The sequence below is a fragment of the Spiroplasma poulsonii genome (genome assembly GCF_009866525.1).
GTDB lineage: Bacteria > Bacillota_I > Bacilli_A > Mycoplasmatales > Mycoplasmataceae > Spiroplasma > Spiroplasma poulsonii.
This window is the reverse complement of sequence record NZ_CM020866.1, coordinates 1,141,175-1,198,845: the sequence shown is the minus strand read 5'-3', so window position 1 is coordinate 1,198,845 and position 57,671 is coordinate 1,141,175. Positions and strand designations below refer to the sequence as shown.

At 25.5% G+C, this 57,671-nt stretch carries 82 protein-coding genes and 3 pseudogenes (2 of these 85 running past the window's edge); 55 read left to right on the top strand and 30 right to left on the bottom strand.

The window, feature by feature from the left end; all coding sequences use genetic code 4:
* The 4 genes from MSROBK_RS06755 to MSROBK_RS06740 form a co-directional block, all read left to right on the top strand.
* Positions 1-262, top strand: partial view of a hypothetical protein gene (locus MSROBK_RS06755; RefSeq protein WP_040093722.1) — the end only. The gene continues 353 nt to the left of window position 1, outside the view; the window shows 262 of its 615 coding nt (coding positions 354-615); its start codon lies beyond the left edge, outside the window; the stop codon is at positions 260-262.
* Positions 263-326: 64 nt separating this feature from the next.
* On the top strand, positions 327-2,360 hold the full coding sequence (locus tag MSROBK_RS06750; protein WP_040093721.1) for a DUF2779 domain-containing protein: 2,034 nt from the start codon (positions 327-329) through the stop codon (positions 2,358-2,360).
* Positions 2,347-3,306 carry a methionyl-tRNA formyltransferase gene (gene fmt / locus MSROBK_RS06745; protein WP_040093720.1) on the top strand — a complete coding sequence of 320 codons (960 nt, stop codon included), beginning with the start codon at positions 2,347-2,349 and terminating at the stop codon, positions 3,304-3,306. The genes MSROBK_RS06750 and fmt overlap by 14 nt, the downstream gene beginning before the upstream one ends.
* A gap of 2 nt (positions 3,307-3,308) precedes the next feature.
* Complete coding sequence (locus MSROBK_RS06740; RefSeq protein WP_040093719.1) at positions 3,309-3,848, top strand: ECF transporter S component family protein; 540 nt, start codon at positions 3,309-3,311, stop codon at positions 3,846-3,848.
* 18 nt (positions 3,849-3,866) lie between these two features.
* Here MSROBK_RS06740 and MSROBK_RS06735 read toward each other — a convergent pair whose 3' ends face one another.
* Positions 3,867-4,328, bottom strand: coding sequence for a hypothetical protein (locus MSROBK_RS06735; protein ID WP_040093718.1), 462 nt, complete (start codon positions 4,326-4,328; stop codon positions 3,867-3,869).
* Positions 4,329-4,578: 250 nt separating this feature from the next.
* Here MSROBK_RS06735 and lepA point away from each other — a divergent pair, with 250 nt between their 5' ends.
* Positions 4,579-6,381: a translation elongation factor 4 gene (gene lepA, locus MSROBK_RS06730; RefSeq protein WP_040093717.1), complete on the top strand. Its 1,803-nt coding sequence runs from the start codon at positions 4,579-4,581 to the stop codon at positions 6,379-6,381.
* Between the two features lie 401 nt (positions 6,382-6,782).
* Here lepA and MSROBK_RS13840 read toward each other — a convergent pair whose 3' ends face one another.
* Together MSROBK_RS13840 and MSROBK_RS13835 are read right to left on the bottom strand one after the other, a co-directional pair.
* Entirely contained in the window at positions 6,783-7,181 is a 399-nt protein-coding gene (locus MSROBK_RS13840; protein ID WP_416375046.1) for a transposase, read from the bottom strand.
* A complete protein-coding gene (locus MSROBK_RS13835) occupies positions 7,166-7,618 on the bottom strand; it encodes an IS5 family transposase (RefSeq protein WP_040092446.1) in 453 nt (150 codons plus the stop codon). Before MSROBK_RS13835 ends, MSROBK_RS13840 begins: the two co-directional genes overlap by 16 nt.
* Positions 7,619-7,815: 197 nt before the next feature.
* On the opposite strand from MSROBK_RS13835, the gene MSROBK_RS06720 reads away from it, so the two are divergent.
* Positions 7,816-8,748: a rolling circle replication-associated protein gene (locus tag MSROBK_RS06720; RefSeq protein WP_040093716.1), complete on the top strand. Its 933-nt coding sequence runs from the start codon at positions 7,816-7,818 to the stop codon at positions 8,746-8,748.
* A gap of 405 nt (positions 8,749-9,153) precedes the next feature.
* Entirely contained in the window at positions 9,154-9,420 is a 267-nt protein-coding gene (locus MSROBK_RS06715; protein WP_040093710.1) for a hypothetical protein, read from the top strand.
* Between the two features lie 85 nt (positions 9,421-9,505).
* Here MSROBK_RS06715 and MSROBK_RS13830 read toward each other — a convergent pair whose 3' ends face one another.
* Both MSROBK_RS13830 and MSROBK_RS13825 read right to left on the bottom strand, forming a co-directional pair.
* Positions 9,506-9,904, bottom strand: coding sequence for a transposase (locus MSROBK_RS13830; RefSeq protein ID WP_416375032.1), 399 nt, complete (start codon positions 9,902-9,904; stop codon positions 9,506-9,508).
* Positions 9,889-10,341 carry an IS5 family transposase gene (locus MSROBK_RS13825; RefSeq protein ID WP_040092446.1) on the bottom strand — a complete coding sequence of 151 codons (453 nt, stop codon included), beginning with the start codon at positions 10,339-10,341 and terminating at the stop codon, positions 9,889-9,891. Before MSROBK_RS13825 ends, MSROBK_RS13830 begins: the two co-directional genes overlap by 16 nt.
* A 413-nt stretch (positions 10,342-10,754) precedes the next feature.
* On the opposite strand from MSROBK_RS13825, the gene MSROBK_RS06705 reads away from it, so the two are divergent.
* From MSROBK_RS06705 to MSROBK_RS06685, 5 genes are all read left to right on the top strand, one after another.
* Complete coding sequence (locus tag MSROBK_RS06705; RefSeq protein WP_040093709.1) at positions 10,755-10,994, top strand: hypothetical protein; 240 nt, start codon at positions 10,755-10,757, stop codon at positions 10,992-10,994.
* A 94-nt stretch (positions 10,995-11,088) separates the two neighbouring features.
* The gene (locus MSROBK_RS06700; protein WP_040093708.1) at positions 11,089-11,316 is read left to right on the top strand and encodes a hypothetical protein; all 228 of its coding nucleotides are present in this window, start codon (positions 11,089-11,091) and stop codon (positions 11,314-11,316) included.
* 14 nt (positions 11,317-11,330) lie between these two features.
* Positions 11,331-11,516, top strand: a complete 186-nt coding sequence (locus MSROBK_RS06695; protein WP_227991159.1) for a hypothetical protein — start codon at positions 11,331-11,333, stop codon at positions 11,514-11,516.
* Positions 11,516-11,695 carry a hypothetical protein gene (locus tag MSROBK_RS06690; protein ID WP_040093714.1) on the top strand — a complete coding sequence of 60 codons (180 nt, stop codon included), beginning with the start codon at positions 11,516-11,518 and terminating at the stop codon, positions 11,693-11,695. The genes MSROBK_RS06695 and MSROBK_RS06690 overlap by 1 nt, the downstream gene beginning before the upstream one ends.
* Before the next feature lie 133 nt (positions 11,696-11,828).
* A complete protein-coding gene (locus tag MSROBK_RS06685) occupies positions 11,829-12,038 on the top strand; it encodes a hypothetical protein (protein ID WP_052443508.1) in 210 nt (69 codons plus the stop codon).
* Between the two features lie 846 nt (positions 12,039-12,884).
* On the opposite strand, the gene MSROBK_RS06680 is transcribed toward MSROBK_RS06685, so the two are convergent.
* The 4 genes from MSROBK_RS06680 to MSROBK_RS13815 all read right to left on the bottom strand — a co-directional run bounded on the left by MSROBK_RS06680 (position 12,885) and on the right by MSROBK_RS13815 (position 14,975).
* Positions 12,885-13,685: an IS3 family transposase gene (locus tag MSROBK_RS06680; RefSeq protein WP_206780853.1), complete on the bottom strand. Its 801-nt coding sequence runs from the start codon at positions 13,683-13,685 to the stop codon at positions 12,885-12,887.
* 28 nt (positions 13,686-13,713) lie between these two features.
* Positions 13,714-13,989 carry a transposase gene (locus tag MSROBK_RS06675; protein WP_040093712.1) on the bottom strand — a complete coding sequence of 92 codons (276 nt, stop codon included), beginning with the start codon at positions 13,987-13,989 and terminating at the stop codon, positions 13,714-13,716.
* 150 nt (positions 13,990-14,139) lie between these two features.
* Positions 14,140-14,538: a transposase family protein gene (locus tag MSROBK_RS13820; protein ID WP_242441474.1), complete on the bottom strand. Its 399-nt coding sequence runs from the start codon at positions 14,536-14,538 to the stop codon at positions 14,140-14,142.
* Complete coding sequence (locus MSROBK_RS13815) at positions 14,523-14,975, bottom strand: IS5 family transposase (RefSeq protein ID WP_040092446.1); 453 nt, start codon at positions 14,973-14,975, stop codon at positions 14,523-14,525. Before MSROBK_RS13815 ends, MSROBK_RS13820 begins: the two co-directional genes overlap by 16 nt.
* 190 nt (positions 14,976-15,165) lie before the next feature.
* Between MSROBK_RS13815 and MSROBK_RS06665 the strand changes: the two genes are divergently transcribed.
* Both MSROBK_RS06665 and MSROBK_RS12380 read left to right on the top strand, forming a co-directional pair.
* Positions 15,166-15,519, top strand: a complete 354-nt coding sequence (locus MSROBK_RS06665) for a S1 RNA-binding domain-containing protein (RefSeq protein WP_052443440.1) — start codon at positions 15,166-15,168, stop codon at positions 15,517-15,519.
* 119 nt (positions 15,520-15,638) lie between these two features.
* Complete coding sequence (locus MSROBK_RS12380; RefSeq protein ID WP_107685398.1) at positions 15,639-15,941, top strand: OST-HTH/LOTUS domain-containing protein; 303 nt, start codon at positions 15,639-15,641, stop codon at positions 15,939-15,941.
* A gap of 212 nt (positions 15,942-16,153) precedes the next feature.
* Here MSROBK_RS12380 and MSROBK_RS13810 read toward each other — a convergent pair whose 3' ends face one another.
* The 3 genes from MSROBK_RS13810 to MSROBK_RS13800 are packed head-to-tail and all read right to left on the bottom strand — an operon-like array spanning position 16,154 to position 16,988.
* Positions 16,154-16,552 (bottom strand): transposase, encoded by a 399-nt coding sequence (locus tag MSROBK_RS13810; protein WP_416375440.1) that lies wholly within the window; start codon positions 16,550-16,552, stop codon positions 16,154-16,156.
* Complete coding sequence (locus tag MSROBK_RS13805; RefSeq protein ID WP_040093221.1) at positions 16,537-16,821, bottom strand: helix-turn-helix domain-containing protein; 285 nt, start codon at positions 16,819-16,821, stop codon at positions 16,537-16,539. The genes MSROBK_RS13810 and MSROBK_RS13805 overlap by 16 nt, the downstream gene beginning before the upstream one ends.
* Positions 16,822-16,835: 14 nt before the next feature.
* Positions 16,836-16,988, bottom strand: a complete 153-nt coding sequence (locus tag MSROBK_RS13800; protein WP_241969990.1) for a hypothetical protein — start codon at positions 16,986-16,988, stop codon at positions 16,836-16,838.
* A gap of 197 nt (positions 16,989-17,185) precedes the next feature.
* Here MSROBK_RS13800 and MSROBK_RS06650 point away from each other — a divergent pair, with 197 nt between their 5' ends.
* Both MSROBK_RS06650 and MSROBK_RS06645 read left to right on the top strand, forming a co-directional pair.
* Entirely contained in the window at positions 17,186-18,118 is a 933-nt protein-coding gene (locus MSROBK_RS06650) for a rolling circle replication-associated protein (RefSeq protein WP_040093711.1), read from the top strand.
* Positions 18,119-18,520: 402 nt separating this feature from the next.
* Complete coding sequence (locus MSROBK_RS06645) at positions 18,521-18,787, top strand: hypothetical protein (RefSeq protein WP_040093710.1); 267 nt, start codon at positions 18,521-18,523, stop codon at positions 18,785-18,787.
* An 85-nt stretch (positions 18,788-18,872) separates the two neighbouring features.
* Here MSROBK_RS06645 and MSROBK_RS13795 read toward each other — a convergent pair whose 3' ends face one another.
* Both MSROBK_RS13795 and MSROBK_RS13790 read right to left on the bottom strand, forming a co-directional pair.
* On the bottom strand, positions 18,873-19,271 hold the full coding sequence (locus tag MSROBK_RS13795) for a transposase family protein (protein ID WP_242441474.1): 399 nt from the start codon (positions 19,269-19,271) through the stop codon (positions 18,873-18,875).
* Positions 19,256-19,708: an IS5 family transposase gene (locus MSROBK_RS13790; protein WP_040092446.1), complete on the bottom strand. Its 453-nt coding sequence runs from the start codon at positions 19,706-19,708 to the stop codon at positions 19,256-19,258. Before MSROBK_RS13790 ends, MSROBK_RS13795 begins: the two co-directional genes overlap by 16 nt.
* Before the next feature lie 413 nt (positions 19,709-20,121).
* Between MSROBK_RS13790 and MSROBK_RS06635 the strand changes: the two genes are divergently transcribed.
* The 5 genes from MSROBK_RS06635 to MSROBK_RS06615 all read left to right on the top strand — a co-directional run bounded on the left by MSROBK_RS06635 (position 20,122) and on the right by MSROBK_RS06615 (position 21,390).
* Positions 20,122-20,361, top strand: a complete 240-nt coding sequence (locus MSROBK_RS06635; RefSeq protein WP_040093709.1) for a hypothetical protein — start codon at positions 20,122-20,124, stop codon at positions 20,359-20,361.
* A gap of 94 nt (positions 20,362-20,455) precedes the next feature.
* Complete coding sequence (locus MSROBK_RS06630; RefSeq protein ID WP_040093708.1) at positions 20,456-20,683, top strand: hypothetical protein; 228 nt, start codon at positions 20,456-20,458, stop codon at positions 20,681-20,683.
* A gap of 14 nt (positions 20,684-20,697) precedes the next feature.
* Positions 20,698-20,868 carry a hypothetical protein gene (locus tag MSROBK_RS06625; protein WP_227991157.1) on the top strand — a complete coding sequence of 57 codons (171 nt, stop codon included), beginning with the start codon at positions 20,698-20,700 and terminating at the stop codon, positions 20,866-20,868.
* Positions 20,868-21,050 (top strand): hypothetical protein, encoded by a 183-nt coding sequence (locus MSROBK_RS06620; protein ID WP_040093706.1) that lies wholly within the window; start codon positions 20,868-20,870, stop codon positions 21,048-21,050. The genes MSROBK_RS06625 and MSROBK_RS06620 overlap by 1 nt, the downstream gene beginning before the upstream one ends.
* Before the next feature lie 130 nt (positions 21,051-21,180).
* The gene (locus MSROBK_RS06615; protein ID WP_052443508.1) at positions 21,181-21,390 is read left to right on the top strand and encodes a hypothetical protein; all 210 of its coding nucleotides are present in this window, start codon (positions 21,181-21,183) and stop codon (positions 21,388-21,390) included.
* Between the two features lie 689 nt (positions 21,391-22,079).
* Here MSROBK_RS06615 and MSROBK_RS06610 read toward each other — a convergent pair.
* Both MSROBK_RS06610 and MSROBK_RS06605 read right to left on the bottom strand, forming a co-directional pair.
* Positions 22,080-22,880, bottom strand: a complete 801-nt coding sequence (locus tag MSROBK_RS06610; RefSeq protein ID WP_206780852.1) for an IS3 family transposase — start codon at positions 22,878-22,880, stop codon at positions 22,080-22,082.
* Between the two features lie 28 nt (positions 22,881-22,908).
* Positions 22,909-23,184 (bottom strand): IS3 family transposase, encoded by a 276-nt coding sequence (locus MSROBK_RS06605; protein ID WP_040093310.1) that lies wholly within the window; start codon positions 23,182-23,184, stop codon positions 22,909-22,911.
* Positions 23,185-23,454: 270 nt separating this feature from the next.
* Here MSROBK_RS06605 and MSROBK_RS06600 point away from each other — a divergent pair, with 270 nt between their 5' ends.
* Both MSROBK_RS06600 and MSROBK_RS12375 read left to right on the top strand, forming a co-directional pair.
* Entirely contained in the window at positions 23,455-23,808 is a 354-nt protein-coding gene (locus MSROBK_RS06600; protein ID WP_052443440.1) for a S1 RNA-binding domain-containing protein, read from the top strand.
* 119 nt (positions 23,809-23,927) lie between these two features.
* On the top strand, positions 23,928-24,230 hold the full coding sequence (locus MSROBK_RS12375; protein WP_107685398.1) for an OST-HTH/LOTUS domain-containing protein: 303 nt from the start codon (positions 23,928-23,930) through the stop codon (positions 24,228-24,230).
* A gap of 212 nt (positions 24,231-24,442) precedes the next feature.
* On the opposite strand, the gene MSROBK_RS13785 is transcribed toward MSROBK_RS12375, so the two are convergent.
* Together MSROBK_RS13785 and MSROBK_RS13780 are read right to left on the bottom strand one after the other, a co-directional pair.
* A complete protein-coding gene (locus MSROBK_RS13785; protein WP_242441474.1) occupies positions 24,443-24,841 on the bottom strand; it encodes a transposase family protein in 399 nt (132 codons plus the stop codon).
* Entirely contained in the window at positions 24,826-25,278 is a 453-nt protein-coding gene (locus tag MSROBK_RS13780) for an IS5 family transposase (RefSeq protein WP_040093163.1), read from the bottom strand. The genes MSROBK_RS13785 and MSROBK_RS13780 overlap by 16 nt, the downstream gene beginning before the upstream one ends.
* A 290-nt stretch (positions 25,279-25,568) precedes the next feature.
* Here MSROBK_RS13780 and MSROBK_RS06585 point away from each other — a divergent pair, with 290 nt between their 5' ends.
* The 4 genes from MSROBK_RS06585 to MSROBK_RS06575 are packed head-to-tail and all read left to right on the top strand — an operon-like array spanning position 25,569 to position 29,259.
* The gene (locus MSROBK_RS06585; RefSeq protein ID WP_040093702.1) at positions 25,569-26,945 is read left to right on the top strand and encodes a DUF4064 domain-containing protein; all 1,377 of its coding nucleotides are present in this window, start codon (positions 25,569-25,571) and stop codon (positions 26,943-26,945) included.
* Positions 26,946-26,980: 35 nt separating this feature from the next.
* On the top strand, positions 26,981-27,670 hold the full coding sequence (locus MSROBK_RS06580) for a M48 family metallopeptidase (RefSeq protein WP_040093701.1): 690 nt from the start codon (positions 26,981-26,983) through the stop codon (positions 27,668-27,670).
* Positions 27,671-27,722: 52 nt separating this feature from the next.
* Positions 27,723-27,974, top strand: a complete 252-nt coding sequence (locus MSROBK_RS11725) for a hypothetical protein (RefSeq protein WP_227991155.1) — start codon at positions 27,723-27,725, stop codon at positions 27,972-27,974.
* Complete coding sequence (locus MSROBK_RS06575; protein WP_227991153.1) at positions 27,934-29,259, top strand: NAD(P)H-hydrate dehydratase; 1,326 nt, start codon at positions 27,934-27,936, stop codon at positions 29,257-29,259. Before MSROBK_RS11725 ends, MSROBK_RS06575 begins: the two co-directional genes overlap by 41 nt.
* Positions 29,260-29,689: 430 nt before the next feature.
* Here MSROBK_RS06575 and MSROBK_RS13775 read toward each other — a convergent pair whose 3' ends face one another.
* The 3 genes and pseudogenes from MSROBK_RS13775 to MSROBK_RS06565 all read right to left on the bottom strand — a co-directional run.
* Positions 29,690-30,088: a transposase gene (locus MSROBK_RS13775; protein ID WP_416375024.1), complete on the bottom strand. Its 399-nt coding sequence runs from the start codon at positions 30,086-30,088 to the stop codon at positions 29,690-29,692.
* Positions 30,073-30,525, bottom strand: a complete 453-nt coding sequence (locus tag MSROBK_RS13770; RefSeq protein WP_040093700.1) for an IS5 family transposase — start codon at positions 30,523-30,525, stop codon at positions 30,073-30,075. Before MSROBK_RS13770 ends, MSROBK_RS13775 begins: the two co-directional genes overlap by 16 nt.
* A gap of 115 nt (positions 30,526-30,640) precedes the next feature.
* Positions 30,641-31,024, bottom strand: a pseudogene (locus MSROBK_RS06565) (hypothetical protein); the annotation flags it as partial.
* Between the two features lie 67 nt (positions 31,025-31,091).
* Here MSROBK_RS06565 and MSROBK_RS13765 point away from each other — a divergent pair.
* Together MSROBK_RS13765 and MSROBK_RS13760 are read left to right on the top strand one after the other, a co-directional pair.
* A complete protein-coding gene (locus tag MSROBK_RS13765; RefSeq protein WP_040092446.1) occupies positions 31,092-31,544 on the top strand; it encodes an IS5 family transposase in 453 nt (150 codons plus the stop codon).
* A complete protein-coding gene (locus MSROBK_RS13760; RefSeq protein ID WP_242441474.1) occupies positions 31,529-31,927 on the top strand; it encodes a transposase family protein in 399 nt (132 codons plus the stop codon). The genes MSROBK_RS13765 and MSROBK_RS13760 overlap by 16 nt, the downstream gene beginning before the upstream one ends.
* A gap of 85 nt (positions 31,928-32,012) precedes the next feature.
* Here the strand turns inward: MSROBK_RS13760 and MSROBK_RS06555 are convergent, their stop codons facing one another.
* Both MSROBK_RS06555 and plsY read right to left on the bottom strand, forming a co-directional pair.
* On the bottom strand, positions 32,013-32,150 hold the full coding sequence (locus MSROBK_RS06555; RefSeq protein WP_157944240.1) for a hypothetical protein: 138 nt from the start codon (positions 32,148-32,150) through the stop codon (positions 32,013-32,015).
* 236 nt (positions 32,151-32,386) lie between these two features.
* Positions 32,387-33,202 carry a glycerol-3-phosphate 1-O-acyltransferase PlsY gene (gene plsY / locus MSROBK_RS06550; protein WP_040093697.1) on the bottom strand — a complete coding sequence of 272 codons (816 nt, stop codon included), beginning with the start codon at positions 33,200-33,202 and terminating at the stop codon, positions 32,387-32,389.
* Positions 33,203-33,328: 126 nt separating this feature from the next.
* Between plsY and parE the strand changes: the two genes are divergently transcribed.
* The 18 genes and pseudogenes from parE to MSROBK_RS06470 all read left to right on the top strand — a co-directional run bounded on the left by parE (position 33,329) and on the right by MSROBK_RS06470 (position 49,679).
* Positions 33,329-35,269, top strand: a complete 1,941-nt coding sequence (parE, locus tag MSROBK_RS06545) for a DNA topoisomerase IV subunit B (RefSeq protein ID WP_040093696.1) — start codon at positions 33,329-33,331, stop codon at positions 35,267-35,269.
* A 5-nt stretch (positions 35,270-35,274) separates the two neighbouring features.
* Positions 35,275-36,192, top strand: coding sequence for a hypothetical protein (locus MSROBK_RS06540; RefSeq protein ID WP_052443507.1), 918 nt, complete (start codon positions 35,275-35,277; stop codon positions 36,190-36,192).
* 2 nt (positions 36,193-36,194) lie between these two features.
* Positions 36,195-39,383: a DNA topoisomerase IV subunit A gene (parC, locus tag MSROBK_RS06535; RefSeq protein WP_227991151.1), complete on the top strand. Its 3,189-nt coding sequence runs from the start codon at positions 36,195-36,197 to the stop codon at positions 39,381-39,383.
* A gap of 59 nt (positions 39,384-39,442) precedes the next feature.
* Positions 39,443-39,604: a phospholipase gene (locus tag MSROBK_RS11720; RefSeq protein ID WP_227991150.1), complete on the top strand. Its 162-nt coding sequence runs from the start codon at positions 39,443-39,445 to the stop codon at positions 39,602-39,604.
* Between the two features lie 78 nt (positions 39,605-39,682).
* The gene (locus MSROBK_RS06530) at positions 39,683-40,483 is read left to right on the top strand and encodes an ATP-binding cassette domain-containing protein (RefSeq protein WP_040093695.1); all 801 of its coding nucleotides are present in this window, start codon (positions 39,683-39,685) and stop codon (positions 40,481-40,483) included.
* Positions 40,431-41,210 (top strand): hypothetical protein, encoded by a 780-nt coding sequence (locus MSROBK_RS06525; protein WP_040093694.1) that lies wholly within the window; start codon positions 40,431-40,433, stop codon positions 41,208-41,210. Before MSROBK_RS06530 ends, MSROBK_RS06525 begins: the two co-directional genes overlap by 53 nt.
* Positions 41,211-41,325: 115 nt before the next feature.
* Complete coding sequence (gene rpmG / locus MSROBK_RS06520) at positions 41,326-41,475, top strand: 50S ribosomal protein L33 (protein WP_040093693.1); 150 nt, start codon at positions 41,326-41,328, stop codon at positions 41,473-41,475.
* 111 nt (positions 41,476-41,586) lie between these two features.
* Positions 41,587-42,339, top strand: coding sequence for a GNAT family N-acetyltransferase (locus tag MSROBK_RS11715; RefSeq protein WP_227991149.1), 753 nt, complete (start codon positions 41,587-41,589; stop codon positions 42,337-42,339).
* 116 nt (positions 42,340-42,455) lie between these two features.
* Positions 42,456-42,632 (top strand): hypothetical protein, encoded by a 177-nt coding sequence (locus MSROBK_RS11710; RefSeq protein WP_174842685.1) that lies wholly within the window; start codon positions 42,456-42,458, stop codon positions 42,630-42,632.
* A gap of 189 nt (positions 42,633-42,821) precedes the next feature.
* Positions 42,822-45,632, top strand: a complete 2,811-nt coding sequence (locus tag MSROBK_RS06505) for a cation-translocating P-type ATPase (RefSeq protein WP_040093692.1) — start codon at positions 42,822-42,824, stop codon at positions 45,630-45,632.
* A gap of 68 nt (positions 45,633-45,700) precedes the next feature.
* Positions 45,701-46,810, top strand: a pseudogene (aguA, locus tag MSROBK_RS06500) (agmatine deiminase).
* Between the two features lie 35 nt (positions 46,811-46,845).
* Complete coding sequence (locus tag MSROBK_RS06495; protein ID WP_040093691.1) at positions 46,846-47,157, top strand: hypothetical protein; 312 nt, start codon at positions 46,846-46,848, stop codon at positions 47,155-47,157.
* Positions 47,082-47,357 carry a hypothetical protein gene (locus MSROBK_RS06490; RefSeq protein ID WP_040093690.1) on the top strand — a complete coding sequence of 92 codons (276 nt, stop codon included), beginning with the start codon at positions 47,082-47,084 and terminating at the stop codon, positions 47,355-47,357. The genes MSROBK_RS06495 and MSROBK_RS06490 overlap by 76 nt, the downstream gene beginning before the upstream one ends.
* A gap of 33 nt (positions 47,358-47,390) precedes the next feature.
* On the top strand, positions 47,391-47,852 hold the full coding sequence (locus MSROBK_RS06485) for a hypothetical protein (RefSeq protein WP_040093689.1): 462 nt from the start codon (positions 47,391-47,393) through the stop codon (positions 47,850-47,852).
* Between the two features lie 258 nt (positions 47,853-48,110).
* A complete protein-coding gene (locus MSROBK_RS06480) occupies positions 48,111-48,338 on the top strand; it encodes a hypothetical protein (protein ID WP_040093688.1) in 228 nt (75 codons plus the stop codon).
* A 2-nt stretch (positions 48,339-48,340) separates the two neighbouring features.
* Positions 48,341-48,523 carry a hypothetical protein gene (locus MSROBK_RS06475; protein WP_040093687.1) on the top strand — a complete coding sequence of 61 codons (183 nt, stop codon included), beginning with the start codon at positions 48,341-48,343 and terminating at the stop codon, positions 48,521-48,523.
* Between the two features lie 35 nt (positions 48,524-48,558).
* A complete protein-coding gene (locus tag MSROBK_RS11705; RefSeq protein ID WP_146182482.1) occupies positions 48,559-48,786 on the top strand; it encodes a hypothetical protein in 228 nt (75 codons plus the stop codon).
* Between the two features lie 116 nt (positions 48,787-48,902).
* Complete coding sequence (locus tag MSROBK_RS06470) at positions 48,903-49,679, top strand: hypothetical protein (protein WP_040093685.1); 777 nt, start codon at positions 48,903-48,905, stop codon at positions 49,677-49,679.
* 958 nt (positions 49,680-50,637) lie between these two features.
* Here the strand turns inward: MSROBK_RS06470 and MSROBK_RS13755 are convergent.
* The 5 genes and pseudogenes from MSROBK_RS13755 to MSROBK_RS13745 form a co-directional block, all read right to left on the bottom strand.
* Positions 50,638-50,739 (bottom strand): annotated as a pseudogene (locus MSROBK_RS13755) (IS30 family transposase); the annotation flags it as partial.
* Positions 50,740-50,766: 27 nt separating this feature from the next.
* The gene (locus tag MSROBK_RS06465) at positions 50,767-51,567 is read right to left on the bottom strand and encodes an IS3 family transposase (protein ID WP_242441487.1); all 801 of its coding nucleotides are present in this window, start codon (positions 51,565-51,567) and stop codon (positions 50,767-50,769) included.
* A 32-nt stretch (positions 51,568-51,599) separates the two neighbouring features.
* Positions 51,600-51,875, bottom strand: a complete 276-nt coding sequence (locus MSROBK_RS06460; protein ID WP_040093278.1) for an IS3 family transposase — start codon at positions 51,873-51,875, stop codon at positions 51,600-51,602.
* Between the two features lie 343 nt (positions 51,876-52,218).
* Positions 52,219-52,617 (bottom strand): transposase family protein, encoded by a 399-nt coding sequence (locus tag MSROBK_RS13750; RefSeq protein WP_242441474.1) that lies wholly within the window; start codon positions 52,615-52,617, stop codon positions 52,219-52,221.
* Positions 52,602-53,054, bottom strand: a complete 453-nt coding sequence (locus MSROBK_RS13745) for an IS5 family transposase (RefSeq protein WP_040092446.1) — start codon at positions 53,052-53,054, stop codon at positions 52,602-52,604. The genes MSROBK_RS13750 and MSROBK_RS13745 overlap by 16 nt, the downstream gene beginning before the upstream one ends.
* A 149-nt stretch (positions 53,055-53,203) precedes the next feature.
* Between MSROBK_RS13745 and MSROBK_RS06450 the strand changes: the two genes are divergently transcribed.
* From MSROBK_RS06450 to MSROBK_RS13735, 3 genes are all read left to right on the top strand, one after another.
* Positions 53,204-53,878, top strand: a complete 675-nt coding sequence (locus tag MSROBK_RS06450; protein WP_052443506.1) for a UPF0236 family transposase-like protein — start codon at positions 53,204-53,206, stop codon at positions 53,876-53,878.
* A gap of 66 nt (positions 53,879-53,944) precedes the next feature.
* Positions 53,945-54,472: a transposase family protein gene (locus MSROBK_RS13740; protein ID WP_040093683.1), complete on the top strand. Its 528-nt coding sequence runs from the start codon at positions 53,945-53,947 to the stop codon at positions 54,470-54,472.
* Positions 54,381-54,779 (top strand): transposase family protein, encoded by a 399-nt coding sequence (locus MSROBK_RS13735; protein ID WP_242441474.1) that lies wholly within the window; start codon positions 54,381-54,383, stop codon positions 54,777-54,779. The genes MSROBK_RS13740 and MSROBK_RS13735 overlap by 92 nt, the downstream gene beginning before the upstream one ends.
* A 196-nt stretch (positions 54,780-54,975) precedes the next feature.
* Here MSROBK_RS13735 and MSROBK_RS13730 read toward each other — a convergent pair whose 3' ends face one another.
* A complete protein-coding gene (locus MSROBK_RS13730; RefSeq protein ID WP_242441474.1) occupies positions 54,976-55,374 on the bottom strand; it encodes a transposase family protein in 399 nt (132 codons plus the stop codon).
* Positions 55,359-55,811 carry an IS5 family transposase gene (locus MSROBK_RS13725; protein ID WP_040092446.1) on the bottom strand — a complete coding sequence of 151 codons (453 nt, stop codon included), beginning with the start codon at positions 55,809-55,811 and terminating at the stop codon, positions 55,359-55,361. The genes MSROBK_RS13730 and MSROBK_RS13725 overlap by 16 nt, the downstream gene beginning before the upstream one ends.
* Positions 55,812-56,204: 393 nt before the next feature.
* Between MSROBK_RS13725 and MSROBK_RS06435 the strand changes: the two genes are divergently transcribed.
* The 5 genes from MSROBK_RS06435 to MSROBK_RS06415 form a co-directional block, all read left to right on the top strand.
* The gene (locus tag MSROBK_RS06435) at positions 56,205-56,474 is read left to right on the top strand and encodes a hypothetical protein (RefSeq protein WP_040093681.1); all 270 of its coding nucleotides are present in this window, start codon (positions 56,205-56,207) and stop codon (positions 56,472-56,474) included.
* Positions 56,467-56,751, top strand: a complete 285-nt coding sequence (locus tag MSROBK_RS06430) for a hypothetical protein (RefSeq protein WP_040093680.1) — start codon at positions 56,467-56,469, stop codon at positions 56,749-56,751. Before MSROBK_RS06435 ends, MSROBK_RS06430 begins: the two co-directional genes overlap by 8 nt.
* 12 nt (positions 56,752-56,763) lie before the next feature.
* On the top strand, positions 56,764-57,159 hold the full coding sequence (locus MSROBK_RS06425) for a hypothetical protein (RefSeq protein WP_040093679.1): 396 nt from the start codon (positions 56,764-56,766) through the stop codon (positions 57,157-57,159).
* Between the two features lie 16 nt (positions 57,160-57,175).
* Positions 57,176-57,529, top strand: a complete 354-nt coding sequence (locus MSROBK_RS06420; protein WP_040093678.1) for a hypothetical protein — start codon at positions 57,176-57,178, stop codon at positions 57,527-57,529.
* Between the two features lie 69 nt (positions 57,530-57,598).
* Positions 57,599-57,671 carry the 5' portion of a hypothetical protein gene (locus MSROBK_RS06415; protein ID WP_040093677.1) on the top strand. Its footprint extends 248 nt past the window's final position, so the window shows 73 of its 321 coding nt (coding positions 1-73); it begins with the start codon at positions 57,599-57,601; the stop codon falls past the right edge of the window.

Here is a 57,671-nt window from a genome sequence, read left to right as displayed (position 1 = left end):
ACAATATGAAACAACTTGAACTGTTAATCAAGAAATTGATTTAGACGATACTAAACATCGCATTGAAATTAGTGAGAAGAAAGTTAAATTAACAAAAGAGGAAAAGAAGGCAGCTAAAATTACGGCAAAACAAGAATATGAAGCTCATCGTGCGGAAATGGTCAAAAAACGTGAAGAAGAGCGCAAATTACGAAAAGCAGGACAACTACCTGTTGAGGAACGACCAAAACCGAAACCTGAGAAATTTGTCCCAAGAAAATAAGCGTAGTCTTATTTTCTTTATCTTTTAGGGAATTGGAACAAATAACGAAAGTGAAGTGCAACAAATGGATTCAGTCGTAACATTAAAAAAAGAGGATTTTAAACGCTTTAAAAAATGTTTAAAAATTGCGTGGACGTTAGCATCACGGACTAACTTAAAAACAGTCCAACAGTGAGTAACAGAACAAAAAATTTCTGTCTTTTTTGATTTACAAGATAACATTAATAGTGCCAAAATTAATGATAGTGATTTTATTGGTAGTGATGATGATGAAAGCGAAGTTGGGTCAGAATTGTTTATGCCAAACTTATATGATTTAGCGTTAGAGACTTACTGACCCGCTGATAAAGATGACACGATTAGTGATGATGTCCGCTCTTTTAGGGATGATGTTCAATCAACTATTACCAATCCAATTGATTTTTATCCCGGTGAAACAATTGCCGATGGGAACGAAGTTGGGCAACGAGCACGAGAATACTTTATGCGTGATCATAACTATTTTAATTTAGAACACTATAGTAAGAAAATCGCTTTTGCCAAAACAAAGGAAGTATTAGCTAATCCAAACTATGATGTTTATTTTGAACCATCCTTTATTTATAACAATTGTATTACGAAGTGTGATATTTTAAAAAAACTACCCGATGGAACTTATCACTTAATTGAGGTTAAAGCTTCAACGGGACGTAAATATAACAAAGATTTACAAATGTATGTTGATAAACCAGTTAAAGATGAATATGGTTATGATGTGGCGTACCAATATTGTGTTTTAACTGGCGTTGGATTAACAATTAGTCGCGTTTCTTTAATGTTATTGAATTCAGAATATCAACGTGTTGGTGATATTGATGATGATGAATTATTTATGTTTCAGGATTGATATAAATTACCAACAAAAACGTTAGCACCAGTTAGTTTATTAGAATTTTGTCAACAAATGTTAACAGGAACATTTGTGAAACGAGTTGCAAAAAATCGTTTAATTACTGATGATTTAGCATTAATTAAAAGTTATTTCGCAAAGCCAGCTGTTGAAGTTTTTCCCTTATTTACGCAAGAACAATGTTTTAATGCGAAAGGAGATCGCTATGGGTATTGTCAACACGCAACAGATTATTTACCAGAACATCACAGTGTGTTTGAATTAACCCGTGGAATGGAAAAGAAGACCTTATTAAAGTATCAAGAACATATTGATTATTTAACAGATGTTATTTTACCATTTACTTTTCAACAATCATCGCGCGAAAAAAAACCAATTTTATTTTCAGTTAAACAACAACGTCAAATTTTAGCGGTTCAAGATAATGCCCCAGTTATTGACCCAACACAAATTGAACATATTAAAGCAGTTTTAGCGAAATATCAATATCCGTTGTATATGTATGACTTTGAAACAATGAAAGCAGCGGTGCCGCGGTTTGATTATTCTTATTCGTATCAACAAATCCCGTTTCAATACTCCGTTCATATCATTAAAGATCAGTACTTTAATTATCATGATGAAGCAACGATGGAACACTATGCTTTTTTAGCTGATGGGGATGGTGATCCACGTCTACAATTAATTGAACATTTAGTAACGGATTTGTTTCGTGCCGAGGTCGGAGTATATGTTGCTTATTATAAGAGTTTTGAATGTAAAGTATTATCCGAATTAATTAATTATTTAGCAATTTTAATTAGCAAAACTACTGAGCAAACAATAATTACAACTTATCAAACATTACAACAAAAATTAGCCATTATTCGAAATAAAACAATTGACCTAATGGATTTCTTTCAAGATTTTATGATTTATAAAAAAGAATTTTATGGTTCAGCATCAATTAAAAAAACCCAACCAGCTTTTGATAACCAGTTTACATATCAAGCGTTAAAGGTGCAAAAGGGGGATATGGCAAGTGAAATCTTTCGCCGTCGAGTAGAAAATAACATTCCAAGTACAATTTGAAAAACCTTTTTTCGAGAGGAAATGTTAAAATATTGTAATCGTGATACTTTGGCAATGGTTGTCATTTACCAACATGTTATTCATTTAATGAAAAACTTATCATTAGAAAAGGGAGGCAAAGAGAATGCAAAAGTATAAAGTAATTTTTATGGGAACACCTGTTTTTGCAACAGCAGTTTTAACCGCATTAACAAAGTTAGCACCAACAATTGAATTAATTGGGATTGTAACGCAACCTGATCGCAAAATTGGTCGTAATCAAACGATTCAGTTTTCACCAGTTAAAGAATTTGGGTTAGCACATCAAATTCAAGTTTTTCAACCAGAAAAAATTAATGATCTTTACACCGAATTAGAAGCATTACAACCCGATGTGATTGTGACATGTGCTTATGGGCAGTTTATTCCGGAACGAATTTTAAAACTAGCAAAAATTAATTGTATTAATGTTCATGCTTCATTATTGCCAAAATTACGGGGTGGCGCCCCAATTCATAAAGCAATTATGTATGGTGAACAAGAAACAGGGATTACTTTAATGAAAATGATTAAAAAAATGGATGAGGGGGAAATGTATTTCCAAGAAGCCTTAACAATTGCTGTTGATGAAACCGCTTCATCATTACATGATCGCTTAATGACATTAGCAGGAGGGATGGTTGAAAAATTCTTATTAGATATTATTACTGGTCAGCAGTTAGGAACCACGCAAGATGAGAAGCAAGTAACATTTGCTTATAACATTACTCGTGATGAAGAAAAAATTAATTGGTATTTACCAAAACAAAATATTTATGATCAAATTCGGGGATTGTATGCTTGACCAATTGCTTATACTACCGTAGATAATGTTATTTACAAAATTCATCAAGCGGTTATTGCAGAAGAACCATTAACCGAAAAAGATGTTGATTTAGTAAATGGCACCATTATTGCTGTTTTAAAAACAGGAGTTAAAGTTAAAGTTGAAGATGGATACTTATTAATTACACGGTTGCAACGCGAGGGCAAAAAAGTAACGGAAGCAAAAAATTATTATCATACTCCATCTTCAGAAATAACTTCCGGAAATATTTTTATTTAATTATGTATCGCTTAAAATCTTTAAAATATTTAGTTACAACAGCGTTAATCACGGCGTTATTAGTAACAGTTGCCTATATTTTGCAGTTTATTCGGCTTGGGAATGGCAAAGGAATATTACAGTTAGCAGATGGGTTATTTTTAGCCTTAATAACTTTGATTAAAGGACCAATGTTATTAATTAGTGGTGTGTTGTATGTTACAATTATTGATATTATTACCGATGGTTTTATTTTTATTCCAGTTTCAATTGTCATTAGAGTGTTAATATTTCTTATTACTTACTTTTTAGCACGGGTGTTAAGCCGCTATGGGGCAATCTTTTTAAGTAGTTTAATGCTATTATGATATGTTTTATATAGTTATTTATTATTTGGTTCAGCTGTTGCAATTCTTGAATTAATTAATGATGCAATTCAAGTTGCTGTTTCAACTGTTGTTGGTATTACCTTAGCTGTTGTTTTTGCTCGGGTTAACAAACATAGTACGAATAAAATTTGAGATGATGAACAATTTTGACATTATAAAAAGAGTAACCAATAGGATTACTCTTTTTGCTTGTTACATTGTTCGTGCTGATAAACTAATAATTTTTAAGGTTTCTTCAATTTTATCTTTTAGATAATTTAAATAATAATAGTTAATAACAGAGTCCCGTAACACTTGCAAGCTGTCTACGTAGTTTGCTTCTAGTTGTTTTTCACAGTAGGCAAAGATTCGATCATTTTCTTGTCGCATATCTAGATTAACTTTAAAATGTTGACGGTATAGCTTGCGATATTCGTTTAAAGCATTACTAATGCGGTTATGGATGAATTCAGTACTTTGATCAATTACTTTCATAATTTGATAAATTAACCCTTCGTGTTGTTGTAACTTAACTTGTTTCGTATTGAATGTTTTTAAATTTTTTAGTAAGGTATAAAGCCAATCTTTTTTTGTATCAGAAATTTTCTCAATATTACTAACTAAATTTACTTCATTTATCAATTGATTGTAGTATTTTGTAAAATCACTATCCATTAGTTTTCCTCTTTTCATCGTTATAAAAAATATTGATAATAATCGATTTATTTGCCCCTTAATTTCTAACTTGCATATTATATTATATAATATTTTTTCTTAAAATTCAAGCAAGCACTTTGTCCCCTAAGGGTTCGATAATTTGGATTTATGATGAGAATTAAGGTTGAAACAACTATCTTTTTTAAAATTATGTATAATAATATCAGAGAGATAGCTGATCTTACTGTAGGAAGGATTCGGGTTTAGAATGGATAAAAAATTAATTCGCAATTTTTCAATTATTGCCCACATTGATCATGGGAAATCAACCTTAGCTGATCGCATCTTAGAATTAACAGGGACTGTTGATAAACGAGAAATGCAAGAGCAACTATTAGATTCAATGGATTTAGAGCGTGAACGGGGAATTACAATTAAGTTAAATTCAGTCCAGTTAAAATACCATGCGAAAGATAACCAAGAATATATTTTTCATTTAATTGATACGCCAGGACATGTTGATTTTACCTATGAAGTATCACGGAGCTTAGCTGCTTGTGAAGGCGCTATTTTGGTGGTTGATGCTGCACAAGGAATTGAAGCACAAACCTTAGCAAATGTTTATTTAGCAATTGATAATAATTTAGAAATTATTCCTGTTATTAATAAGATTGACTTACCATCAGCAGACCCAGAACGTGTTAAAGAAGAAATTGAAAAGTTAATTGGGATTCCAACGACTAATGCTCCATTAATTAGTGCAAAAACTGGCCTTAACATTGATCAAGTGCTAGAAGCAATTGTACAATATATTCCAGCGCCGTTAGATGCTGATGATAATAAACCGTTACAAGCTTTAATTTTTGATTCGCATTATGATAAATACCGTGGGGTAATGGTTTCAATTCGAATTAAACAAGGAACAGTCCATATTGGGGATAAGATTAAATTAATGAACACTAATGCGATTTATGAAGTAACAGAATTAGGGGTTAAAACCCCAAAGGAAGTTAAAAAAGATTTCTTAGTTGCTGGTGAAGTTGGGTGATTAGCGGCAAGTATTAAAATGGTTCGTGATGTCCGAGTAGGAGATACGATTACAACTGTTGCTAATCCGGCCGTTGAACCATTATCAGGGTATAAAAAAATGAATCCAATGGTTTTTTGTGGATTATATACGATTGATTCAGCAAAGTACAAAGATTTAAAAGAAGCGTTAGAAAAGATTCAATTATCTGATGCATCGTTAGTATATGAACCAGAAACTTCACAAGCATTAGGTTTTGGTTTTCGTTGTGGGTTTTTAGGGTTATTACATATGGATGTGATTCAAGAACGGTTAGAACGTGAATATAACTTAGAATTAATTGCAACAGCACCATCAGTAATTTATCATGTTTATTTAACAAATAAGGAAATGATTACCATTGATAACCCAAGCGATTTACCACCCGTGCAAAAGATTGACCGGATTGAAGAACCTTTTGTTAAAGCAACAATTATGACCCCTGATCAATATATTGGTCCATTAATGGAATTATGTCAAAATAAACGGGGAACATATGTTAATTTAGAATATATTGATGATACCCGCCGAATTTTAACATATGAAATGCCACTAAATGAAATTGTTTTTGATTTTTTTGACCGCTTAAAATCAATTAGTAAGGGTTATGCTTCTTTGGATTATGAATTTATTGGTTATCGTCCAAATAAACTAGTAAAAATGGACATTTTATTAAATGGCGATGTTATTGATGCGTTATCGATTATTGTTCATCGTGATTTTGCGTATGGTCGGGGAAAAGCATTATGTGCTAAGTTAAAAGAAATTATTCCCCGTCAAAACTTTGAAGTTCCAATTCAAGCTGCCATTAATCATAAAGTTATTGCTCGCGAAGATATTAAAGCAATGCGAAAAAATGTTTTGGCAAAATGTTATGGTGGTGATATTACTCGGAAAAAGAAATTACTAGAAAAACAAAAAGAAGGAAAAAAACGAATGAAGGCAATTGGGTCAGTTGAGGTCCCACAAGAAGCTTTTATGGCCGTTTTAAAATTAGATGATTAATTGCTATTCGCAGCAATTTTTACTGTAAATTATTTTTTTAAAATTTTTCTGAAATAATAAGTGATATAATAATGAGTATAAAATAGGATAGTTTAATTAACTAACACAACTCAACATCAAAAAAACCCAATAAACATAAGGGGTTAAAAAATTAGACCCTCATAAAATAAGGGTTTTAGAACAGTGTTTTCCGACATTTTAAATTTAAAAAAAATTGTAAAATTATAAAAGATATATTAGACTTCTTGCATTACTTGTTAAAAAATTGCAAATATTTGTAAAAAAGATACTAATAGAAAAATATAATTTTAATTAATTATGTTTTTTATTTAAAAATTTAATATTTTTCCACAACGAAAAATTAATTTATTATTTAAATTATTTAATTTTAAATAAATATTTTATGTTAAATATAATAATTGTAAATTATAAATTGAGGCAATTAAATTAAATCTTAAACCAAATCTTTTTCTTCGATTACGATATTTTTCTGTAATAATTTTAAATTTTTTAAGAATAGCAAAAATATTTTCAATAATAATTCTCATTTTTGAAACTAGTCTATTATATTGCTTTTGTTCTTTGTTTAAAGGGTTTTTCTTTGTTTTCTTTGTAGGTATTAGAACATTATTGTGATTTTTTTGTATTCCTTGATAACCACTATCAACTATTAATTTGGTATTTTTTAAAATTGGGATTTTTGATTCTTTAAATAAAGCATAATCATATTTTTTTCCGAGCGAAAAACTTGTTGCAATAATTTTTTTGGTTTCTTGTTCGATAATTACTTGTGTTTTGATCGTGTGTTTTTTCTTTTTACCAGAATAAGATTGTTTTTGTCTTTTTTTGGGCGTTGGATTGGAGTTTCGGTAGCATCAATAATAATAGTTTTATCATTAAAATAATCATTTATTAGTGCTTTTTTACCAGCAAGTTGTTGAAAATCAGAGTTTTTAATTAAAATATCTTCAATTCACTTAATATTACGATAACAATTAGCCTCACTAATATCAAAACTTTTACCAAGATGAAAATAAGTCTGATATTCTCGTCAATATAATAAAGTCATCAATAATCTATTTTCTAATGATAATTTATTAGTTTTACCACCTTTTTTAAATTTTTCTATTTCAGCAACTTTTAAAATATCTAACATTTTATTAAAAGTGGATTTTTTTATTCCTGTTAATCTTAACCATTCTCTATCATTAAGAGTATTAAATTTATTATTGTTCATATTTTTATGTCCTCATAAATTATATTTTATAATAATATTTTAATAAAAAAGGGTATCGCAAGAAGTCTATTATAATCAAAATAACTTTCAGATATAAACACTTAATTATATTGAAAGTTTCAAACTATTTATAGTTTCCTTGAGCGGAATTTTTAAATGTAATTTAGTGTTTTTTTATTTGAAAGGAGTTTATAAAAATGAATAATGTTTTTATTTACGATAATTTAAAGATTAATAGTCATAATATATTTATGAATAAATTAAATTATGCTAAAAGAGAATATTATTTAAAAAAAGTATTTTATGGTAATTATGTTAAAAATATTGTTTTACCACTAGATATAATTAATAATATCCCCCGTAATAAAGATGGTATTAAAAATACTGGGAAAAATGATAAAAAGTTATTAAATAGTCGTATTCGTACACAAGGAAATTGTATCCGTAAAGCATATCATAATTTTTCAAATTATAAAAATTTAAGTTTTCTAACTTTAACTTATGCTGTTAATGAAACGGATGTTAAAAAGTGTAAATATGATTTAATGAAATTCTTTCAAAATATTAATCGTTGATATAATAACCCAATTAGAGCAAAACATCATAAAGGAATTTTAAAATATATGTATACTTATGAGTATCAAAAACGGGGAGCAGTCCATTTTCATATAATCTTAAACCAAAAAATACCAAATAGTACTGTACAACAGTATTGAAAACACGGTATTAATAAAAATATTAAAGTTCGTAGTGGAACAAACGAAGATGTTGTTAAATATCTTGCTAAATATATTGTTAAAACTGCTAATAATGATAAGTCACAAAATCATTATGATTTAAACATTAAAGCATATCAATTTAGTCGTAATTGTAAAAACCCAAAAATAAAAGTTGGGGTTGTTGAATTAGATACATTAGATTTAATTCTGTCATCTGATGAAACACTTAATTATTTTAGTTTTGGTAATAAGCAAGGTATTCGTGTTGGTTTTAGTTGTGATAGTTATTATGGTTTAGATAAATTTAGAGAATTTAAAAAATATGTTTCACACGAAAGTAAAATGTGAAGAAATCAAAATAATAAAATAATTGAAAATTACAAAAATAAATTTAAAAATTTAAGGTGTTAAAATTAAAAAATGAGTTAAAAACTCATTAAAAAAAAGTGGCAATTGCCTTGAGCAACAATCACCACAAATTAATTAAAACAAAAAAAAAAAAAAAAACAAGATGGGGATGTATATTTTACAATATATTTAATTTTGTGTTGAAAATTTGACTTTTTAATATTTTATTGTATTATTAATTTAACTTAAACATTTTATTGTGTTTGAGTTTTAAATCTTAAAAGATTTCCTTGAGCGGAACTTAAATATAATTAAATGCTTTTTATATTTTATTTATAAATTTATTCAAATAAAAAACACTAACTTTGTAGCAATAAATATTTTAATTAATCATTTTTATATTTAAGTTTTAATTTTTTAAGAAATCTTTTAAGAAACTATATAGTTTTTTAAAAGGAGATTTCAAATATGAAATATTTAGTGATGTTAACAAAGGTTAACAAAAATAAAGTTATTAAAAATAACAAAACTGGTAAAGAAGACTATTATGATGTCTTAAAATTTCAACCATTAGAAAAAAACGAAAATGGAGAATATGAAAGTTCAAATTTATTACCAAAAGATAAATGATTTAAACAAGATAACGAAAATTATATTAGATTTCTTGCATTACTTGTTAAAAAATTGCAAATATTTGTAAAAAAGATACTAATAGAAAAATATAATTTTAATTAATTATGTTTTTTATTTAAAAATTTAATATTTTTCCACAACGAAAAATTAATTTATTATTTAAATTATTTAATTTTAAATAAATATTTTATGTTAAATATAATAATTGTAAATTATAAATTGAGGCAATTAAATTAAATCTTAAACCAAATCTTTTTCTTCGATTACGATATTTTTCTGTAATAATTTTAAATTTTTTAAGAATAGCAAAAATATTTTCAATAATAATTCTCATTTTTGAAACTAGTCTATTATATTGCTTTTGTTCTTTGTTTAAAGGGTTTTTCTTTGTTTTCTTTGTAGATATTAGAACATTATTGTGATTTTTTTGTATTCCTTGATAACCACTATCAACTATTAATTTGGTATTTTTTAAAATTGGGATTTTTGATTCTTTAAATAAAGCATAATCATGTTTTTTTCCGAGCGAAAAACTTGTTGCAATAATTTTTTTGGTTTCTTGTTCGATAATTACTTGTGTTTTGATCGTGTGTTTTTTCTTTTTACCAGAATAAGATTGTTTTTGTCTTTTTTTGGGCGTTGGATTGGAGTTTCGGTAGCATCAATAATAATAGTTTTATCATTAAAATAATCATTTATTAGTGCTTTTTTACCAGCAAGTTGTTGAAAATCAGAGTTTTTAATTAAAATATCTTCAATTCACTTAATATTACGATAACAATTAGCCTCACTAATATCAAAACTTTTACCAAGATGAAAATAAGTCTGATATTCTCGTCAATATAATAAAGTCATCAATAATCTATTTTCTAATGATAATTTATTAGTTTTACCACCTTTTTTAAATTTTTCTATTTCAGCAACTTTTAAAATATCTAACATTTTATTAAAAGTGGATTTTTTTATTCCTGTTAATCTTAACCATTCTCTATCATTAAGAGTATTAAATTTATTATTGTTCATATTTTTATGTCCTCATAAATTATATTTTATAATAATATTTTAATAAAAAAGGGTATCGCAAGAAGTCTATTCAAATAAAACCTATGTGTAATTTTGGTACTTGATTTTATGTTGGTGTTAACTAAGATGGAAAAATTAATATTGTTGAACCATATATTGAAAATGATAACGAGCAAGATTTTATTAATAAATATTCTAGTGAAAAACAAGAACAGTTAAATAGTAATCAACAGCAAAATCAAAATAATAATATTGGTATTGATGATACTATTTTGTGAAATAAATAGTTATGAAACAACAGTTATGTTTTGCTTGTATTAATGATACTGTTTGAGAAAATGGTTCTACTTATTGCTGAAACTGTGTTAATAAAAATGTTGTTTTAATTAATCAATATTATTCTAGAATAAATAATGAAAAGAATTAAAGAAATTTTAAAAGAATTAAAATCAAAAGAATACAATATTTTATTAGATGAATTAGAAGAGTTATTTTTTGAGTTAGAAAAAAATCAATTATATAAAGAAGATTTTGTAATATACAGTTTTGGATGTGATAAGTGTAATTTAACTTACAGCTGTAAAAATAATTGTAAATTATTTTGAGCTTTAAAAGATAATCTAGATTATGAAAAATTAGAAAGTAAGGAATAAAAATAAATATGTGAGATTGAATTGCTTGTTGTAGTTGTTTTTTAATAGCAATTACTTTAATAGTTTTAATTCTTGTATTTATTGGTGGTTTTTAATGAAAAAACAAACTAAGTTATATAAACAACGATTAGAATATTTGGTTAATGTTATACATCAATGTTTACCTGCAAAAATATCTTTATTTATGTTAAGAAAAGCAATTAAGTTATATCTTAATCATAATATTATTGATATTAGTGTTATGGAAGAACAACATTTTAAATTATTAGTAGAACAAGTAAAAAATTGTATGTTAAATATAGAAAGTGAGAGTGAAAAATAATGGATATATTTTCAATGATTATTGTATTTTTATTAGTTATCTTATTATATGCTTATGTCATTTTTTCTGTTTTTAATAAAAAAGAAATTAAAAAATCAAAATTAGAACTTGAAAAATTAGAACTTGAAAAAATAGAACTTGAAAATGAGAAATTAAAGTTAGAAATTTCAGAATTAAAAAATAAAGGTGGTGGTAATTAATGACTGTATTTGCAACAATTATTTTAGTTATTACAATGTTTATGTTATTGATATTTTTAACAGTAAGCACAGTGTTTAAATTTAAAAATAAATATTTAGTTTGTCCGCATTGTTCTAAAAAAGTAGAATTTAAAGAATGGGGAAAACGAAAAATTAAAAAAGCAGATAAATCTGTTTAATAAGTTAATATCAGTTAAATACATTGCCAAAGTATAAAATTGATTTTAGTTTTTAATGTTAATTACTAAAATCAATGTTAGAGTACGGCAATGTTTTATTATAAGTTATTAGTATTTAAGGAGTGAGTTTTAGATGAATGTAAATTTATTAGCAGATAACCCTGATGCAAGTGTTATTAAGCAAATAGCAGATTTTGCTGGTATTCTTGCTGATTGGGCGATTGCTTTTACAAACTGATTTATCGGTTTTTTAGGGTCACATATGTTATTAATTATTCCGTTAGTTTTAATGTTTGTGGTTTTAGGAATTGAAACAATCAGAAAGTTAATTCACGGATATTAGTATTTATGATAAACTCTAACCTTGATTTTAGTAATTAACATTTAGGAAAGGAATAAGAAAAATGCAAAGTGTATGAGATTTATATTATGAATTTATGACAATTATTTTTAGGATTAATCATCCTATTATTTTAGATATTGTTATATTTGTTGTGTTTTTAATACTTGTTTTTGGTATGTTATTTTTAATTTTAAGTTGTATTTTTAGGTGGATAAAATAATGGACTGAAACACTTTTTTTGCAACGAGTATATCAAGGACTTTTGCAGATTTTTTATTTTATTCCAAAAATTGAAATTGATAACTTTGTTGGTAGTTCTATTGATAATATTACTTATTCAGTGATTATGATAGGTGTTTGATTAGTGGTGTTTTTCTTAATTTGATTATCAATATTTATTTTATATAAAACTATAAGTTTGGTGGTGTAAATATGTTTAAAAATTATTTTAATTTATTTAGAAAACAAAAAAATATTAAGTTTTCTTATTGATATGTAAATTGATTTATGGCAAATATTTTGTTTTATCTTTTTATTGTTTGTTTTAATTTACAATTTATATATTTTAGTTCTACATCAGTTGTTGATATTATCCTTTTTATTTTTTTAGTAATTTTTGATATTATCTTTTTTTGGTCTTTTTTTAGTAATCTTTTTCAAACACGAAAATTGATTAAAATTATTAAAAGTAATCCAATATCAATCATTAACGGTGCTTTGGGTACTGGTAAAACTTTATTAATGACTTATTTATCGCAAATTGCTAAGTTTGACAATGTTTATTCTAATTATTTTATTAATGATGAAAAAATTGGAGTGGAATGGCAAGGGTTTTTTGGACAAATTTTATGTAGAGTAAAGATTTTTATATTCAATTGGTGTTAAATAATTTAATTTGCTGTGAATTCGTACATTATTGTATCAATTAACATAGTCAAATAATTCTAATTTAAATTGTTCAATATTTTTAAATTTTCTGTTTTTAATTAATTCTGTTTTTAAAATTTTATAGGTTGATTCAGAAACAGCATTATCATAAGAACAGCCTGGTTTACTATAAGATTTTGCAACATTGTTTTTAGCTAAAAGATTGTAAATGATATTGTTATTAAATTCGCTGCCTTGATCAGTATGAAATATTTTAATATTATCTAAAGAAAAACTAAGCTTTTTAAAAGTATTTTCAACTAATTTGGCATCTTTATGAGAACTAACATCATAACCAATAACTTCACGATTAAATAAATCAATTAGAAAGCACACATAATATCATTTGCTATTGATAGCAACTTGTGTTAAATCACTGACAACAACTTCATGTAGTTTATAATTATTAAATTCTTGATTTAACAAATTATGATATTTGTATGTAGCGTTTTTGTTACTTTGATGTTTATATTTAAGTTTTGTATAATTGGAAATTAAGTTATATCTTTGCATTATTTTACTAATTTTTATTCGTGATAATAAAATATTTTGTTGTGCTAACATAACTTTAATTTTTCTTGTGCCATAATTTTTACGACTTTTTAAGAAAATACTGATAACAGCATTATCAATAGTATGGTTTGATTTAGGATTATTTGATTTCAATTGATAATAAAACGTTGATCTAGGAACTTTTAGTGTTTTGCATAAATTAGTAATTACATATTTTTTTTGTTTTTAATAATTACTATTTTTTGCCTATTATCAGTGTGGCTTGCTTTAAAATATCATTTTCCATTCGTAATTGTTTAATTTCTTTTCTTAGATGAATTAGTTCATTTTCTTCTGGGCTTCGATTATCTTTTGCTTTAAATGAACCAGAATTATTGAATTCATGAATTCATTTTCAAACTGTTGATTTACCGACCTGATAGTCACTGGACAATTGTTTTGCTGTTTTACCTGTTTTATAAAGACTAACAATTTGTTGTTTAAATTCATCGGTATAATAGACTTCTTGCATTACTTGTTAAAAAATTGCAAATATTTGTAAAAAAGATACTAATAGAAAAATATAATTTTAATTAATTATGTTTTTTATTTAAAAATTTAATATTTTTCCACAACGAAAAATTAATTTATTATTTAAATTATTTAATTTTAAATAAATATTTTATGTTAAATATAATAATTGTAAATTATAAATTGAGGCAATTAAATTAAATCTTAAACCAAATCTTTTTCTTCGATTACGATATTTTTCTGTAATAATTTTAAATTTTTTAAGAATAGCAAAAATATTTTCAATAATAATTCTCATTTTTGAAACTAGTCTATTATATTGCTTTTGTTCTTTGTTTAAAGGGTTTTTCTTTGTTTTCTTTGTAGGTATTAGAACATTATTGTGATTTTTTTGTATTCCTTGATAACCACTATCAACTATTAATTTGGTATTTTTTAAAATTGGGATTTTTGATTCTTTAAATAAAGCATAATCATGTTTTTTTCCGAGCGAAAAACTTGTTGCAATAATTTTTTTGGTTTCTTGTTCGATAATTACTTGTGTTTTGATCGTGTGTTTTTTCTTTTTACCAGAATAAGATTGTTTTTGTCTTTTTTTGGGCGTTGGATTGGAGTTTCGGTAGCATCAATAATAATAGTTTTATCATTAAAATAATCATTTATTAGTGCTTTTTTACCAGCAAGTTGTTGAAAATCAGAGTTTTTAATTAAAATATCTTCAATTCACTTAATATTACGATAACAATTAGCCTCACTAATATCAAAACTTTTACCAAGATGAAAATAAGTCTGATATTCTCTTCAATATAATAAAGTCATCAATAATCTATTTTCTAATGATAATTTATTAGTTTTACCACCTTTTTTAAATTTTTCTATTTCAGCAACTTTTAAAATATCTAACATTTTATTAAAAGTGGATTTTTTTATTCCTGTTAATCTTAACCATTCTCTATCATTAAGAGTATTAAATTTATTATTGTTCATATTTTTATGTCCTCATAAATTATATTTTATAATAATATTTTAATAAAAAAGGGTATCGCAAGAAGTCTAATGATTCTTTGCCATAATTACACCTCCATTTATTAATTTAATTATAATCCTTACTCCACATTATTGTTGTCCAATTTATCTTAACCCATCCAATTAGATTTTAGTAAAGGAGAAAAAATATATGTATGATAAAAATAACAAAATTATTGTAAAAATAACAAATATTACTCCCTATGGTGCTTTTTGTAGAGCAGAAAGAGCTGATGGTTTAATCCATATTAGTGAAGTTTCAGATTATTTTGTTAAAGATATTAAAGATTTTTTTGATATTGGTGATGAAATTGAAGTTGATGTGCTTGATTTTAATATAGTTAGAAAACATCTTAAATTAAGTTATAAAAATTGTCACCCTGAATTATTAAAAAATGATGATAAAGAAATTCAGGAAATAAAAACAGCATTCCAAAACTTAAATAAAAAACAAAATAAAACAGACAATATTGAAAATATTAATAAAATAAATGAAAATGAATAAATTAGTAAAATACAATAAAAAAGTAAAAAATAGTTTTTATACTACTTTTTACTTTTTTATTGTATTTTATTTTTAATTTGTTATAATACTTTTAACTTTTTATGGTTTAGTTTTACAGTATACACATTGATAAAATAAAAAATAATAATAAAGAATCTAAAAAAATAGGAAGTGATATTAAAAGCTTAACTACCCTGGTAAATAACATTATTAATGAAATTTCAACTGATGATGGTTTTGCCGAATTCTCCCAAGTTATTTCATTATTAATTCGAAGAAAATCTGATTTTGATACAAGAAATTATGGTTTTAATAACACTAAAACACTATCATTTTTTAAAGAAAAGTTAGCTGATTATTATGAGATAAAATTAGCTAGTGATAATCAAACCGCATTTATTAAAATAAATTCAAAAAACTAAGTTAAAAAATGTGCTTATTTTAAGCACATTTTTAGTGTTTTTATATAGTAGACTTCTTGCATTACTTGTTAAAAAATTGCAAATATTTGTAAAAAAGATACTAATAGAAAAATATAATTTTAATTAATTATGTTTTTTATTTAAAAATTTAATATTTTTCCACAACGAAAAATTAATTTATTATTTAAATTATTTAATTTTAAATAAATATTTTATGTTAAATATAATAATTGTAAATTATAAATTGAGGCAATTAAATTAAATCTTAAACCAAATCTTTTTCTTCGATTACGATATTTTTCTGTAATAATTTTAAATTTTTTAAGAATAGCAAAAATATTTTCAATAATAATTCTCATTTTTGAAACTAGTCTATTATATTGCTTTTGTTCTTTGTTTAAAGGGTTTTTCTTTGTTTTCTTTGTAGGTATTAGAACATTATTGTGATTTTTTTGTATTCCTTGATAACCACTATCAACTATTAATTTGGTATTTTTTAAAATTGGGATTTTTGATTCTTTAAATAAAGCATAATCATATTTTTTTCCGGGCGAAAAACTTGTTGCAATAATTTTTTTGGTTTCTTGTTCGATAATTACTTGTGTTTTGATCGTGTGTTTTTTCTTTTTACCAGAATAAGATTGTTTTTGTCTTTTTTTGGGCGTTGGATTGGAGTTTCGGTAGCATCAATAATAATAGTTTTATCATTAAAATAATCATTTATTAGTGCTTTTTTACCAGCAAGTTGTTGAAAATCAGAGTTTTTAATTAAAATATCTTCAATTCACTTAATATTACGATAACAATTAGCCTCACTAATATCAAAACTTTTACCAAGATGAAAATAAGTCTGATATTCTCGTCAATATAATAAAGTCATCAATAATCTATTTTCTAATGATAATTTATTAGTTTTACCACCTTTTTAAATTTTTCTATTTCAGCAACTTTTAAAATATCTAACATTTTATTAAAAGTTGATTTTTTTATTCCTGTTAATCTTAGCCATTCTCTATCATTAAGAGTATTAAATTTATTATTGTTCATATTTTTATGTCCTCATAAATTATATTTTATAATAATATTTTAATAAAAAAGGGTATCGCAAGAAGTCTATTATAATCAAAATAACTTTCAGATATAAACACTTAATTATATTGAAAGTTTCAAACTATTTATAGTTTCCTTGAGCGGAATTTTTAAATGTAATTTAGTGTTTTTTTATTTGAAAGGAGTTTATAAAAATGAATAATGTTTTTATTTACGATAATTTAAAGATTAATAGTCATAATATATTTATGAATAAATTAAATTATGCTAAAAGAGAATATTATTTAAAAAAAGTATTTTATGGTAATTATGTTAAAAATATTGTTTTACCACTAGATATAATTAATAATATCCCCCGTAATAAAGATGGTATTAAAAATACTGGGAAAAATGATAAAAAGTTATTAAATAGTCGTATTCGTACACAAGGAAATTGTATCCGTAAAGCATATCATAATTTTTCAAATTCTAAAAATTTAAGTTTTCTAACTTTAACTTATGCTGTTAATGAAACGGATGTTAAAAAGTGTAAATATGATTTAATGAAATTCTTTCAAAATATTAATCGTTGATATAATAACCCAATTAGAGCAAAACATCATAAAGGAATTTTAAAATATATGTATACTTATGAGTATCAAAAACGGGGAGCAGTCCATTTTCATATAATCTTAAACCAAAAAATACCAAATAGTACTGTACAACAGTATTGAAAACACGGTATTAATAAAAATATTAAAGTTCGTAGTGGAACAAACGAAGATGTTGTTAAATATCTTGCTAAATATATTGTTAAAACTGCTAATAATGATAAGTCACAAAATCATTATGATTTAAACATTAAAGCATATCAATTTAGTCGTAATTGTAAAAACCCAAAAATAAAAGTTGGGGTTGTTGAATTAGATACATTAGATTTAATTCTGTCATCTGATGAAACACTTAATTATTTTAGTTTTGGTAATAAGCAAGGTATTCGTGTTGGTTTTAGTTGTGATAGTTATTATGGTTTAGATAAATTTAGAGAATTTAAAAAATATGTTTCACACGAAAGTAAAATGTGAAGAAATCAAAATAATAAAATAATTGAAAATTACAAAAATAAATTTAAAAATTTAAGGTGTTAAAATTAAAAAATGAGTTAAAAACTCATTAAAAAAAGTGGCAATTGCCCTGAGCAACAATCACCACAAATTAATTAAAACAAAAAAAAAAAAAAACAAGATGGGGATGTATATTTTACAATATATTTAATTTTGTGTTGAAAATTTGACTTTTTAATATTTTATTGTATTATTAATTTAACTTAAACATTTTATTGTGTTTGAGTTTTAAATCTTAAAAGATTTCCTTGAGCGGAACTTAAATATAATTAAATGCTTTTTATATTTTATTTATAAATTTATTCAAATAAAAAACACTAACTTTGTAGCAATAAATATTTTAATTAATCATTTTTATATTTAAGTTTTAATTTTTTAAGAAATCTTTTAAGAAACTATATAGTTTTTTAAAAGGAGATTTCAAATATGAAATATTTAGTGATGTTAACAAAGGTTAACAAAAATAAAGTTATTAAAAATAACAAAACTGGTAAAGAAGACTATTATGATGTCTTAAAATTTCAACCATTAGAAAAAAACGAAAATGGAGAATATGAAAGTTCAAATTTATTACCAAAAGATAAATGATTTAAACAAGATAACGAAAATTATATTAGATTTCTTGCATTACTTGTTAAAAAATTGCAAATATTTGTAAAAAAGATACTAATAGAAAAATATAATTTTAATTAATTATGTTTTTTATTTAAAAATTTAATATTTTTCCACAACGAAAAATTAATTTATTATTTAAATTATTTAATTTTAAATAAATATTTTATGTTAAATATAATAATTGTAAATTATAAATTGAGGCAATTAAATTAAATCTTAAACCAAATCTTTTTCTTCGATTACGATATTTTTCTGTAATAATTTTAAATTTTTTAAGAATAGCAAAAATATTTTCAATAATAATTCTCATTTTTGAAACTAGTCTATTATATTGCTTTTGTTCTTTGTTTAAAGGGTTTTTCTTTGTTTTCTTTGTAGGTATTAGAACATTATTGTGATTTTTTTGTATTCCTTGATAACCACTATCAACTATTAATTTGGTATTTTTTAAAATTGGGATTTTTGATTCTTTAAATAAAGCATAATCATGTTTTTTTCCGAGCGAAAAACTTGTTGCAATAATTTTTTTGGTTTCTTGTTCGATAATTACTTGTGTTTTGATCGTGTGTTTTTTCTTTTTACCAGAATAAGATTGTTTTTGTCTTTTTTTGGGCGTTGGATTGGAGTTTCGGTAGCATCAATAATAATAGTTTTATCATTAAAATAATCATTTATTAGTGCTTTTTTACCAGCAAGTTGTTGAAAATCAGAGTTTTTAATTAAAATATCTTCAATTCACTTAATATTACGATAACAATTAGCCTCACTAATATCAAAACTTTTACCAAGATGAAAATAAGTCTGATATTCTCGTCAATATAATAAAGTCATCAATAATCTATTTTCTAATGATAATTTATTAGTTTTACCACCTTTTTTAAATTTTTCTATTTCAGCAACTTTTAAAATATCTAACATTTTATTAAAAGTGGATTTTTTTATTCCTGTTAATCTTAACCATTCTCTATCATTAAGAGTATTAAATTTATTATTGTTCATATTTTTATGTCCTCATAAATTATATTTTATAATAATATTTTAATAAAAAAGGGTATCGCAAGAAGTCTATTCAAATAAAACCTATGTGTAATTTTGGTACTTGATTTTATGTTGGTGTTAACTAAGATGGAAAAATTAATATTGTTGAACCATATATTGAAAATGATAACGAGCAAGATTTTATTAATAAATATTCTAGTGAAAAACAAGAACAGTTAAATAGTAATCAACAGCAAAATCAAAATAATAATATTGGTATTGATGATACTATTTTGTGAAATAAATAGTTATGAAACAACAGTTATGTTTTGCTTGTATTAATGATACTGTTTGAGAAAATGGTTCTACTTATTGCTGAAACTGTGTTAATAAAAATGTTGTTTTAATTAATCAATATTATTCTAGAATAAATAATGAAAAGAATTAAAGAAATTTTAAAAGAATTAAAATCAAAAGAATACAATATTTTATTAGATGAATTAGAAGAGTTATTTTTTGAGTTAGAAAAAAATCAATTATATAAAGAAGATTTTGTAATATACAGTTTTGGATGTGATAAGTGTAATTTAACTTACAGCTGTAAAAATAATTGTAAATTATTTTGAGCTTTAAAAGATAATCTAGATTATGAAAAATTAGAAAGTAAGGAATAAAAATAAATATGTGAGATTGAATTGCTTGTTGTAGTTGTTTTTTAATAGCAATTACTTTAATAGTTTTAATTCTTGTATTTATTGGTGGTTTTTAATGAAAAAACAAACTAAGTTATATAAACAACGATTAGAATATTTGGTTAATGTTATACATCAATGTTTACCTGCAAAAATATCTTTATTTATGTTAAGAAAAGCAATTAAGTTATATCTTAATCATAATATTATTGATATTAGTGTTATGGAAGAACAACATTTTAAATTATTAGTAGAACAAGTAAAAAATTGTATGTTAAATATAGAAAGTGAGAGTGAAAAATAATGGATATATTTTCAATGATTATTGTATTTTTATTAGTTATCTTATTATATGCTTATGTCATTTTTTCTGTTTTTAATAAAAAAGAAATTAAAAAATCAAAATTAGAACTTGAAAAAATAGAACTTGAAAATGAGAAATTAAAGTTAGAAATTTCAGAATTAAAAAATAAAGGTGGTGGTAATTAATGACTGTATTTGCAACAATTATTTTAGTTATTACAATGTTTATGTTATTGATATTTTTAACAGTAAGCACAGTGTTTAAATTTAAAAATAAATATTTAGTTTGTCCGCATTGTTCTAAAAAAGTAGAATTTAAAGAATGGGGAAAACGAAAAATTAAAAAAGCAGATAAATCTGTTGAATAAGTTAATATCAGTTAAATACATTGCCAAAGTATAAAATTGATTTTAGTTTTTAATGTTAATTACTAAAATCAAGGTTAGAGTACGGCAATGTTTTATTATAAGTTATTAGTATTTAAGGAGTGAGTTTTAGATGAATGTAAATTTATTAGCAGATAACCCTGATGCAAGTGTTATTAAGCAAATAGCAGATTTTGCTGGTATTCTTGCTGATTGGGCGATTGCTTTTACAAACTGATTTATCGGTTTTTTAGGGTCACATATGTTATTAATTATTCCGTTAGTTTTAATGTTTGTGGTTTTAGGAATTGAAACAATCAGAAAGTTAATTCACGGATATTAGTATTTATGATAAACTCTAACCTTGATTTTAGTAATTAACATTTAGGAAAGGAATAAGAAAAATGCAAAGTGTATGAGATTTATATTATGAATTTATGACAATTATTTTTAGGATTAATCATCCTATTATTTTAGATATTGTTATATTTGTTGTGTTTTTAATACTTGTTTTTGGTATGTTATTTTTAATTTTAAGTTGTATTTTTAGGTGGATAAAATAATGGACTGAAACACTTTTTTGCAACGAGTATATCAAGGACTTTTGCAGATTTTTTATTTTATTCCAAAAATTGAAATTGATAACTTTGTTGGTAGTTCTATTGATAATATTACTTATTCAGTGATTATGATAGGTGTTTGATTAGTGGTGTTTTTCTTAATTTGATTATCAATATTTATTTTATATAAAACTATAAGTTTGGTGGTGTAAATATGTTTAAAAATTATTTTAATTTATTTAGAAAACAAAAAAATATTAAGTTTTCTTATTGATATGTAAATTGATTTATGGCAAATATTTTGTTTTATCTTTTTATTGTTTGTTTTAATTTACAATTTATATATTTTAGTTCTACATCAGTTGTTGATATTATCCTTTTTATTTTTTTAGTAATTTTTGATATTATCTTTTTTTGGTCTTTTTTTAGTAATCTTTTTCAAATGGAATGGCAAGGGTTTTTTGGACAAATTTTATGTAGAGTAAAGATTTTTATATTCAATTGGTGTTAAATAATTTAATTTGCTGTGAATTCGTACATTATTGTATCAATTAACATAGTCAAATAATTCTAATTTAAATTGTTCAATATTTTTAAATTTTCTGTTTTTAATTAATTCTGTTTTTAAAATTTTATAGGTTGATTCAGAAACAGCATTATCATAAGGACAGCCTGGTTTACTATAAGATTTTGCAACATTGTTTTTAGCTAAAAGATTGTAAATGATATTGTTATTAAATTCGCTGCCTTGATCAGTATGAAATATTTTAATATTATCTAAAGAAAAACTAAGCTTTTTAAAAGTATTTTCAACTAATTTGGCATCTTTATGAGAACTAACATCATAACCAATAACTTCACGATTAAATAAATCAATTAGAAAGCACACATAATATCATTTGCTATTGATAGCAACTTGTGTTAAATCACTGACAACAACTTCATGTAGTTTATAATTATTAAATTCTTGATTTAACAAATTATGATATTTGTATGTAGCGTTTTTGTTACTTTGATGTTTATATTTAAGTTTTGTATAATTGGAAATTAAGTTATATCTTTGCATTATTTTACTAATTTTTATTCGTGATAATAAAATATTTTGTTGTGCTAACATAACTTTAATTTTTCTTGTGCCATAATTTTTACGACTTTTTAAGAAAATACTGATAACAGCATTATCAATAGTATGGTTTGATTTAGGATTATTTGATTTCAATTGATAATAAAACGTTGATCTAGGAACTTTTAGTGTTTTGCATAAATTAGTAATTACATATTTTTTTTGTTTTTAATAATTACTATTTTTTGCCTATTATCAGTGTGGCTTGCTTTAAAATATCATTTTCCATTCGTAATTGTTTAATTTCTTTTCTTAGATGAATTAGTTCATTTTCTTCTGGGCTTCGATTATCTTTTGCTTTAAATGAACCAGAATTATTGAATTCATGAATTCATTTTCAAACTGTTGATTTACCGACCTGATAGTCACTGGACAATTGTTTTGCTGTTTTACCTGTTTTATAAAGACTAACAATTTGTTGTTTAAATTCATCGGTATAATGATTCTTTGCCATAATTACACCTCCATTTATTAATTTAATTATAATCCTTACTCCACATTATTGTTGTCCAATTTATCTTAACCCATCCAACTGGACAATTGTTTTGCTGTTTTACCTGTTTTATAAAGACTAACAATTTGTTGTTTAAATTCATCGGTATAATGATTCTTTGCCATAATTACACCTCCATTTATTAATTTAATTATAATCCTTACTCCACATTATTGTTGTCCAATTTATCTTAACCCATCCAATTAGATTTTAGTAAAGGAGAAAAAATATATGTATGATAAAAATAACAAAATTATTGTAAAAATAACAAATATTACTCCCTATGGTGCTTTTTGTAGAGCAGAAAGAGCTGATGGTTTAATCCATATTAGTGAAGTTTCAGATTATTTTGTTAAAGATATTAAAGATTTTTTTGATATTGGTGATGAAATTGAAGTTGATGTGCTTGATTTTAATATAGTTAGAAAACATCTTAAATTAAGTTATAAAAATTGTCACCCTGAATTATTAAAAAATGATGATAAAGAAATTCAGGAAATAAAAACAGCATTCCAAAACTTAAATAAAAAACAAAATAAAACAGACAATATTGAAAATATTAATAAAATAAATGAAAATGAATAAATTAGTAAAATACAATAAAAAAGTAAAAAATAGTTTTTATACTACTTTTTACTTTTTTATTGTATTTTATTTTTAATTTGTTATAATACTTTTAACTTTTTATGGTTTAGTTTTACAGTATACACATTGATAAAATAAAAAATAATAATAAAGAATCTAAAAAAATAGGAAGTGATATTAAAAGCTTAACTACCCTGGTAAATAACATTATTAATGAAATTTCAACTGATGATGGTTTTGCCGAATTCTCCCAAGTTATTTCATTATTAATTCGAAGAAAATCTGATTTTGATACAAGAAATTATGGTTTTAATAACACTAAAACACTATCATTTTTTAAAGAAAAGTTAGCTGATTATTATGAGATAAAATTAGCTAGTGATAATCAAACCGCATTTATTAAAATAAATTCAAAAAACTAAGTTAAAAAATGTGCTTATTTTAAGCACATTTTTAGTGTTTTTATATAGTAGACTTCTTGCATTACTTGTTAAAAAATTGCAAATATTTGTAAAAAAGATACTAATAGAAAAATATAATTTTAATTAATTATGTTTTTTATTTAAAAATTTAATATTTTTCCACAACGAAAAATTAATTTATTATTTAAATTATTTAATTTTAAATAAATATTTTATGTTAAATATAATAATTGTAAATTATAAATTGAGGCAATTAAATTAAATCTTAAACCAAATCTTTTTCTTCGATTACGATATTTTTCTGTAATAATTTTAAATTTTTTAAGAATAGCAAAAATATTTTCAATAATAATTCTCATTTTTGAAACTAGTCTATTATATTGCTTTTGTTCTTTGTTTAAAGGGTTTTTCTTTGTTTTCTTTGTAGGTATTAGAACATTATTGTGATTTTTTTGTATTCCTTGATAACCACTATCAACTATTAATTTGGTATTTTTTAAAATTGGGATTTTTGATTCTTTAAATAAAGCATAATCATGTTTTTTTCCGAGCGAAAAACTTGTTGCAATAATTTTTTTGGTTTCTTGTTCGATAATTACTTGTGTTTTGATCGTGTGTTTTTTCTTTTTACCAGAATAAGATTGTTTTTGTCTTTTTTTGGGCGTTGGATTGGAGTTTCGGTAGCATCAATAATAATAGTTTTATCATTAAAATAATCATTTATTAGTGCTTTTTTACCAGCAAGTTGTTGAAAATCAGAGTTTTTAATTAAAATATCTTCAATTCACTTAATATTACGATAACAATTAGCCTCACTAATATCAAAACTTTTACCAAGATGAAAATAAGTCTGATATTCTCGTCAATATAATAAAGTCATCAATAATCTATTTTCTAATGATAATTTATTAGTTTTACCACCTTTTTTAAATTTTTCTATTTCAACAACTTTTAAAATATCTAACATTTTATTAAAAGTGGATTTTTTTATTCCTGTTAATCTTAACCATTCTCTATCATTAAGAGTATTAAATTTATTATTGTTCATATTTTTATGTCCTCATAAATTATATTTTATAATAATATTTTAATAAAAAAGGGTATCGCAAGAAGTCTAGTGTAATGTTAAGCAATATTAACTATCAAATAGAATGAATTGCGTTCTAATTTAGATTTAGTTTTTATTATTTATTAGTTATTACGCAAATTTTTTTACATTTTAAAATATTATAATTAATATTACTAGTTTTAAAAGAAATAAGGTATAATTACTGTGTATATTTAGAAGATAAATAATATATGTATGGTTGTGTTAAGTTTAAAAGATAGGTGAAAAGAATGAAGAAATTATGTGGAGCGTCATTAATTTTTCTAACAATTGGAGGGCTTTTTAGTGCGCTTTTTTTTGGGTTATTAATTATTTTTAAAGCTAAAATGAGTACTAGTAGTACTAGTCATTTACTTTATGAAGCAGCACGAATGTTGCTTGAAGATATTGCGCGGGTTGTATTGCAATTTTCAGATCAAACAATGTATATCAAAGTTCTTGCTAATCCAACCTTGGTGGGTGGAATTTTAATAGGAATTTCTAGTTTTTTAGTGTTAATGTATTTAATTCCAAATTATTTAACAAAAAATGGTGGTTATAAAGGGTTTGGCGTTGTTTTTGCTTTAATTCTTGGTCTTCTTACGTGTTTCTTTCTGATTCTTGCGGTAGTATTTGGTGTTCAAACACCAGATGGAAAAACAGGATTAAGTGTTTTTAAATTAGGACTAAAAATTAATCCTAGTTTTGCTTTATTGTTTATTGGGCCAGTTTTTACTCTTCTTGGTGGAATCTTAACAACAACTTATTATCGAAAAGCACGTCAAGCAAAACCATTGACAAAAGATCAACAAAATCGTTTATCAGCAATTGATTTAACAACTGGTAAAATTGGAGCAAAAGGATTAACACCACAAAAAGAAATGGTTAACCAAGCGGAACTTTCTGCTCGTGAAGATGCATCTCCTAGGGCAACGAATAAAAATCCGGCAGCAACTGATTTAAAAACAAAAATGGCGTTATTAAAAGAGAAAATGGCGCGTAATGCAATGTTAAATGAACAAGGTGAAGCGCATTTAGCTGAACCAACAGCAGAATATGATAATAGTCGTTGAAAAGATAATAGTAAAACTCCTGATGAAAAAGCACCAATTCGTGTTGGCGCTGAAGGTCAGTACTTACGCACAATCGAAGAAGGAGTTGGGGTAGTTGACGAATCACCAACTGGTGTTATGATTGAACAAGAAGGTAATTTTGTTAAAAAAGGCGATATCATTAAACACCATGATTATTCTGCCCCTGTTTTTAGTGAAACAACTTCATCAGCACCGCAACAAAAAGGAACTGGCCCAGGTTCGATTATCATTCCAAAATCCAAACAACATATGCCATTAGATACGCGAGAGTTAGAAGAACGAATTGGTTCAGTACCAAGAATTAGTGAGAAACAACGGGTAAATCCGAATGCTCGTGTTGATAATTCGTATGATGGAAAAGTTTTCTTGGGTGATATTGATAAAATTTGAACCGCCGGAAAAAAATATCGCGAAGATATTACTAAACAATCAGAAAAAGCAAAACCAAAATCTTATGTTAATCCAACTGATAACTTTGATGATTATGTTAACGATAATAATGATAATACTGAAGAACATGATGATCATCATTAATCAAAAACTAGTTTTATTAGTAAGGGAGGAACATTATGGCATTTCAAAAAGTGCTACCATATCAGGGTAATTTAATTAAATATGATTTAATTATTAAAGAACAAAAAAATATTGTTTTAAATGTCAATAATGGCAAAATTAAAGTTTCAGCTCCAAGTCATGCGCATGATTGGGAAATTGAAGCTTTAATTTATAAAAATATTAAAAAAATTATTACTGTAATTGATGTTCATGATAATTACCGTAAAATTATGATTAATCCTGATGGAACTGGTTATGTCTTTGTTTTTAATGAAAAATATTCGTTACAATTAACTGCCGAAAATGTTCATACCAAAATTATTAATTGTCAATTATTTGTAATGAAAGATGCTGGTAGTTATGAGGAAAATGTTAAAAAGTTACACCAATTTTTGAAACAAAAATTTAGTTATAAATTTGAACAATTATTGGATAAATGAGCAGCAACAATGGGTTTAACTTATAAAAATTTATCGGTGAAAGCAATGACACGAAAATGAGGTGTCTGTTATCCGCAAACTGAAAAAATTGTTTTAAATACAAAACTAATTCATTTTGACCCAACGGTATTAGAATATGTTATTGTTCATGAATTATCGCATTTAGTGCATCATAATCATTCAAAATCGTTTTGATATTATGTTGAACGATATATGCCAAATTATAAGGAAAAAGTTGAAATTTTAAAAAAAACAGGAATTTAAAACTGGTTTTTCTGCTTTAATTGACTATAATTAAGTGAGGAGATTAAAAACTATGCTTTATATTACTAACCAAGCCGATAGTAAAAAAATTGATGATTTTATTTTTAACCAATTAGAAATTCCTGCCATTAAATTAATGGCCAAAGCAGTAGAGGGATTATTTAATTATGTTAATTTAACGGTTAATAATTTTTTAATTTTTAGTAATGTTGGAAATAATGGGGGCGATGGGCTTGCTTTGGCAAAATTAATTAGTGATTATGATGCCACTAAAAAAAGTGCATGTTTATATTTGCACTTCTAATGCAGACTTTGATGCGGCAAAGACACCAGAAGTGGCACATTACTATCGCCAATTAAAATCTTTAGCTAATGTAACAATTAGTTTTTTAAGTGATGATCTTGATAAACTACTTTTATGAGCTGAATTTATTGTTGATTGTATTTTTGGGATTGGATATCACGGTAAAATGCCAGCAGCAATTGCTGAAATTATTAAGAAAATTAATCAAGTCCAAAAATATGTTTTAGCGTGTGATATTCCTAGTGGAATTGATAATGATAAAGCAATAATTCCAACAATTGCAATAAAAGCTAATAAAACAGTTACTTTTTTTACTTATAAAACAGCATTTATTATTTATGATATTATTCCTTACTTAGGAGAAGTTGTGGTTTGACAGTTAGGTTTTCATCCAAAGGCTGTCAATGATATTTGTTCACAATTAGTTAATAATAATCTATTTTATAATAATAGTATTAAGTTACAATCACGACCATTAATTTCACATAAGGGGGATTATGGTAATTTAATTATTTTTGCTTCAAGTTTAGAGTATGTAAATGCTGGCACATTAGTAGCTAATATGGCTTTAAATGCTGGAATTGGTTTAGTAATTTGATCGGTTTCACCCGAAATATTAGGAAAAACCAATCATACCACCCCAGAAGTGACCTTTTGTGATTCTTCTGATCGTAATCGTATTTTAGATTTACTAACAAATAAAGTTAACATTGTTGCTTATGGAATGGGAAAAGGAAAAACAGAGCGAACATATAATACTTTAAATTATATTTTAGATAATTATAAGGGGCCAATTGTTGTTGACGCTGATGGCATTAATGTTTTATACCCGCCATTATTGCGTAAATTACGTGGCCGTGGTGTTTTAACCCCCCATGTCTTAGAATTATCACGATTGATTGATAAAAGTGTTGAAGAAATTTTACAAGACCGGGTAAATATTGCAAAAGAATTTGCTAATAAATACAAGATCATTGTTGTACTAAAAGGTTATCAATCAATTATTACAGATGGTAATATTGTTTATATTAACGGGACGGGGAACCCTTATATGGCAGTAGCTGGGATGGGCGATACTTTAACTGGTTTAATTGCTAGTTTAATTGGACAAGGTTATGAGTTATTTGAAGCTGCCATTATTGGAACTTATTTGCATGGTTTTGCTGGTGATGAAATTTCGCAATATAAAAAACCAGTGTTACCAACCGATATTATTGAACAAATTGGTTATGTTTTAGCAGAATTAATTGATTCGAATAACGATTATCATAGGTTCTCAAAATAAAAAAGGGACCTATTTTTTATTGTTTATGTAAATTGCAAATGCCAACCGATAAAAAGTTAACTATTAATTTAGTTAACTTTTTTAAGTTAATTATAGGAGGTTGGAATTATGCAAACAAAGCAATATTTGATTTTGTGGTCGTTAGTGAAAAAGTATGGTAAAGATAATGTTATTAATATTGTCAATAAGATTGCAAAAGATATTGAAATTAAAAAGTAAAAGAATAAATTATTCCGCGTAATTTATTAGCGGAATAATTTATTCAATAGACTTCTTGCATTACTTGTTAAAAAATTGCAAATATTTGTAAAAAAGATACTAATAGAAAAATATAATTTTAATTAATTATGTTTTTTATTTAAAAATTTAATATTTTTCCACAACGAAAAATTAATTTATTATTTAAATTATTTAATTTTAAATAAATATTTTATGTTAAATATAATAATTGTAAATTATAAATTGAGGCAATTAAATTAAATCTTAAACCAAATCTTTTTCTTCGATTACGATATTTTTCTGTAATAATTTTAAATTTTTTAAGAATAGCAAAAATATTTTCAATAATAATTCTCATTTTTGAAACTATTCTATTATATTGCTTTTGTTCTTTGTTTAAAGGATTTTTCTTTGTTTTCTTTGTAGGTATTAGAACATTATTGTGATTTTTTTGTATTCCTTGATAACCACTATCAACTATTAATTTGGTATTTTTTAAAATTGGGATTTTTGATTCTTTAAATAAAGCATAATCATGTTTTTTTCCGAGCGAAAAACTTGTTGCAATAATTTTTTTGGTTTCTTGTTCGATAATTACTTGTGTTTTGATCGTTTGTTTTTTCTTTTTACCAGAATAAGATTGTTTTTGTCTTTTTTTGGGCGTTGGATTGGAGTTTCGGTAGCATCAATAATAATAGTTTTATCATTAAAATAATCATTTATTAGTGCTTTTTTACCAGCAAGTTGTTGAAAATCAGAGTTTTTAATTAAAATATCTTCAATTCACTTAATATTACGATAACAATTAGCCTCACTAATATCAAAACTTTTACCAAGATGAAAATAAGTCTGATATTCTCGTCAATATAATAAAGTCATCAATAATCTATTTTCTAATGATAATTTATTAGTTTTACCACCTTTTTTAAATTTTTCTATTTCAGCAACTTTTAAAATATCTAACATTTTATTAAAAGTGGATTTTTTTATTCCTGTTAATCTTAACCATTCTCTATCATTAAGAGTATTAAATTTATTATTGTTCATATTTTTATGTCCTCATAAATTATATTTTATAATAATATTTTAATAAAAAAGGGTATCGCAAGAAGTCTAATGAATTATTTAATAAAGAAACAATAATATTTTTTGTAATTATTTATTATTCTTTACAAAACTTATATTGTTCCAAATCAACATTATTATCAATATGTTCAGCAAATTCAACACATTTATACTTATTTTGTATTTCGCTTTTTGTGTTTGTTGTAAATTTAGTATCAAATTCTAAATTTTTATTAAAAGCAAGAACTTTATCAGCGTTATTTATAATATACTCATTAAATTTTTGATGTATAGTACTTTTGCCATTATCTTTATCAAACATTATATTAATAGTTATATCTTGTGTTTTAATTTGTTTAAAAATTTCAATATATATTGGCATTGTAAACTTGCCATCTGCTTGTATAATTTCATAATCATCAGTATTATTATTTAATAACTTAGATAAAAAAATAAAATCATTTTGTCCTTCAATTAAATAGACTTCTTGCGATACCCTTTTTTATTAAAATATTATTATAAAATATAATTTATGAGGACATAAAAATATGAACAATAATAAATTTAATACTCTTAATGATAGAGAATGGTTAAGATTAACAGGAATAAAAAAATCCACTTTTAATAAAATGTTAGATATTTTAAAAGTTGCTGAAATAGAAAAATTTAAAAAAGGTGGTAAAACTAATAAATTATCATTAGAAAATAGATTATTGATGACTTTATTATATTGACGAGAATATCAGACTTATTTTCATCTTGGTAAAAGTTTTGATATTAGTGAGGCTAATTGTTATCGTAATATTAAGTGAATTGAAGATATTTTAATTAAAAACTCTGATTTTCAACAACTTGCTGGTAAAAAAGCACTAATAAATGATTATTTTAATGATAAAACTATTATTATTGATGCTACCGAAACTCCAATCCAACGCCCAAAAAAAGACAAAAACAATCTTATTCTGGTAAAAAGAAAAAACACACGATCAAAACACAAGTAATTATCGAACAAGAAACCAAAAAAATTATTGCAACAAGTTTTTCGCTCGGAAAAAAACATGATTATGCTTTATTTAAAGAATCAAAAATCCCAATTTTAAAAAATACCAAATTAATAGTTGATAGTGGTTATCAAGGAATACAAAAAAATCACAATAATGTTCTAATACCTACAAAGAAAACAAAGAAAAACCCTTTAAACAAAGAACAAAAGCAATATAATAGACTAGTTTCAAAAATGAGAATTATTATTGAAAATATTTTTGCTATTCTTAAAAAATTTAAAATTATTACAGAAAAATATCGTAATCGAAGAAAAAGATTTGGTTTAAGATTTAATTTAATTGCCTCAATTTATAATTTACAATTATTATATTTAACATAAAATATTTATTTAAAATTAAATAATTTAAATAATAAATTAATTTTTCGTTGTGGAAAAATATTAAATTTTTAAATAAAAAACATAATTAATTAAAATTATATTTTTCTATTAGTATCTTTTTTACAAATATTTGCAATTTTTTAACAAGTAATGCAAGAAGTATATTATCTTTTCCATACTTAGTTACTAAGGACCGTAAAATAAAATAATGTTTTCTTTCCATTAAAAAATCAACTCCTTTCTGAGTTGATTTGTTGCACTTCACTTACACGATGCCTTAGTTTATTTTCTTTTAAACAAGAAGCAGGATGATATAATAGCAATTGAGATTATAATGGTAGTGATAAAATTAATGCTAATGGAGGAGGCTATGATGGAACTTTTATTTTTGGTAAAGCAAGATTCCATTATACACCATTTTATCATTATGGGGATAAAACTTCTATTCAAAAAAAATAATTAATATAAATTATTAATTATTTTTTTAACCGCATTATTTTTAGGATTGGTTGTAATATTTCCGGTTGCTAAATCAGATTTTCCTTTAAAATCATAAGGTTTTTCAGTTCCTTTAAATAAACGAACAATATTTTGATGGTGTTTAAAAATTAAGAAAATCGCACTTAAAGTAATAACAATATTAATTAATGCTAAACTATCATAATAATTATTATAATTAACATAATGTAAGTAATTCATTCAAAAAACATGTGAGTTTTGTAGTAAATCACCATTAAAATTAATAACATTAATTCCGCTTAATTGAGGAATTCAACATAAAGCACCGGTAAATAAAGCCGCTAAAATTGAAGAAACAGAAACACGTTTTCAAATAAAGATTGTAGTTCATCAGACGATAGTTGAAATTAAAAAATAGTAGGGATTAGTCATCCATAATAGTCCTAAAAAAGAAGAAACTGTTTTTCCTCCTTTAAACTTATAATAAATTGGATAAGAATGTCCAATTAAGACAAAGAAAGCTGGAACATAATAACTAGTTGAACCAAAATTAACACCGTTAATATTAATACAACTAATCCCAAACGCAATAAACATTGTTATTGTTACTTTTAGCATGTCCAAAAACATAATACCAAAACCTCATTTTTTCCCTAAGACACGACTAGTATTTGTGGCTCCAGCATTTTTTGAATGATATTCTCGAACGTCAATTTTATAAAGGGTTTTACTAATAAAAATGGATCAACTAAAAGACCCAATTAAGTACCCAATGATTGCAGCAATTACTGTTCCTACATATCCGTATAATGTCATTTCGTCACCTCTCTTTTACTATTATTATAGTATATTAGAAATAATTTTGTAAATAATTGTAAATAAAACTAGTATAATATATGATAGTTATAGTAAAAAATTAGAATTAAAAGGAATGATTAAAATATGAGTACAGAAAATAAAACTTTAAAATATGATGAATCATCAATTCAAATTCTAGAAGGATTAGATGCAGTTCGTAAGCGTCCGGGAATGTATATTGGGTCAACTGATGTGCGGGGGTTACATCATTTAGTTTGAGAAATTGTTGATAACTCAATTGATGAAGCATTAGCAGGGTATTGTACCGAAATTAATGTTACTATTCATAAAAATAATGCCGTTACCGTTCATGATAATGGGCGTGGTGTGCCAACAGGAAAACATACTTCGGGAAAATCAACCCCAGAAATTATTTTTTCAGTTCTGCATGCTGGAGGAAAATTTGGTGGTGATGGGTATAAAACATCGGGAGGATTACATGGTGTTGGTTCTTCTGTTGTTAATGCCTTATCATCAGTTTTTGATGTTAAAATTTATCGTGATACAAAAATTTGACACATTAAATTTGGTAATGGTGGGCAAGTAAAACAACCATTAACAGAAATTGGAACAACAAATGAAACAGGAACAACTATCACTTTTTTACCTGATTCAAAAATTTTTAAAGTAATTGATTTTTCATTTACAACCATTTCAGAACGAATTCGTGAATCAGCATTTTTAAATAGTGGTGTTAAAATTACATTAACAGATGAACGTGCTGATAAAACAGTTGAGTATCTATTTAATAATGGGTTAGAAGAATTTATTACTTATATGAATGAGGGGAAAAAAAGCATTACCCCAATTGTAATGATGAAAGGCCTTGAAAAAGAAATTGAAGTTGAAGTTGCTTTACAATATTCAACTGAATTTAATGAAAATTTACTTAGTTTTGCTAACAATGTTAAAACAAGTGAAGGAGGAAGCCATGTTGTTGGGTTCCGTGGTGGTTTAACAAAGGTTATTAATGATTATGCGCGAAAAGAAGGATTATTAAAAGAAAAGGATAAAAACTTAGATTCAACTGATACGCGAGAAGGTTTAACAGCAATTATTTCGGTAAAAGTTCCAGAAAGTTTAATTCAATATGAAGGACAAACAAAAGGGAAATTAGGGACTTATGATGCTCGAGCAGCAGTAGAAATAATTGTCACAAAACAATTTGGGTTTTGATTAACAGAAAATAAAACAAGTGCTTATGCTATTATTGAAAAAGCGTTATTAGCACGGAATGTTCGTGAAGAAGCTCGTAAAGCCCGGGAAGCGGCACGAAATAATAAAAAACGAGGAAATAGTGACCGATTATTAACTGGAAAATTAACACCAGCCCAAAACCGCAATAAATTAAATAATGAAATCTTTTTAGTGGAAGGGGACTCAGCGGGAGGAAGTGCTAAATTAGGGCGTGACCGTCGCTTTCAAGCAATTTTACCATTACGTGGAAAAGTAATTAATGCTGAAAAAGCAAAATTACAAGACTTAATGAATAATGAAGAAATTAATGTAATGATTAATGCAATTGGTGCTGGAGTTGGAAATGCCTTTGACATTGAAGATGCCAATTATGGAAAAGTAATTATTATGACTGATGCTGATACTGATGGAGCGCATATTCAAACCTTATTATTAACATTCTTTTATCGCTATATGCGCCCACTAATTGAAAATCATCGGGTTTATATTGCGTTGCCACCACTATTTAAAATCTTAAATACTAAGAATAAAAGAATTGATTATGCTTGAGATGAAAATGAACTAAGAATAAAATTAAACACCTTAAAAGATAAGTTTGAATTACAACGCTACAAAGGCTTAGGGGAAATGAATGCTGAGCAATTGTGAGAAACAACAATGGACCCTGAAACACGCCAATTAATTTTAGTAACAATTGATGATGCTCTTATGGCAGAACGACGAATTGTAACTTTAATGGGTGATGATGCTAGAAAACGAAAAAACTGAATTGATGAAAATGTTAAGTTTACGTTAGAAGATGATTTTCAAACAATTATTAATCAATAAAGGTTATGATGTTACTACCAGCAATTAAAACATTAATTACTGATTTAAATCAAACGAATGTAAAACTTAGCCAATATCAAAATTTTCAGTTATGAATTATTAACCTTAAAGAAAAAGAAGATATTATCACATTAGAATTATTAACATCAAATAATAGTGATGATAGCGATTATCAAGTTGTTAATGCAATTGACATCGCATCTGATGATCACGACACGTTAACTTGATGTTATGCAATCTTAGATTTAACAAAACAACAAACAATAACAAAAGAAGCCTTTTGAAGTAAAGTTACTGAACAACAACAAAAACTTTATGTGTTAGAGGAAAGTAGTGGCATCTATGTCTTAACAAAGAAAGGCGTTAATTTTTTTAAAGATACTACGATTGAAGAGGAATTAAATTACTATAATTATAATATTTTAACAATCTTAATATCATTACGAAAGATTAATGATGCCCCTAATTTAGAACCAAGAAAAGATCATGGGCAAATAAACTTTATTGGAGAAAATAAGAAGAATTTAATAATAATGAAAACAACAAGTTATAAATTAATGTTAATTGAGGGTTGCCTTGTTTATCAATGTGAAGTTGATTGGACAGCACAAAAGGGTAATTATTTAATTAAAACAAATGCTACCATTTATGATCAAACTAACTTTGTAATGACAAACAATGAAAAAATGCTATCCCAATTGTTCGATTTAACGAGGTTAATGAATATGGTTAATGAACGAACATTAGAATATTATCGAACATTATTATTGTTGAAACATCAACAACAACTATTTGTTTATGATAAACAATCAGATTGTTGAACCTTAACAATCCTAGGGCAGAAATTATTTTATCAAATTGATTATCCAAAATTTGTCATTAATCCCAATATGATGAAATTTAAGTTAGAGAAAGGAATATAAAAATGAGCAATAGCGAAAAAACAAATGAATTAATTTATACCTTAAATGATATTATGGCTGAACGTTTTGGCCGTTATGCAAAATATATCATTCAGGATCGTGCTTTGCCTGATGTTCGTGATGGTTTAAAACCGGTGCAACGGCGAATTTTATTTGCAATGAATGAATTACGGTTAACTTTTAATAGTAGTTATAAAAAATCAGCACGGATTGTTGGGGAAGTAATTGGGAAGTATCATCCACATGGTGATACTTCAGTTTATGATGCTATGGTCCGCTTATCACAGAATTGAAAAGTTCGTTATCCCTTAATTGATATGCATGGTAATAACGGTTCAATTGATGGTGACCCGGCGGCGGCAATGCGTTATACGGAAACACGATTAAGTGAAATTTCATCATTTTTATTACAAGATCTTGATAAAAAAACAGTTGCTTTTGCTCCCAATTTTGATGATTCTGAACAAGAACCAGTTGTATTACCAGCATTATTCCCAAATTTATTAGTTAATGGTTCAACGGGGATTGCCGCTGGATATGCGACAAATATTCCACCACATAATTTACATGAGATCATTGATGCAACAATTCATTTTATTAAAAAACCAAAAAGTAAAATTACTGAGTTAATTAAATATGTTAAAGGACCAGATTTTCCAACCGGAGGAATTATTCAAGGTAAAAATGGGATTTTAGAAGCTTATCGAACCGGAAAAGGTAAAATTATTATTCGAAGTAAAATTAAAAATGAAAACAATGCCTTAGTTATTACTGAAATTCCATATGAAGTTGTTAAACAAGACTTAGTTAAAAAAATTGATGATATTAAATATAATGAACCAGGGTTAAATATTAAAGAAGTTCGTGATGAAACTGATCGTGAAGGATTACGAATTGTGGTTGAACTAGGTAAACAAGCTAATTTTGAAATTGTTCGTAAATTTTTATTAAAAAATACTAATTTACAAGTATCATATAATTTTAATGTTGTTGGAATTGCTAAAAAACAACCATTACAATTAGGATTAAAAGAGATTTTAACTTATTATGTTGAACATCAGCACGAAGTTGTCACTAATCGTTCCCAATTTGAATTAGCTCGTGCGGAAAAACGATCAGAAATTGTCGCGGGATTAATTAAAACCATTAGTATTTTAGATGCAGTTATTACCACAATTCGCCATTCAAAAGACCGTACTGATGCGATAAATAACTTAGTTGCTAAGTTTGTCTTTAGTAAATTGCAAGCAGAATCAATTGTACAATTACGTTTATACCGTTTAACTTCAACTGATATTTTACAATTAGAAGCAGAACAAAAAGAATTAATTGCGACAATTGCTGATTTAAAAGCAATTTTAAGTGATATTAATAAATTAAACCATGTTATTATTCGGCAATTAGAATTAATTAAAAAAAGATTTCATAGTCCTCGTCGTAGCATTATTGAAGATGAAATCGAAGCAATTGAAATTGAAAAAACCGAAACAATTATTGAAAAAAATTTAAATATTTGAATTTCACGGGATGGTTATTTAAAAGCCTTAGAAAATAACCAACTGGTAAAATTAACAACAGAAGAATTTAAACGTAAACCAGGTGATTTATGAATTGCTGATTTTCAAGCTAATAGTTTAGATAAAATTTTATTAATTACTTCAAAAGGGAATTATGTTATTATTCCTGTTTATAAAATTAAATCCGTTCGAATTAAAGATATTGGTGAACATGTTAACACGATTTCCGAATTACCAGGAGAAGAAAAGATTATTAGTGCCTTTTTACTAAATGATTTTAATAAACCAGAACAATATATTATGTTAGCAACAAAAAATGGGATGATTAAAAAAACAGCAGTAAAAGATTTTGAAGCAACAAGAATTAGTAAAGCAATTAAAGCGATTAATTTAAAAGGCGATGATGAAGTTGTTGCCAGTCAATTAGTTGATAAACATTTATATGTTGTTGTAACAACAGTGAATGGGTTTATTGTGAAATATAAAGCAAAAGAAATTCCAGCGTTAGGATTACGAACAGCCGGGGTTAAGTCAATTAATTTACGAGATGATACTGTTGTTGGTGCTGGATATTGTAAAGAAGATACACTTGTTTTTATTACAAATCTTAATGCTGGAAAGAAAATTACAATAAAAGAACTACCATCATCAACACGACCAGTTAAAGGAACAAGAATGTTTAAAGTTAATAAAAAAGTAACTGAAGTAGTAAAATGAATTTTTCTGGCAAAACAGCATGATACCTTACACATGTTAAATCAGCAAGATGAAATTATGTTGTTTAATACTGATAAATTAAATGTTCATAAATTAGAACGTTCAACAGATCCATTAGGTGTTGAAAACATTGTTGATATTGTGATTCCACAATATTATAATTTAAAAATAATTCATTCGAGAAAAATGGTTGAACATCATAGCGAAAAACCAGCAAAAAGTCATCTTTTTCATTATGACCAGAAAAAACAACATCATAATGTTAAACCAGTAGATGATATAACTAAAACAGTTAATTCTACGGTTAATAAGTCAGCTCCGGACCAAAAAAGTAAAGAAAAAACAAATTCTCTAAATGATAGTAATAACGATGATGAAACTGACCTCGTTGTTAAAGCAAACCTAGTTTTAGAACCTATAGAATCTATCATTGAACCAAAAGAAGTAGGATCAGCACCAATTGAACTTGTTGAAATCAAGGTAGATTTAATAACAAATGAGATCCAAAAACAGCAAGAAAAACCAAGTGCTGAATTAAAAATAACCGAACCAATTCAAAAACATATTACAACACAAAAAGCAAAAAAGAAAAAACGAAAAGTAAAACAAATGCCAGAAGCACCATTAGAAAGCGTTAAGAAAACAACACCAATTATTGTTGAAGAACCATTATCATCTTTTTCTTTAAAAACTTTTGGCAAGGTTAAAACAACAGTTGATATCTTACTTGAAAAAAAAGAGTTAGCAAAAGTGCAAAGGGCATTAAAAGAACAAGCAGAAAACAATCACCCAGTAGAAAACAAGCCAGTGCAAAATGTAACACAAAAAGCGAAACCAAATCTTGGTAAAGTAGTTACAACTGTTGAGACTTTAATTAAAGATAAAAAAATTAAGACATCGGAAAATAAAAACTTCAATAAATTATCACCAACCCCACCAAAAAAGACCCGCGCTTAGCACGATTAAAAGCAATTGAAAAAGCACCACCAGGAACAATCATTGTTGGGTTGAAAGATGTGAAAACGAAGAATCAACAGCAAACAATGCAAAAAGTTGATTTTACAAAACCAAAAAAGAAACGAATTGATAAAAATAAATTTAAAAAAGATTTAGAAATTGAAGAAACAAAAGAATTAAAAATAACAATGTATGATCTTCTTGATAAAGATAAAAAATAATAAAAATCAGTCAAATTTTTACTGATTTTTATTATATAATTTTAATAATCTAATAAATAGAAATGGGAGCGATTAGAAATGACTAATTTAACAGAAGACTTTTTAGTTAAAGGCGTTAATATTAATAAATTTTATCGCAAACAACATGTTTTAAAAAATGTTAATTTAACGGTTAAAAAAGGCGATCGAATTGGAATTGTTGGTCCAAATGGAACAGGGAAAACAACTTTATGTGAGATTCTCGCCCAACTTCGTCGTGTTTCTGATGGAACTAGTGAAAAGAAATTTGGGGTTCGGATTGGGATGCAATTACAAGAATCAAAATATCCGAAAGGAGTTACTGGTTATGACATTCTAAACTTATATTTAAAAGCTTATAACTTACTTATTTCACCAAACGAAATTTATCAATTGCTATTAGATTTACAAATAGAAAAAATAATGAATAAAGACATCAGCAAATTATCAGGAGGACAACAACAAAAAATTAATATTTTATTAGCCTTAATTGTTGACCCTGATTTAATTATTCTTGATGAATTAGCAACAGGATTAGATTTAGAAATTAAAGATAAAATATATGAAATATTAAGCACCTTCTTGGCAAATAAGGATAAGGCATTATTATTAATTTCACATAATATGGAAGAAATTGAAAAATTTTGTGACACTTTAATTTTTATGGTTCATAGTGAAATTACAAAAATATCAAAAGTTCATGATGTTATTAGTGAATATGGTAGCGTTGAAAAATGTGTCAAAAATCAGTTTAAAGAATATCAAATTGGTGCTTATAACCAAGATTATAGAACAGGAGCAATGGAAAATGACAAATGAGCAAAAAACTGAGCAAAATACATCTATAAAAACAAAAAATAATTGCTTAGTTAGTGAAAAAATTAATTTATTTGCACTATATAGTTTTTTTCTAAATTATTTACGTCGTCAAAAATTAGTCTTAGCTTTTGCGGTTGTTATTATTCCAATTGGAATTTTGTGTCAAGCGATTTTTGCTAATCGCCATGGTCCGGAAGTAATGGCCTTATCAATTGGGATTACGTTTATTGCAACTGGTACTAGTGTTGCAATGTATATGATGATGGGATTTTTAATTGATTTAAAAATGTCTGTTGTTTATAAACGAATTGGATTATTAGAAATTAAACCCTTTGGGTTTATTGTCATTGTTTATGTCTATTGTTTTACTTTGGTATTAATTGCTGATTTATTAGTGTTAATCGCTAGTTTTATTATTACTGCTGCGTTAAAAATTAATTTTGGAACGGTTTATAATTTTGTTGTTTTCATCTTTTTCTTTATTTCAATTTTTATTACTGCTTTAGCAATTAGTTTAATGATGATTGCTGTTATTTTAATAAATTCACGAACTGTCCAATCATTAGTAACCGGAATCTTTAGTATTTTATTTGTTGGGGGCGCATTTATTATCGCTGCTTTTATTCCAGTTTTATTTGGTGGTGATTATAAATACGCCTTATTGTCTTTTACGGGCTTAAGTATTAGTTTAGGGATTATTCTGGATTCAATTCTTTTAACAGGGCTTTTAACATGGTTAATTATGAGGATTTTCCGGTGAGATAATTAAAATATTGCGAAAAAGAAGGTAAAATTAATTGGCAAAAGGAGATTATTTTGCTATGATATACTTGTTGCAAAATTTAGCAAAGAATTATGTTTGAACAGAAAAGAGGAATAAATAAATGCGTGAAGGAATAATTTTGCGTTGTGATCAATGTAAAGAAGAAAACTATATTGCAAAACGTGATAAAAAGAAACAACAAGAAAAGTTAGAAGTAAAAAAATATTGTTCAAAATGTAACCAACATACTTTACATAAAGAAAAAAAATAGTTCCTAACCAGGAACTATTTTTTTTATGATTTAGTTATTAAGCAATTTTGTGTTATGATTATTAAGAACAAAATCTGATAAACAAAAATAATCAATAAGGAGTAAACAATAATGATTCGACGTGCAACAATCTTAGATCAAAACCAAATTGAAGAATTACGCCAAAAAGCATTGAGTAAAGTTAGCATTGAAGATTATAGTTTGTTACAACAAAGAGCAATTTTAGAACAATGAAAAGATGAAGACTTTTGTAAAGTGCTAAGTGAAGAAGAAGGTTATGTTATTGTCTTTGACAATAAAATTTTAGCTTTTGGATCATATCATGCGGAACAAAATCAAATTACTCAATTGTATGTTGACCCCGAATATCAAGGATGATATTTTGGTAAAAAACTATTACAACAATTAGAAATAGTTGCTCAAACAAATGGTTTTTTAGATATTACTGTTAATGCTTATTTACCAACTGTTGCTTTTTTCAAAAACATCATTATAGTGCCATTAAAAAGAATTTACACCAGTATCAAGACCAAGAAGTTATCACATTTTTTATGAAAAAATACTTTTAATCTAACGAAAAGCGGGTATAATTTTACCATAGAACAAAGGAAGGATTTATTGATGTTGACAAATGGAAATTTAGATGCAAAAACATTAAAAACATTTAATTTTTTAAATTCTTTGAAATTAAATTTTCTTTCAATTGAACGAATTTTAAAAATGAAAACAGAATTAACATTTGACCAAAAAACAGTAATTCTTGGTTTACTTCGAAAACAACATAATATGAAAACTAACCTTTATCGTCATTATCAACCTGTAAAACAGCACAAGCCACGTCGGATTGCAAAACCAAAAGGATAACAAGTAACAAAAAAAGTAGCAAAAACAACAGGAAAACAAACAGAAACAGCAAAAAACAAACAGAAACAGCAAAAAACAAACGCCAAATTCATATTACAAATATTAGAAAAACGCATTTGTTTCCGCGGCAAAATAATCTGTTAGAATTAACAAAACAAAAGATTAACGCATTACGAAATGCTGTTCATACTTACAACCGGATGGGACAAGGCGCTATTAAATGACAAAATCCGTATTATACTAGTTTTCGATTAAAACAAGAAAATAATACTAAACGTCATAAAAATTTATAAAATGATTTTAAGTTATTAAAATCATTTTTTATTTTTACTAGGTTAATGCCTTAAAACCGTGATGTTTTTTATTAATAATTTTTAAATTACAGATTATCAATTAATAATTAATATCAAATTTAATATGTCAAATCAATATTTTTCAGGTATAATAATTATTAAAGCAAATGAACAGAAAGGTTAAATACTATGGAAGAATATATATCCCAGTACAATAACAACCTAGAATCTTCTTTACAAACTAATTTTGAAATTGGTTTAACAACTGACGAAGTTATCGTTCGTCAAAAACAATATGGTAAAAATGAGTTACCAAAAGGAAAAGTAACGCCATGATATGTTATTTTTGGAAAAGCTTTAATTGAGCCAATTCAATTAATTTTAATTGCGGCGGCAGTTATTTCTGTTATTGCTCCATTAGTTGGGAATAATTGAAAATTAAAAGGAGCATATTTTGTTGATTTTACGGTAATTGGAGTTATCGTTATTCTTGATGCAATCTTAGAAACGGTGCAAACAGTAAAAGCCCGTAAATCAATGGTCGCATTAAAATCGCTTTCTAAACCAAAAGCCGTTGTAATTCGAAATGATCTACAACAAGAAATTCCCGCCCATGAGTTAACTGTTGGTGATATTGTTATTTTAGAAGCTGGAAAATATGTCCCAGCTGAATTACAAATTATTGAACAATCAGATGTTTTTATTGATGAAGCAATTTTAACTGGTGAAAGTGTCCCAGTTCATAAAACAGCTAAACCGATTGAATCAACAACAATTTTAGCAGAAATGAAAAACATTGCTTTTATGTCAACTTTTATTACGGCTGGTCGTGCGGTTGGGGTTGTGATTAAAGTTGGGCAACAAACCCAAATTGGAAAAATTGCGACAACTATTAACGAAACAGAAGAAAGTCCAACAAATTTAGAAAAAAAACTAACAAAATTTTCATATTGAATTGCAGGATTAAGTTTTATTATTGCAATTATTATTTTCATTGCGTTATATTTTAGTGGCAATAAAAGTGGTTTAACAAACTATTTAATGGTTGCCATTACTTTAGCAATTGGGGTTATTCCAGAATCATTGGCCGCTGTTGTTTCAATTACCTTATCATTTTCCACAAAACGAATGGCAAAACAAAATGTTATTGTCAAAAAACTAGCTAGTATGGAAACACTAGGTAGTGTTAATGTTATTTGTACCGATAAAACTGGGACTTTAACAGAAAATAAAATGACAGTAAAAAAAGTCATTATGAATAATAATATAACTACTGCTGAAACATACCAAGGTGTTAATCATGATCAACACCAAGATTTATTTTTAAAAGCACTGGTGCTATGTAATGATAGTGTTAATGAAGATAAAGAACGAATTGGTGATCCAACCGAATTAGCATTAGTTGATTATGCTGAATTATTTGCATATGATGAACAAGATTCGCGTGACAAATGAGAACGGATTGATGAAGTTCCGTTTGATTCAGAACGAAAACTAATGTCAACATTAAATGTCATTGATGGTGTCAGTACGACTTTTACAAAAGGAGCATTAGATAGTTTATTACAATATTGTGATCGCATTATGATTGAAAATAAAATTTTAACACTAACGGATGAACATAAAGCAGAATTATTAAGATTAGCTGATGATTTATCAACCCAAGCATTACGAGTGTTAGCGTTTGCTTATAACACTAATTTTGATGATGAACAAGACCCCGAAGCATTAGAAAATAATTTAATTTTTTTAGGAGCAGTTGGAATGATTGACCCTGTTCGGCGCTCAGCAGTTGAGGCTGTTAAGAAAGCACATGCTGCTGGGATTGAAGTTGTCATGATTACTGGTGATTATGCAACAACAGCCTTAGCAATTGCGAAAGAATTAGATTTAGCTTATTCTGAATATGAAGTGATTTCTTCAGAACAATTAAATGAAATGAGCGATAAACAGTTAATTCGGATCATTGATAAAATTAAGGTTTTTGCCCGAGTTAATCCCGAACATAAAGTCCGCATTGTCAATATTTTGCAACAAAAAAAATATTTAGTGTCAATGACTGGTGATGGGGTTAATGATGCTCCCGGTTTAGTTAAAGCTGATATTGGTGTTTCAATGGGAATTACCGGAACTGATGTTGCCAAACAAGCAGCAGATGTTATTCTAACTGATGATAATTTTGAAACAATTATTAAAGGAGTTAATGAAGGCCGTAATGTTTATCAAAAAATTCGTCGTGCAATTACCTTTGTCATTGGTGTTAACTTAGCTAATGTTTTATCAATTTTTATTTTATCTTTAATTAATCATGTTTCACCTGTCGAAGCAACTGATATCTTATGAATGAACTTGGTAATTGAATCAATTTTGGCAATTTGTATTGGAATGGGGGATAATGACGATACTTTAATGCAAGTAAAACCGTTACAAGGTGAAAATTCACTCTTTCGGAAGATTTGAGGATCAATGTTACGCATTACCATTTTAACAAGTGCTGTTTGTATTGGAGCATATTACTTTGGAATGATTTTTGTCCCTGCCGAGGATTATCAAGCATATGGTTATCAAACTGTTTTTGACTTTTTACGTAGTAGTGATTCAATGATTACCGTGGAAATGAAATTACAAATGTCTGATTTTGGGCGAACATCAATTTTTCTAGTTTTAACTTGTGCGCCAAGTATGTTTGTCAATACTGTTACCTTATCTGATTGAAAAATAAAAGCACAATTTAAACCAATTATTAATCGCCCATTAATCTTTGCAGCCATTGGCGCAGTGTTATTAAACATTATAATGTTATTTATTCCATGAATTAATAACAAGGTTTTAAATCTAAATGATTTAGAAGTTTATACTCAAAGTAACTGGTATTTTGTCCCCGCTTGTTTAGCAATGGCAATGATTCCAGTAACAGTAATTGTGATGACTGATGCCCTTTATTTTTGATGACATCATAATCTAAAACAATGTTTCCAACGAATTGGACAAAAAAAATAACTCTTATTTTAAAAAAAATAATTTTTGATATAATATTGTTATATTTATTATTGAAGGATTCGAAAAAAATGAGTAAGTTATTAACAACAACCCCAAAACAAGATGGTTTTTATATGCCAATTGAATCAACATAACACCGTAGTACTTGAATGTTGTGACCACACATGAAGGATAACTGACATGATGATAGTAGACCAGCGCGAGCAACATTTGCTAAAATTGCCAATGCAATTAGTAAATATGAGCCAGTTAAAATGATCATTAATTATGAAGATTCCACCGAAGCACGAGCAATGTTAGATGAAAATGTTATTTTAGTTGAAATTAAACATTTTGATAGTTGAGATCGTGACATGGGACCGCTTTATGTTATTAATAAGCAAGATGAACGGCGTGTCGTTAATTTTCAGTTTAATGGGTGAGGAATGCAAAATGTTCCTGAAATTAATACCCCTGATTTTAAATGAGATTATACCGTTGATGATCAAGTTAGCAAAGTCATTAGTGAAAACAGCGATGTTGACTATTATCAAGCGCCAATGGTTTTAGAAGGTGGGAGCATTCATCAAGATGGTGATGGCACAATTTATACGACAGAAGAATGTTTATTAAATCCAAATCAAAATCCACATTTAACAAAAACACAAATTGAAGAATATTTAAAACAATATTTAAATGCGGAAAAAGTAATTTGAATTCCTCGTGGCGTATATAATGACGAAACTAGTCGCTATGTTGATAATTTAATGCATGTGATTGCCCCTGGACATGTCATCTTAAGTTGAACTGATGATCAAAATGACCCCCAATATGAACGTAGTTTAGAAGCTTTAACTGTTTTAGAAAATAGTACCGATGCAAAGGGGCGAAAAATTAAAGTAACAAAACTTCATTAACCATCAATCCTTCATGTTAGTGAATCAGAAGCGGCTCATCGCGAGTATAGTGTCCGTTTTGCAACAGAAATTGCTGGATTCCGTATGCCTGCTAGTTATGCAAATTTTCACATTATTAATGGTGCTATTCTTGTCCCAGCCTTTGATGATCCAATTTGAGATCAAAATGCTGTTGATGTTCTACAACAATGTTTCTCTGATCGTAAAATAATTCCAATTAATACCCGCGAAATATTACTGGGTGGCGGTAATATTCATTGTATTATTCAACAAGAATTGTAAAATAGAAACTGATTTATTTTAAAAAGGAGAATATTATGGCCATAACAAAAGGAGAACTTAAAAAAACAACTTTAGCACAACAACCAGTCCACAAGCAAGATAAATTATTTAATAAAAAAATAAATACTTTTACCTTGGAAAAATTAATTCGCCATAATCACCACGGGAAAGTTGAACCAGCAAATAAAATGATTGAAGAATATTATGCTCGTCGTGAACATGACATCGAAACCGCAAAAAAGCAAACCGTGGGGGAATTTATAACTTTCGGATGAGTAAATATGATCATATCTTTAAAACAACCAAAGACCAACAATCGCAAAAAGCAAAACTTGCTCCTAATTTAAAGCAGCACGGAAAAACATTAGCTTTTAATCGTTTTACAGACCAACATTTAACAAGACAAAATGGATTAGCTATTAAAGCGGAAGATAATCGTCCCGTTATTGATTTATTTGATGAAAATAACAGGGAACAACAACCAGCACTTATTATTTATGATCCCGTAAAAGGGATTTATGTCATGCAAAATCCACCAGGCAAGTAAACAACGATAACTAAAAACAATAATAGTGACAATTTGCAAGCTAATTCATCAGAAAGGACAACTTTAAAAAATAATAAAATTTATGATAATGCACCAAGACAACGTTATATTAAAACAACAAAACATAGTAGTTATGTTGCAAATCGAATTGATCCAAGTAAAAAACCAACGTTTTTAAGTCAAATTAAAGATGAACCCGATGAATTAAGTGCATTTAAAAAACATAATGAAGGTGAAAAACCATTATCTTCTCAAAATAATATTGGTTCACCAACAACTAAGCTACAACCAGCAAAAAAAGAACTGGTTAAATTTACCAAAAAACAATTTTTACAACAATTAGAAGCAAAACACCAGCAGCAAACTTCATATGCTCCCAATTATTATCAAACGATTAGTTCATCAAAAAAATATTTTCGTAATTTTTTAAAAGTAATGTTTCGACCTCTAATGTTTTGCAAACGAACTAATAAGGCTAAACGTTGAAACAAATAAAATAAATATTCCAATCTAAAAAAGAAAAACAACTGTTTTTCTTTTTTTAAATGTTTTAAATATTTCCAAATATTTTTTAATTAATAATGAAAAAGTGTGCTATATTTAAATGATTAATAGAAAGGGAAAAACTATGAAAAAACAACATTTTTTCCTAATAGACTGAAAAAGATGGGGTTTTAAAATCTTCTTTTTTTATTAGGATTATATATTTTTACAATTGGATTAAGCTTATATTTACCAACTGCTGTTGGCGTGATGCATCTTGATTTTACGATTTATGCTGTTTTAATGGTATGAAAGGGGATTTATCCAGATGGAATATTAGATACAACTGTTTCCAACGGAACAGTCCATTGATTAGTGCTAGGGATCTACTTTGCAATTTTAATGTTATTTTCATTTACGTTTGCAGTAATTAGTGATTATCGAAAATATCAAATAACAAAACTAAAAAAGAATTTAACTTATTATGAACAATCCTAATTATGGATTTAATTATTGTCTTTTTAGAACCCTTTATGTTACAACTGCATGAATTATATTTAACACCAACTGTGGCAAATAAAATTAAAAATAGCCCTTATACAATTCGCATGTGAATTTTTTTAGTTGGGTTTTTATTAAATGCTGTTGGTGATGCTATTTGACTAAAATCTGATATTTTTTAGGTCCTTATAACTCAATTTGTACTAATTTTCAAAAAATGAGTAACTGAAAGTTTGTTAATGCCCGAATTTTCTTAGATTTTTGTATTTTTTTACCCGGAATCATAATTACATTATCAACTAATACAATTAGTTGAGATCTAAAAGGGAAGTTTTTATTAAATTATGTTAATCTTGGAACAGTAGCCTTTATTTTCGCCTTTGGACCACTTGTTCATTTAATGTTAAAACAATTTGATAAATGACTATTGCAAAAAAATAATTAACATTAAAATGTTAAATTATTAAAAAGGGATATATTACAATCTTTTTATTAGCAAATATGATAAGATAAATTAGTATCAATTATCACCTTACAAATATAAACAAATGAGGAGATGTAATGATTACTTTTGAACATATTTGAGAATTTTTAGCAACTTATTGAGAAGTTTTTATTGCTGTTTCATCATTTCTTGCTGCAATTTTATTAGGAGTAATTTCCCTTCGTGTTCAAATGAAAAATTATCAAAAAAACTTAGCGCAATTAATTAAACGAGATAATTATCGCTTTAAAAAACTTGTCAAAAAAACGAAGTTAAATCCGGATAGTATTATTTTTAAAAGTTATCTTAGAGCAAAAATGATTTTTGTTTTAAATGATGAAAATGATAAAACACAAGGTCCAAATTATTATATTTCTTTTCGTGAATATAAATTAATTAAACTTATTTTTCGCAATATTAATCATCACTTAGTTAAGTTTAACTATATTTTAAAGTTAATTAAACAATATAATATTGCTAATCAAAACATTAAAATTATCAAAAAATCGAAACTTTCAGAGAGTTTAGATTTATATCCAAAGTCATTAGAAAATCAGACTTTACTACAAGCTAGTAAAAAAGATTACTTTCTTAATAGTATTTATGATCATACTGGTAATTTAATGGTACAACATCAAATTACTGAAGAAACAATTTGAGATCAATATAATTTCTTTTTAAAACATGATTGCGACGATATGATTATTATTGTGATGATTAAAACAAAGAAAAATGAAACAGAAAATATTACAAAAGAAAGTGAAAATAAAGTCTTTTTTTCAATAAACACTGCTGAAACGAAAAAAGTTATCAATACAGAATTTAAAAATATGAAATTATATAATTATTTATAATATTTTTGTTGTTAAATGCTATAAAAATGTTTTTAAGGAGTATAATAAAAGAAGTTAAAAAAGTAAAAAAATAATTGTTAATTAATAATTATGCAATAATAAATTTGTATTAAATCAATAAAAGGAGGAATTAATATGGGAGTTAATTTATTTTTTAAAAAAAGAAAATGTCAAATTTGTAAATTTATTTTAATCAAAAAATTTGTTGATCGTTTATATTTTAAATTAGGTGTTTGTTCAATGAAATGTAATCGCAAGAGAGTTGATCTTAATCATCACGACCATGATCACAAAGCAATCTTTCAATTTTAATTAATCTTTTTACTTTTTTACTATTATTATCCTTAGTAACTTTGTTTTAATATTAAAGTCGTATAACAAATAAAGTGAGGCTAAATTTAGTTTTCTAAATTTAGCCTCACTTTTTATAAACTAACAGTAATAAGACCGGTAATAGTTTGAATGAGAGTAAAAATATCTGCTAAATCTATGATATAATAAAATAATAGATAAGAAATAGAGATCTCTATAGCTTTAACTATTTTTATTTACAAAAAATAATTTTATAGAAGGAATGTTTTCGTTGTGTCTAAATGTTTAGTTAAAGTTTGTTTTGTATTAAATTTCTGAAATTGAAAAATAAGAATTTTAATTTTAATTTTTAGAAGAAAAAAACGAAGGCACAGTTCTGTTAGTTAAAAGTATTCATAAAGTTATATATTTTAATTTTTTTACTGGATAAAGTTTATTATTTTTTATAAAAATTTTATTTAAAATAAATTGTTTTTTATGTAAAGTAAAGATGCAAGTAGGACAATTAGCCCTTATTAATTTGATAATATATCTTTTATTAAAAAATGCAACTATTTTTTTAAAAAAAATATTTTTTTTAAATTATGTAGTTATTTCAGCACCACAAAAAATGATTTTTGTTAAAAATCTAAAATTAATAATTTAATTACTGAATATTTTGTAAAAATACCTCTTTGGAGGATAATCAGCCCAAACTTGGTCGTGTTTTCTCATTAATAATTTTCATAACTTTATTAATTTCTTTTTGGAATGGCAAGGGTTTTTTGGACAAATTTTATGTAGAGTAAAGATTTTTATATTCAATTGGTGTTAAATAATTTAATTTGCTGTGAATTCGTACATTATTGTATCAATTAACATAGTCAAATAATTCTAATTTAAATTGTTCAATATTTTTAAATTTTCTGTTTTTAATTAATTCTGTTTTTAAAATTTTATAGGTTGATTCAGAAACAGCATTATCATAAGGACAGCCTGGTTTACTATAAGATTTTGCAACATTGTTTTTAGTTAAAAGATTGTAAATGATATTGTTATTAAATTCGCTGCCTTGATCAGTATGAAATATTTTAATATTATCTAAAGAAAAACTAAGCTTTTTAAAAGTATTTTCAACTAATTTGGCATCTTTATGAGAACTAACATCATAACCAATAACTTCACGATTAAATAAATCAATTAGAAAGCACACATAATATCATTTGCTATTGATAGCAACTTTTGTTAAATCACTGACAACAACTTCATGTAGTTTATAATTATTAAATTCTTGATTTAACAAATTATGATATTTGTATGTAGCGTTTTTGTTACTTTGATGTTTATATTTAAGTTTTGTATAATTGGAAATTAAGTTATATCTTTGCATTATTTTACTAATTTTTATTCGTGATAATAAAATATTTTGTTGTGCTAACATAACTTTAATTTTTCTTGTGCCATAATTTTTACGACTTTTTAAGAAAATACTGATAACAGCATTATCAATAGTATAGTTTGATTTAGGATTATTTGATTTCAATTGATAATAAAACGTTGATCTAGGAACTTTTAGTGTTTTGCATAAATTAGTAATTGCATATTTTTCTTTGTTGTTTTTAATAATTACTATTTTTTGCCTATTATCAGTGTGGCTTGCTTTAAAATATCATTTTCCATTCGTAATTGTTTAATTTCTTTTCTTAGCTGAATTAGTTCATTTTCTTCTGGGCTTCGATTATCTTTTGCTTTAAATGAACCAGAATTATTGAATTCATGAATTCATTTTCAAACTGTTGATTTACCGACCTGATAGTCACTGGACAATTGTTTTGCTGTTTTACCTGTTTTATAAAGACTAACAATTTGTTGTTTAAATTCATCGGTATAATGATTCTTTGCCATAATTACACCTCCATTTATTAATTTAATTATAATCCTTACTCCACATTATTGTTGTCCAATTTATTTTAACCCATCCAAACAAATAAAAATGGCAAACTAGGAGGAAATAGATTTGTTTTTTTACTAGATATAGAAATGGGCAGAAAACCATATCAACGAATTCATTTTGATTTATATATTAGACTTCTTGCATTACTTGTTAAAAAATTGCAAATATTTGTAAAAAAGATACTAATATAAAAATATAATTTTAATTAATTATGTTTTTTATTTAAAAATTTAATATTTTTCCACAACGAAAAATTAATTTATTATTTAAATTATTTAATTTTAAATAAATATTTTATGTTAAATATAATAATTGTAAATTATAAATTGAGGCAATTAAATTAAATCTTAAACCAAATCTTTTTCTTCGATTACGATATTTTTCTGTAATAATTTTAAATTTTTTAAGAATAGCAAAAATATTTTCAATAATAATTCTCATTTTTGAAACTAGTCTATTATATTGCTTTTGTTCTTTGTTTAAAGGGTTTTTCTTTGTTTTCTTTGTAGGTATTAGAACATTATTGTGATTTTTTTGTATTCCTTGATAACCACTATCAACTATTAATTTGGTATTTTTTAAAATTGGGATTTTTGATTCTTTAAATAAAGCATAATCATGTTTTTTTCCGAGCGAAAAACTTGTTGCAATAATTTTTTTGGTTTCTTGTTCGATAATTACTTGTGTTTTGATCGTGTGTTTTTTCTTTTTACCAGAATAAGATTGTTTTTGTCTTTTTTTGGGCGTTGGATTGGAGTTTCGGTAGCATCAATAATAATAGTTTTATCATTAAAATAATCATTTATTAGTGCTTTTTTACCAGCAAGTTGTTGAAAATCAGAGTTTTTAATTAAAATATCTTCAATTCACTTAATATTACGATAACAATTAGCCTCACTAATATCAAAACTTTTACCAAGATGAAAATAAGTCTGATATTCTCGTCAATATAATAAAGTCATCAATAATCTATTTTCTAATGATAGTTTATTAGTTTTACCACCTTTTTTAAATTTTTCTATTTCAGCAACTTTTAAAATATCTAACATTTTATTAAAAGTGGATTTTTTTATTCCTGTTAATCTTAACCATTCTCTATCATTAAGAGTATTAAATTTATTATTGTTCATATTTTTATGTCCTCATAAATTATATTTTATAATAATATTTTAATAAAAAAGGGTATCGCAAGAAGTCTATTAAAGTTCTCAAGGAATTAGATTCTGGTAAACGTTATCGAGATATTATTGATAAGTATAAAGATTCAAAGATTTCACCAATGACTATTTCTAATATTTTTCGTAGTGTTGATTTAGCTGAAATAAATGAAAATTTTAAACATATGGCTCTTCCAAATAAAATAAGAGCCGATAGCAAATATGTTTACTTAGGGCTGGATGACACATTTACTAAAATTTTTAAAAAGCATAAGAAAATTGACAAAAATATGGTTAGATTAGCATATTTACATACCGGAATTGATTGGCAAAAATCTAGTAAAAAAAGACATTTCTTACAAAATAAACGATTATTAATGGTAATGTCAAAAAATGTAAATCTTAAAATGAAAGAATATCGTCAATTATTAAAGGAATTTATTAATAATAACTATGATTTAACAGGCAAGCAACTAATAGTAATGGGTGATGGTGCAGAATGAATTAAAAAATTAGCTGAATATTTGAAAACAGATTATGTCTTAGATGAATTTCATTTAATGGCTAAAGTTCATCACTGCTTTAATTTTCGTAGACTAGGTAAAGATTCAAAAAAAGAACTAACTGTAGAAGAAACTCAGAAAAAAGCAATTTATCAAGATGTATATGCTTTTGTTAGAAAAGGGGAAGTTAATTCTATTTTGGATTATTTAAAAACATTTTTGACAAAAGAAATGCAAGATATATATCCATTTTTAAAAGATAAAAAAGACAAAGTCAAAGATTTAATTCAATAGACTTCTTGTGATACCATTTTTTATTAAAATATTATTATAAAATATAATTTATGAGGACATAAAAATATGAACAATAATAAATTTAATACTCTTAATGATAGAGAATGGTTAAGATTAACAGGAATAAAAAAATCCACTTTTAATAAAATGTTAGATATTTTAAAAGTTGCTGAAATAGAAAAATTTAAAAAAGGTTGTAAAACTAATAAATTATCATTAGAAAATAGATTATTGATGACTTTATTATATTGACGAGAATATCAGACTTATTTTCATCTTGGTAAAAGTTTTGATATTAGTGAGGCTAATTGTTATCGTAATATTAAGTGAATTGAAGATATTTTAATTAAAAACTCTGATTTTCAACAACTTGTTGGTAAAAAAGCACTAATAAATGATTATTTTAATGATAAAACTATTATTATTGATGCTACCGAAACTCCAATCCAACGCTCAAAAAAAGACAAAAACAATCTTATTCTGGTAAAAAGAAAAACACACGATCAAAACACAAGTAATTATCGAACAAGAAACCAAAAAAATTATTGCAACAAGTTTTTCGCTCGGAAAAAAACATGATTATGCTTTATTTAAAGAATCAAAAATCCCAATTTTAAAAAATACCAAATTAATAGTTGATAGTGGTTATCAAGGAATACAAAAAAATCACAATAATGTTCTAATACCTACAAAGAAAACAAAGAAAAACCCTTTAAACAAAGAACAAAAGCAATATAATAGACTAGTTTCAAAAATGAGAATTATTATTGAAAATATTTTTGCTATTCTTAAAAAATTTAAAATTATTACAGAAAAATATCGTAATCGAAGAAAAAGATTTGGTTTAAGATTTAATTTAATTGCCTCAATTTATAATTTACAATTATTATATTTAACATAAAATATTTATTTAAAATTAAATAATTTAAATAATAAATTAATTTTTCGTTGTGGAAAAATATTAAATTTTTAAATAAAAAACATAATTAATTAAAATTATATTTTTCTATTAGTATCTTTTTTACAAATATTTGCAATTTTTTAACAAGTAATGCAAGAAGTCTATTATTTAAATTATTTAATTTTAAATAAATATTTTATGTTAAATATAATAATTGTAAATTATAAATTGAGGCAATTAAATTAAATCTTAAACCAAATCTTTTTCTTCGATTACGATATTTTTCTGTAATAATTTTAAATTTTTTAAGAATAGCAAAAATATTTTCAATAATAATTCTCATTTTTGAAACTAGTCTATTATATTGCTTTTGTTCTTTGTTTAAAGGGTTTTTCTTTGTTTTCTTTGTAGGTATTAGAACATTATTGTGATTTTTTTGTATTCCTTGATAACCACTATCAACTATTAATTTGGTATTTTTTAAAATTGGGATTTTTGATTCTTTAAATAAAGCATAATCATGTTTTTTTCCGAGCGAAAAACTTGTTGCAATAATTTTTTTGGTTTCTTGTTCGATAATTACTTGTGTTTTGATCGTGTGTTTTTTCTTTTTACCAGAATAAGATTGTTTTTGTCTTTTTTTGGGCGTTGGATTGGAGTTTCGGTAGCATCAATAATAATAGTTTTATCATTAAAATAATCATTTATTAGTGCTTTTTTACCAGCAAGTTGTTGAAAATCAGAGTTTTTAATTAAAATATCTTCAATTCACTTAATATTACGATAACAATTAGCCTCACTAATATCAAAACTTTTACCAAGATGAAAATAAGTCTGATATTCTCGTCAATATAATAAAGTCATCAATAATCTATTTTCTAATGATAATTTATTAGTTTTACCACCTTTTTTAAATTTTTCTATTTCAGCAACTTTTAAAATATCTAACATTTTATTAAAAGTGGATTTTTTTATCCCTGTTAATCTTAACCATTCTCTATCATTAAGAGTATTAAATTTATTATTGTTCATATTTTTATGTCCTCATAAATTATATTTTATAATAATATTTTAATAAAAAAGGGTATCGCAAGAAGTCTATTGAAATTATTTAATGATTTAGGAAAATCAAAGGAGAGATAAAATGGAAATATTAAGTATGATTTTTTCAGGAATTGTAGCTAGTTCTTTTTTAATATTATGTATCTCATTAATAAAATATTTAAAATTCAGAAGACTAAAGAAACACTTTGATATTTTACCAAAGAAAGAAAAAAGAAAGTTTTATATTTATAAAATATTATGAATAATATTTAGCATAATTTTTGTAGTAACATTAATTACATTCATTAGTATAAGCACAATTTAAATTGTGCTTTTTTATAACTTTCGGATAGGATGTTTGTGCGAAAGGAGAAAAGATAAATGAAACTTAAGAAAGTTGAAAACTTTGTTGATAATGTAATTTTTGCTATTTTAGTTTTACTTCCATGAGTATTAATTGATTTACCAATTATATTAATTTTAATTTTTACAGAGCCAACTTTAATTATTAGTTCTGTATTAATTTTTATTGGAGTGATTTTAGGAAGTATGATTTCAATTACAGTTGGATATATTTTATTAAAGAAAAAAACTAAAAAGCTGGAAAACACATTATTACTTTCTAAAAAGGAGGAAAAAATAAATGATTAATCTTGAAAAGCAAAATAAAATGTTAGAAATTTTTAATATAATTCATATTATTGATTTAAAAAATGAATTACGGGAATATGACGATGCTTTAGATTTATGAATTTTACCAGCTAATAGCGACACAGTTAAAATAGTAACTACAAATGGTTTTGTAAAAGAATACAATTTATCTAATTTTAATTCTATTGAAGAACTTAAAAATTTAATTAAGCAAGATGTACAAAAAGAATTATCCAATAAAAAAGAACTTACAAATGTTGCAGTAAGAACCAGATAGGAAAAGAAAATTATGTCAAATAAAGCATTGAAAAATGAACTAGTTATTGAAAAAACAAAAGAAAATGTTTTGAAAAGATGAAATAGTTATATAAAATCCAAATTTAATACTGCAATGGTTTTTGAACAATACAAAATCTTTATGCATAAAATTAATGAAGAATTTTCATATTATAATTTAGCAGATGATTATTATGGTTATGATCTTGAATTTGCGATTTTTGATAAAAAAGATAATTTAATTTTTACAACTAACGACGAAAAAAAGATCTACTTTTTTGAAGAATATTTGTTAGATCCTAATATTTACAAAGACAAATTCGACAATTACATTAATAAAATAGAAAATAGGGTTGATAGTTTTGAAGATTTAGATGAATGTCAAGAACTTATTGATTTTACTAGATAGGAGAAGAAAGATTATTATGAGCAAAGAAAATGATTTATTTGATATTAGATTAGATTACCAAAAAGATTTAGTTAGTAATTTTGGAATGGCTTTAGAAGATATCTTGGAGAAAATGGATACTAATGATGAATTTTATAATGATGTCAAAGAATATACAAATGATTATTTTGTTGATTATGAAATATATAATTATCAATTATTTGAATTAACTGGTCAATTGTATCATCAAGGATACAATGTTTTGGAAAAAGCAATTGAGTGAGATACAGATAATCCAATGATAGTAAACTCATTATTAGAAGAATACATATGAGATGATTTAGTTATTGAACATAATATTATAGTTTTTAAAGAAGAACCAGTTCGTTAAAAACTGTTTTTCTTTTATGTTCTTTTAGTTTGCTTTCGGATAGGATGCTTATGCGAAAGGAGAAATAAAATGTCAAAAATTAATGCAATTACTGAATTATTTTTACATGAAGCAGCACAAAACTGAGATAAATCAAAAAAAG